The sequence below is a fragment of the Blautia sp. AM29-29 genome, assembly GCF_003480555.1.
GTDB lineage: Bacteria > Bacillota > Clostridia > Lachnospirales > Lachnospiraceae > Fusicatenibacter > Fusicatenibacter saccharivorans.
Genome location: NZ_QUJD01000007.1, coordinates 116,742 through 174,412 on the forward strand (window position 1 = coordinate 116,742; position 57,671 = coordinate 174,412).

Annotated in this window: 47 protein-coding genes (2 of these 47 cut by a window edge); 6 read left to right on the forward strand and 41 right to left on the reverse strand. The window is 46.9% G+C overall.

The features are described 5' to 3' along the window. From DW769_RS06910 to DW769_RS07055, 30 genes are all read right to left on the reverse strand, one after another. Positions 1-540, reverse strand: the 5' portion of a protein-coding gene (locus tag DW769_RS06910) for a cytidylate kinase-like family protein (protein WP_117508930.1). Its footprint begins 99 nt before the window's first position; the window shows 540 of its 639 coding nt (coding positions 1-540); its start codon is at positions 538-540; the stop codon falls past the left edge of the window. A gap of 173 nt (positions 541-713) precedes the next feature. Next, positions 714-1,643: an RluA family pseudouridine synthase gene (locus tag DW769_RS06915; protein WP_117801150.1), complete on the reverse strand. Its 930-nt coding sequence runs from the start codon at positions 1,641-1,643 to the stop codon at positions 714-716. Then, positions 1,636-2,172, reverse strand: a complete 537-nt coding sequence (lspA, locus tag DW769_RS06920; protein ID WP_022462862.1) for a signal peptidase II — start codon at positions 2,170-2,172, stop codon at positions 1,636-1,638. The genes DW769_RS06915 and lspA overlap by 8 nt, the downstream gene beginning before the upstream one ends. Continuing rightward, positions 2,162-3,274 (reverse strand): 3-dehydroquinate synthase, encoded by a 1,113-nt coding sequence (gene aroB / locus DW769_RS06925; RefSeq protein WP_118750165.1) that lies wholly within the window; start codon positions 3,272-3,274, stop codon positions 2,162-2,164. The genes lspA and aroB overlap by 11 nt, the downstream gene beginning before the upstream one ends. Positions 3,275-3,407: 133 nt before the next feature. Beyond that, positions 3,408-4,019: a cell division protein SepF gene (locus DW769_RS06930; protein WP_117508927.1), complete on the reverse strand. Its 612-nt coding sequence runs from the start codon at positions 4,017-4,019 to the stop codon at positions 3,408-3,410. A gap of 89 nt (positions 4,020-4,108) precedes the next feature. Then, positions 4,109-4,804: a YggS family pyridoxal phosphate-dependent enzyme gene (locus DW769_RS06935; RefSeq protein WP_022462859.1), complete on the reverse strand. Its 696-nt coding sequence runs from the start codon at positions 4,802-4,804 to the stop codon at positions 4,109-4,111. Between the two features lie 20 nt (positions 4,805-4,824). Beyond that, positions 4,825-6,108, reverse strand: a complete 1,284-nt coding sequence (locus DW769_RS06940; RefSeq protein WP_147398221.1) for an HlyD family efflux transporter periplasmic adaptor subunit — start codon at positions 6,106-6,108, stop codon at positions 4,825-4,827. Between the two features lie 205 nt (positions 6,109-6,313). Then, positions 6,314-6,733: a hypothetical protein gene (locus tag DW769_RS06945; protein ID WP_022462857.1), complete on the reverse strand. Its 420-nt coding sequence runs from the start codon at positions 6,731-6,733 to the stop codon at positions 6,314-6,316. A 221-nt stretch (positions 6,734-6,954) separates the two neighbouring features. Continuing rightward, positions 6,955-8,040 (reverse strand): D-alanyl-D-alanine carboxypeptidase family protein, encoded by a 1,086-nt coding sequence (locus DW769_RS06950; RefSeq protein ID WP_242998322.1) that lies wholly within the window; start codon positions 8,038-8,040, stop codon positions 6,955-6,957. Next, positions 8,015-8,419 (reverse strand): methylglyoxal synthase, encoded by a 405-nt coding sequence (mgsA, locus tag DW769_RS06955; protein WP_022462855.1) that lies wholly within the window; start codon positions 8,417-8,419, stop codon positions 8,015-8,017. The genes DW769_RS06950 and mgsA overlap by 26 nt, the downstream gene beginning before the upstream one ends. Next, the gene (locus DW769_RS06960; protein ID WP_118700302.1) at positions 8,394-9,590 is read right to left on the reverse strand and encodes an FtsW/RodA/SpoVE family cell cycle protein; all 1,197 of its coding nucleotides are present in this window, start codon (positions 9,588-9,590) and stop codon (positions 8,394-8,396) included. Before DW769_RS06960 ends, mgsA begins: the two co-directional genes overlap by 26 nt. Beyond that, positions 9,574-9,834 carry a cell division topological specificity factor MinE gene (locus tag DW769_RS06965; protein WP_022462853.1) on the reverse strand — a complete coding sequence of 87 codons (261 nt, stop codon included), beginning with the start codon at positions 9,832-9,834 and terminating at the stop codon, positions 9,574-9,576. Before DW769_RS06965 ends, DW769_RS06960 begins: the two co-directional genes overlap by 17 nt. Positions 9,835-9,846: 12 nt before the next feature. Then, a complete protein-coding gene (gene minD, locus DW769_RS06970) occupies positions 9,847-10,626 on the reverse strand; it encodes a septum site-determining protein MinD (protein WP_022462852.1) in 780 nt (259 codons plus the stop codon). Between the two features lie 129 nt (positions 10,627-10,755). Next, positions 10,756-13,740: a penicillin-binding transpeptidase domain-containing protein gene (locus DW769_RS06975; RefSeq protein WP_118700301.1), complete on the reverse strand. Its 2,985-nt coding sequence runs from the start codon at positions 13,738-13,740 to the stop codon at positions 10,756-10,758. Next, a complete protein-coding gene (mreD, locus tag DW769_RS06980) occupies positions 13,725-14,252 on the reverse strand; it encodes a rod shape-determining protein MreD (protein ID WP_022462850.1) in 528 nt (175 codons plus the stop codon). Before mreD ends, DW769_RS06975 begins: the two co-directional genes overlap by 16 nt. Then, the gene (mreC, locus tag DW769_RS06985; RefSeq protein WP_055228139.1) at positions 14,253-15,104 is read right to left on the reverse strand and encodes a rod shape-determining protein MreC; all 852 of its coding nucleotides are present in this window, start codon (positions 15,102-15,104) and stop codon (positions 14,253-14,255) included. It abuts the gene before it with no gap. Between the two features lie 21 nt (positions 15,105-15,125). Next, positions 15,126-16,139 carry a rod shape-determining protein gene (locus DW769_RS06990; RefSeq protein ID WP_055217830.1) on the reverse strand — a complete coding sequence of 338 codons (1,014 nt, stop codon included), beginning with the start codon at positions 16,137-16,139 and terminating at the stop codon, positions 15,126-15,128. Positions 16,140-16,195: 56 nt separating this feature from the next. Then, complete coding sequence (gene radC / locus DW769_RS06995; protein ID WP_022462847.1) at positions 16,196-16,885, reverse strand: RadC family protein; 690 nt, start codon at positions 16,883-16,885, stop codon at positions 16,196-16,198. A gap of 94 nt (positions 16,886-16,979) precedes the next feature. Further along, positions 16,980-18,593: an NAD(P)/FAD-dependent oxidoreductase gene (locus DW769_RS07000; protein WP_117508924.1), complete on the reverse strand. Its 1,614-nt coding sequence runs from the start codon at positions 18,591-18,593 to the stop codon at positions 16,980-16,982. Continuing rightward, entirely contained in the window at positions 18,590-19,777 is a 1,188-nt protein-coding gene (locus DW769_RS07005) for an NAD(P)/FAD-dependent oxidoreductase (protein ID WP_173813255.1), read from the reverse strand. Before DW769_RS07005 ends, DW769_RS07000 begins: the two co-directional genes overlap by 4 nt. Continuing rightward, a complete protein-coding gene (locus DW769_RS07010) occupies positions 19,777-21,063 on the reverse strand; it encodes a methionine gamma-lyase family protein (protein WP_055228136.1) in 1,287 nt (428 codons plus the stop codon). Before DW769_RS07010 ends, DW769_RS07005 begins: the two co-directional genes overlap by 1 nt. Further along, the gene (miaA, locus tag DW769_RS07015) at positions 21,057-22,034 is read right to left on the reverse strand and encodes a tRNA (adenosine(37)-N6)-dimethylallyltransferase MiaA (RefSeq protein WP_117509148.1); all 978 of its coding nucleotides are present in this window, start codon (positions 22,032-22,034) and stop codon (positions 21,057-21,059) included. The genes DW769_RS07010 and miaA overlap by 7 nt, the downstream gene beginning before the upstream one ends. Before the next feature lie 9 nt (positions 22,035-22,043). Next, the gene (mutL, locus tag DW769_RS07020; RefSeq protein WP_117508923.1) at positions 22,044-24,074 is read right to left on the reverse strand and encodes a DNA mismatch repair endonuclease MutL; all 2,031 of its coding nucleotides are present in this window, start codon (positions 24,072-24,074) and stop codon (positions 22,044-22,046) included. Between the two features lie 55 nt (positions 24,075-24,129). Beyond that, the gene (mutS, locus tag DW769_RS07025; protein ID WP_117509147.1) at positions 24,130-26,766 is read right to left on the reverse strand and encodes a DNA mismatch repair protein MutS; all 2,637 of its coding nucleotides are present in this window, start codon (positions 26,764-26,766) and stop codon (positions 24,130-24,132) included. Positions 26,767-27,046: 280 nt separating this feature from the next. After that, positions 27,047-27,814 carry a hypothetical protein gene (locus DW769_RS07030; RefSeq protein WP_117508922.1) on the reverse strand — a complete coding sequence of 256 codons (768 nt, stop codon included), beginning with the start codon at positions 27,812-27,814 and terminating at the stop codon, positions 27,047-27,049. Between the two features lie 18 nt (positions 27,815-27,832). Beyond that, positions 27,833-28,498 carry a hypothetical protein gene (locus DW769_RS07035; RefSeq protein WP_055228134.1) on the reverse strand — a complete coding sequence of 222 codons (666 nt, stop codon included), beginning with the start codon at positions 28,496-28,498 and terminating at the stop codon, positions 27,833-27,835. 22 nt (positions 28,499-28,520) lie between these two features. Beyond that, a complete protein-coding gene (locus tag DW769_RS07040; protein WP_118750166.1) occupies positions 28,521-29,618 on the reverse strand; it encodes a hypothetical protein in 1,098 nt (365 codons plus the stop codon). A 188-nt stretch (positions 29,619-29,806) separates the two neighbouring features. After that, on the reverse strand, positions 29,807-31,441 hold the full coding sequence (locus DW769_RS07045; protein WP_118750167.1) for an ABC transporter ATP-binding protein: 1,635 nt from the start codon (positions 31,439-31,441) through the stop codon (positions 29,807-29,809). Beyond that, the gene (locus tag DW769_RS07050) at positions 31,441-33,171 is read right to left on the reverse strand and encodes an ABC transporter ATP-binding protein (RefSeq protein ID WP_118750168.1); all 1,731 of its coding nucleotides are present in this window, start codon (positions 33,169-33,171) and stop codon (positions 31,441-31,443) included. The genes DW769_RS07045 and DW769_RS07050 overlap by 1 nt, the downstream gene beginning before the upstream one ends. After that, positions 33,161-33,673: a MarR family winged helix-turn-helix transcriptional regulator gene (locus tag DW769_RS07055; protein ID WP_118600980.1), complete on the reverse strand. Its 513-nt coding sequence runs from the start codon at positions 33,671-33,673 to the stop codon at positions 33,161-33,163. Before DW769_RS07055 ends, DW769_RS07050 begins: the two co-directional genes overlap by 11 nt. Positions 33,674-33,863: 190 nt before the next feature. On the opposite strand from DW769_RS07055, the gene DW769_RS07060 reads away from it, so the two are divergent. Next, positions 33,864-35,264 (forward strand): sodium-dependent transporter, encoded by a 1,401-nt coding sequence (locus tag DW769_RS07060; RefSeq protein ID WP_118750169.1) that lies wholly within the window; start codon positions 33,864-33,866, stop codon positions 35,262-35,264. Between the two features lie 204 nt (positions 35,265-35,468). On the opposite strand, the gene DW769_RS07065 is transcribed toward DW769_RS07060, so the two are convergent. After that, on the reverse strand, positions 35,469-37,223 hold the full coding sequence (locus DW769_RS07065) for a glycoside hydrolase family 13 protein (RefSeq protein ID WP_117812799.1): 1,755 nt from the start codon (positions 37,221-37,223) through the stop codon (positions 35,469-35,471). Between the two features lie 345 nt (positions 37,224-37,568). On the opposite strand from DW769_RS07065, the gene DW769_RS07070 reads away from it, so the two are divergent. Next, positions 37,569-38,570 carry a LacI family DNA-binding transcriptional regulator gene (locus DW769_RS07070; RefSeq protein WP_118750170.1) on the forward strand — a complete coding sequence of 334 codons (1,002 nt, stop codon included), beginning with the start codon at positions 37,569-37,571 and terminating at the stop codon, positions 38,568-38,570. Here the strand turns inward: DW769_RS07070 and DW769_RS07075 are convergent. Then, positions 38,565-39,332, reverse strand: a complete 768-nt coding sequence (locus DW769_RS07075) for a GNAT family N-acetyltransferase (RefSeq protein ID WP_118666231.1) — start codon at positions 39,330-39,332, stop codon at positions 38,565-38,567. The genes DW769_RS07070 and DW769_RS07075 overlap by 6 nt on opposite strands. Positions 39,333-39,422: 90 nt before the next feature. Beyond that, entirely contained in the window at positions 39,423-40,877 is a 1,455-nt protein-coding gene (gene pdxR / locus DW769_RS07080; RefSeq protein ID WP_118750171.1) for a MocR-like pyridoxine biosynthesis transcription factor PdxR, read from the reverse strand. A gap of 157 nt (positions 40,878-41,034) precedes the next feature. On the opposite strand from pdxR, the gene pdxS reads away from it, so the two are divergent. Together pdxS and pdxT are read left to right on the forward strand one after the other, a co-directional pair. Further along, positions 41,035-41,916 (forward strand): pyridoxal 5'-phosphate synthase lyase subunit PdxS, encoded by an 882-nt coding sequence (gene pdxS / locus DW769_RS07085; protein WP_117508912.1) that lies wholly within the window; start codon positions 41,035-41,037, stop codon positions 41,914-41,916. Continuing rightward, entirely contained in the window at positions 41,916-42,497 is a 582-nt protein-coding gene (pdxT, locus tag DW769_RS07090; protein WP_117508911.1) for a pyridoxal 5'-phosphate synthase glutaminase subunit PdxT, read from the forward strand. The genes pdxS and pdxT overlap by 1 nt, the downstream gene beginning before the upstream one ends. A gap of 113 nt (positions 42,498-42,610) precedes the next feature. On the opposite strand, the gene DW769_RS07095 is transcribed toward pdxT, so the two are convergent. The 8 genes from DW769_RS07095 to DW769_RS07130 form a co-directional block, all read right to left on the reverse strand. Beyond that, positions 42,611-44,299, reverse strand: a complete 1,689-nt coding sequence (locus DW769_RS07095; RefSeq protein ID WP_117508910.1) for a heparinase II/III domain-containing protein — start codon at positions 44,297-44,299, stop codon at positions 42,611-42,613. A 121-nt stretch (positions 44,300-44,420) separates the two neighbouring features. Next, entirely contained in the window at positions 44,421-46,208 is a 1,788-nt protein-coding gene (locus DW769_RS16820; RefSeq protein WP_117508909.1) for a family 43 glycosylhydrolase, read from the reverse strand. A 12-nt stretch (positions 46,209-46,220) separates the two neighbouring features. Continuing rightward, the gene (locus tag DW769_RS07105; protein WP_158554945.1) at positions 46,221-47,153 is read right to left on the reverse strand and encodes an AraC family transcriptional regulator; all 933 of its coding nucleotides are present in this window, start codon (positions 47,151-47,153) and stop codon (positions 46,221-46,223) included. Next, a complete protein-coding gene (locus DW769_RS07110) occupies positions 47,146-48,891 on the reverse strand; it encodes a glycoside hydrolase family 35 protein (protein WP_117508907.1) in 1,746 nt (581 codons plus the stop codon). The genes DW769_RS07105 and DW769_RS07110 overlap by 8 nt, the downstream gene beginning before the upstream one ends. Positions 48,892-49,115: 224 nt before the next feature. Beyond that, entirely contained in the window at positions 49,116-50,747 is a 1,632-nt protein-coding gene (locus tag DW769_RS07115; protein ID WP_117508906.1) for an extracellular solute-binding protein, read from the reverse strand. 89 nt (positions 50,748-50,836) lie between these two features. Continuing rightward, positions 50,837-51,739: a carbohydrate ABC transporter permease gene (locus tag DW769_RS07120; protein WP_117508905.1), complete on the reverse strand. Its 903-nt coding sequence runs from the start codon at positions 51,737-51,739 to the stop codon at positions 50,837-50,839. A gap of 12 nt (positions 51,740-51,751) precedes the next feature. Next, positions 51,752-52,621, reverse strand: coding sequence for an ABC transporter permease (locus DW769_RS07125; protein WP_118700447.1), 870 nt, complete (start codon positions 52,619-52,621; stop codon positions 51,752-51,754). A 686-nt stretch (positions 52,622-53,307) separates the two neighbouring features. Continuing rightward, positions 53,308-54,333: a LacI family DNA-binding transcriptional regulator gene (locus tag DW769_RS07130; protein ID WP_117508903.1), complete on the reverse strand. Its 1,026-nt coding sequence runs from the start codon at positions 54,331-54,333 to the stop codon at positions 53,308-53,310. Between the two features lie 223 nt (positions 54,334-54,556). On the opposite strand from DW769_RS07130, the gene DW769_RS07135 reads away from it, so the two are divergent. Together DW769_RS07135 and DW769_RS07140 are read left to right on the forward strand one after the other, a co-directional pair. Beyond that, positions 54,557-56,962 (forward strand): glycoside hydrolase family 2 TIM barrel-domain containing protein, encoded by a 2,406-nt coding sequence (locus DW769_RS07135; RefSeq protein ID WP_117508902.1) that lies wholly within the window; start codon positions 54,557-54,559, stop codon positions 56,960-56,962. 20 nt (positions 56,963-56,982) lie between these two features. Continuing rightward, positions 56,983-57,671, forward strand: the beginning of a protein-coding gene (locus tag DW769_RS07140; protein ID WP_117508901.1) for an MATE family efflux transporter. The gene runs 709 nt beyond the window's last position; the window shows 689 of its 1,398 coding nt (coding positions 1-689); it begins with the start codon at positions 56,983-56,985; the stop codon falls past the right edge of the window.

The window sequence follows — 57,671 nt, forward strand, 5'->3', positions numbered from 1 at the left end:
GCACAGGTCGTAGCTGTCTACCTCGCCCCAGCGTTTGCTGGTGTAGTAATTGTAGTAGCTTGCACGCTGTTTGTCGATCTTTGTGATCTTGTCTTTTGCTTTTGCATCGGAAAGATCATACAGCTTTGCGATACGGCGGATGCGATCCTGCATATCTGCTTTAATAAAGATGCTCAGCACGTTCGGATTTTCCTCCAGTGCATAATCTGCACAGCGGCCTACGATGACACACGGACCGTCCTGCGAAATCTTCTTGATGGCATCAAACTGTGCCAGAAATACCTTCTGGTTCAGCGGCATATCCATCATGGTAGATCCATAGCCGAAGGAGTAACTGTCCATAACCAGAGAGTATAAAAAGCTGTTGGTTGGTTTTTCATCGTGGTTTTCGAACAATTCCTGGCATAATCCGCTGTCCTTTGCTGCTCTCTCCAGCAGCTCTTTGTCATAGTACTTAATTCCCAGGTCATCCGCTAAAATCTTACCAATGGAATGTCCGGCGCTTCCGTACTGACGTCCAATCGTTATGATAGTTTTCATATAATCCGCTCCTTTCCATTCCGTCACAATAATCTGCTTTCACAGATGTAGTAACTCGCGTTTTTTCGTTACATCCAGTATACTACAGAATTCACAGAAAGTACAGAACATTTTGATAAAACTTATACAAATTAACTATATACTTTTTAAAATATCATTCTTTTTAAGCGGTTTCAGACATTTTTTCGAAACTGCAGCAACAGATTGGAAAAATATTCCGGAATCGGCGCCTCAAACTCCATATAGGCACCGGTCCGTGGATGGATAAATCCAAGTACCATCGCATGCAGCGTCTGTCCCTGCAGGTTTTTCACCGGGCATTTCTTCGGGCCATAAACCGCATCGCCAAGCAGCGGATGCCCGATACTTGCCATATGGACACGGATCTGATGCGTCCGGCCGGTTTCCAGCTGGCATTCAATATACGTATAATTTCCAAAGCGTTCCAGCACACGGTAATGTGTGACCGCCGGTTTTCCGTTCCGTTCGTTAATCGCCATCTTTTTCCGGTCTGTCGGATGGCGGCCGATTGCACCGCGCACGGTTCCCTCGTCCTCTTTCAGATTCCCATGGACAATTGCCCGGTACTTTCGGGTAATGGAATGTACAGAGAGCTGTTCTGCGAGGCTCTGGTGGGCGAAATCGCTCTTACAGATAACCAGGGCACCCGTTGTGTCCATATCGATTCTGTGGACGATTCCGGGGCGCAGAACGCCGTTGATGCCGGAGAGATTTCCGCGGCAGTGATACAGAACCGCATTGACCAGTGTTCCGCTGCTGTGGCCTGCCGCCGGATGTACGACCATCCCCTTGGGCTTATTGACGACCAGAAGATCATCATCCTCGTACAGAATATCAAGCGGAATGTTTTCTGGCTCCACGTTCAGTTCTTCCGGTTCCGGCAGAAGCACCAGAACGGCATCACCGGCGGCAACCTTACTGCTTGCTTTCTGCGTTTTTCCGTTGATCGAAACCTTTCCGTCTTTTAAAAGCTTCTGCAGAAAAGAACGGGAACAGTCCGAAAAAGATGCGGCCAGGCACTGATCAATCCGTTTTCCGTCAAAATCCGGTGTAACTTCCAAAATCCGTTCTTCTTCAGCCATCGGACTCCTCCTTTTTGGCGTTTTTATGCAGAAATGCGAAGTCTTCGTCCTTGTAGTACAACAGATACAGCAGTAAAAAGACAGCGACCGATACGGTGACATAAATATCAGCTACGTTAAAAACCGGAAAGTTGATCAGCGAAACGTAGATGAAATCAACGACATAGTGATTCAGAAAACGATCGTAAAAATTTCCGACCGCACCAGCCGTCAGAACAGTCAGCACGGCAAAAAGCGGTAAAAAGCGGCGTGTCTTTGGAAGCTTGTAAAAGACGATCACCATGACGATCAGAAACAATACCGTCATCATAGCAAACAGCCAGTACTGATCCTGCAGAAGTCCGAATGCCATACCGCGGTTTTCCAGATAAAACAGCTCCAAAACCCCTGGAATGAGCTCGATCGACGGCTGGTCCTTCAGATACTGCACTGCCAGTGATTTTGTATACTGATCTGCTGCAAGCAGAAGGACAATCGCTGCCGCGCAAACCAGATAAACGGCCAGCGGAGAAAGTTTTTTACTCTTCATCGATCAGATCTCCATTAATAGAATTGATAGCTTCCAGCATTTCTTCATCTGTAACCGTGCGGTCCACCACAGCATGGCCGACAGACTCCAGAAGGATGAATTTGATCGTACCCTGTTCCATTTTCTTGTCCGATTTTGTTGCAGCCAGAATATCTTCCGATTTCAGGCCGTCCACGGTGATTGGCAGATAGAAACCGACGTTCATATCACGAATCTCGTAAAACTCTTCATTGGAGAGATAACTTCTCTTGTAGGAAATATAGGCAGCAGCAACGGTTCCAAGTGCAACGCACTGGCCATGGAGCAGTTCGAAGTTCTTGAGCTTTTCAATGGCATGACCGATCGTATGGCCAAGATTTAAAACGGCACGCTCTCCCTGTTCTGTTGGGTCATTTTCTACAACCTGGCGTTTGATATCGCAGCATTTCTGAATCATTTTCGTTAATACCGGCTCAATCCGCTCTTCGATCTCAGACATGTGATTGATGGTCCAGACGTAGAATTTTTCATCGCGGATCAGACCTGTTTTCAGGACTTCTCCCATACCGCAGGCAAACTGATCGCCGTTCAGGGATTTTAAGGTTGCCATATTCATATAGACAAGACGTGGATGATGGAATGCACCGACCATATTTTTGTACTGGTCGAAATCGACGCCCGTTTTTCCTCCAACGCTGGAATCTACCTGTGCAAGCAGTGTCGTCGGAAGCTGGATGAAATCAATGCCGCGCAGATACGTTGCCGCCGCATAGCCGGTCAGATCCCCAACGACACCGCCGCCGAGTGCGAATAAAATGTCTTTTCTCTCAAAGTGGTTTTCAATCAGATGCGTGTACAGATCTTTGACGGTATCCAGATTTTTGCTTGCTTCACCAGCCGGGAAAACAAATGCGGTTACGGTCTCAAACAGCGGGGACAGTACATTTTTTACCTCTTCCAGATACAGTTCTGAAACCGTGCTGTCTGTGACAATGCAGGCCTTTTTTGCAGGGAGTTTTAAGTTCTCCACACAGCCGGCGAGGCGTTCGTAGCTGCCGTCCCAGACAATTTCATAAGAAAATTCAGTAGATGTGCCTTCTCTTTTAACGGTAAGTGTTTTCATAAATTATGCCTCCTGTATGTTCTTTCATGAAAAAAGCATCAGAATCCTGCATCTGATGCTTTTCCTTTGTTACTAAGTAAATCAATAATTGATCCAGTGGATCCATTTTAATTTACTGCAAAGATAAATTTCTTTAATAATCGGTACGGATATTTGGAAGATCAAAAGCTCCGCTTAAGATATCCTGGATGTCGCCGGAAATTTCTACACTGGACGGTGTCAGGATGAAAATATAGCTGGAAACTTTCTGCAGACTTCCGCTCATGCAGTAGCATGCACCACAGCAGAAATCAATGATTCTCTGGGCAATATCCACATCAATGCCTTCTAAGTTAAGGACAACGGTACATCCGGCCAGAAGCGTATCCGCGATTTCACGGGTATCCTCCATGGAAGCCGGTTTGATGACGCATACTTCCATATTTAATGCACCTGCTTTCTTTCTCATTGGAGTAACTTTCGAGGAAACCGGGGCAGCTGGCTTTGGAGCTCGTGCAGCAGCAGCCTGGCTTGAAGCGGTGGTCTTTGGCGCCGGCTGTTTACGCGGTGCAGTGTGAACCGGTTTCGCCTGCAGCTCTTCCTCTTCGTCCTCATCCTCGTTCTCCAGTTTACGGAAGAAACGTTTCTTTGGTTTTTCTTCTATATCATCGTCTTCTTCATCGAAGAAGCTATCCGAATCAGCATCCTCTTCCTCGTAATCGTCGTTCAGCCGGATGGCATCCAGAAATTTGTCTAAAACACTCATTCTTATACTCTCCTATTTTTAGTCCTGTGGCATTTGGCCAGACAGCCGTGCAGAATGCGCGGGGTCACTCTTCTTGGAAAGGCTTCCCGTTATCTTTTACTGTAATCCCGTTCGCCAAAGACTCCGGTTCCAACCCGTACTAAAGTGGCGCCTTCTTCTACTGCTACTTCGTAATCGCCGGTCATGCCCATGCTCAAAATGGCCATACGTACATTATTAATGTTTTTGGCGGCAATGTCAACACTTAATTCCTTTAATTTGCGAAAAACCGGACGATTTTCTTCTGGATCTTCCACATACGGTGCAATGGTCATAAGTCCCTCCACATGAATTGCCGGAAGTTTTGCGATTTCTTCAATCAATGGAAGGGTTTCCTCTACGGAGACACCAAACTTGCTTTCCTCGCCGGCAACGTTTACCTCGATCAGGATCGGGATTTCGCAGTTGTGCTTTACCGCTTCCTCACTGATCGTTTTTGCCAGACGAAGAGAATCGACAGAATGAATCAGGGCAACTTTTCCTGCAATGTATTTTACTTTATTCCGCTGCAGATGACCGATCATGTGCCAGTGGATATCCTTTGGCAGCACTTCCTCTTTTTCTGTCAGCTCCTGCACTTTGTTTTCACCGAAATTGCGTTCGCCAAGATCATAGATTTCGGAAAGCATTTCGACCGGTTTTGTCTTGCTGACCGCAATCAGGGTAACTTCCTCCCGGTTCCGTCCGGCTCTTTTGCAGGCTTCTGTAATTTTCTTCTGGACTTCTTCATAGTTCTCTTTCAGCATATCTTTCTAACCTCCAGTATTTAATGCACAATATCTTCTTCACTGACGGTGGATGCATTTTCCACAATATAATCATACTGCGAAATGCCGTATTGCGTTTGTTTTTTTATGATAGAATACTCCGCATTCTGATCGATGATCTGAATTTTGCGGAATACAGCATATCCTTTGTTGATGCAGTAAACACCCTGCAGCGGAACCGTTTCTCCAATCTGATACGTTGTGGCGGAATCCTGTGCACGAAGTATATCTCCATCATTAAAAGCGGCCATGTCGACGTAATATTCGACCGGATTATCATTTTCATCATTGACCTGCTCATAGATCGTGGCGTTTACAAATTCTGTCACCGGCTGTCCGTTATCATCCAGCATGACATTTCCTTTTTTATCGGTCTTTTCCCGCAGGAAACCGGAAGAATTGCTGTCTCCGCCCTGTACGAGCATCTGCGCCGGGATTTTATAGAAATCTTTTTCCGTGATGGCAGTATTTGGAATTTTCAGTCCGCTTCCAGTGTTTGTGACCAGCTCTATTGAAAGAAAACGGTCTTCCGCATAACGGATCATCCCGCTTGTAAACGAAATGACAGCATAGTTCTGATCGTTAATGGACTTTAGATTCAGTGTTCCCGTCTGTGTTTTTCCGTCTTTCAGAAATTTAACTTTTATCGTACTGAAATTGGAAAGTGTAACGACCTGCTTATTCGTCACCGGAACGGCAATTTCCCACTGCTCATCTGTCACCAGACGGTATACTGCATTTCCAGGCTCCGTCTGCGCGCCGGAATCAAAGGAAACCACAGAGGCTTTCGTAGAGAAAAGCTCCGGCGTAAGGCTGTCCTCCGTATAGCTTTCATATCCATCACTGCCGTAGACGACAACACCGTCCTGATCTGCATAAAATATCGTCTGTGATGAGGAATCTCCGTTTTCAGCGGCAGCGGCAAGCAGCTTTGCGGAAAGTTCTGTTTTCAGCTGATAAATGCCGGAAAAGGAACTGGAATCATAATCAGAAGAAAAACGTGCGAGCGAGGAACGAAGCGACGTTCTCGTTGCCGCATCTGCCGAAATACCAGAGGTATCGGCATTTTCTGTTGCGGAAATCCCATAAACAGCGCTTCCGCGGCTGATTTTCGATGCATTTGGGGTATAGAACTGAACATATCCGCTGCCGGAGGAAAGCTGCACACTCTCTGTCCGCATGGCGAATGCGGTATAGGTATCATTCCGGGATAAAGTTCCCTGCACAACCTGAAAAGATTTGATATGATCGGCGGTCAGGTAAAAGAAAAGTGAAACTGCCATATAGAAAAAAAGGGCTCCAAAGATGATATTTCCAATATTCAACGCTGGAAAAGGGAAACGGATTCTCGAATGCCGGCGGCTGTTCTTTTTCTGCTTAGACAAAATGTATGCTCCTTTTATTGTTTAATCCATGCGCTAAAAGGACGGTGCCGTAAGCGCCGTCCTTTGGTTTTGTCGCTATGCAATTATTATAATACAGTTTTGGTTACAGTGCAACGATAATCTTATCCTGCATGCCTTCCGGAAGCTCTTCTTTATCCATGGAGACACTTAATACGAAGGTAATGTTATACTGCTTGCCAATGCCTTCCAGCTGTTCAACACAATCTGTGATGTCCTCTCCTTCCAGTTTTGCTACTTTCAGGAAGCTGTCGAGATAAACGCTTGCGAGATCGTGGTCCTGAGAAACGATACCGCAGATAAATCCGATAAATTCATCACTGTTTTTCAGAGGATAGTCGGTTGCGGAAATCAGACGTACTTTGTTGTTTAATTCAAACATGTGCTTTGTGCTCTTGTCAATATACACGATATTTCCGTTTGCGGTTTTTACCTCTGCATTTACTTTGTCTAACAGCTGTTTTGTTTTGCCTTTTCCCTTCTTGCCTACAATTAATTGAACCATAGCAGTTTCCTCCTTAGATTAGAATAAGATATTTTCACCAAAAACCTTTAAGTTCATGGTTTAATTATAGTACAATTCACCAACGTTTTCAATGGTAAAATGAAAAAATTCTGAAAAATCTTCTAATTCGCAGGGAAAGGAGCTCTGTTTTTCTGAACGGATACGACAATCTCCCGGATAGGCAGAAAAAACGCCGTCCGGGGGATTGCAAAAAGATTACGTCAGGAGTTGATATTGGAAAGAAGAGTGTTCATGTCCTCGTACAGTTCCACTTTTGTTGATGCATGAAGAATGACAGAGATAAACGGTTCTCCGTATGCATTCTGGGATACCAGTGCCAGGCAGGAACCGGCCTCATCGGTCGTTCCGGTTTTTCCGCCGAGCACCGTCACATTTTCCGGTGCGTTTTTCTCTCCGGTCAGATATTTGTCCGTGGAGCTTAAATAGATCGTTCCCGCCGTACCGTCCGCATGCGTCATGTTCAGCGTGTAGGAAGACATTGACATCGTATTCTGGAATTCCGTATGCTGATAGGCAGCATACAGCATCAGATAAACATCATATGCAGTAGTGTAATGATTCTCATTGTGAAGACCGTGCGGGTTTGCAAAATGCGTACCGGTCATGGCAAGGGAAGCTGCCTTATCGTTCATCATCTGAACGAAATTCTCTACACTTCCGCCTACCTGGCGGGCAATCGCCATAGCAGCATCGTTGGCAGAATAAATCAACAATGCATGGAAAAGCTGATCCATCGTTACCGTATCGCCCACGGCCAGTCCACTCATCTGGGATCCATCTTCCAGCGCAAGATCCTCTTCTGTGATCGTTACCTGCGTATCCGGCTGGTTGTATTCCATGGCAAGGAGAGCCGTCATGATCTTCGTGATGCTGGCTGGGTAGACCTGATCATACATATTCTGCGCGAACAATACTTTTTTGTGATCCAGATCAAACAGTCCGGCCTTTACCTGTGAAGAAAACGAGATATCATTCAGCGGTACGCTCGTCTCACCGACACAGAGATCGGCAGAGAGCGTTTCAGCCTGAAACCGTTTTTCTGCCGAAAGCGGATCGGAGGCGAGCACCATACTTCGCGCAAACGGCTCTGTAATGTCCATCTGGCGGTCCTGACGGTACAGTTTCACACCGATCAGAACCGCAATAACAGCAACACAGACACCCGCGCCGATGATCAGGCGGTTTAAAATATGTTCGGTTTTTTCCGGAGCAGTCCCGTTTTTCTCCGTTACAGGCAGTTTCTGTTCTTTTTCTGTAGTATTAGTCGTTTCTCCGGTAGATTTCACGCCAGTCCATTTCTCCTCTGTCTAATGATTTGATCAGCATTTCTGCCGTTGCAAGATTGGTGGCAAGCGGAATGCTGTGTACGTCGCAGAGACGGATAATCCGATGGACATCCGGCTCATGCTGTTTCGGCTGTTCCGGATCCCGCAGGAAAATCACAAGATCCAGATCATTCTGTTCAATCTGAGAACCCATCTGCTGAACGCCTCCAACGTGTCCAGCCAGATATTTGCGGACGTTAAGTCCGGTTGCCTCTTCTACCAGACGGCCGGAAGTTCCGGTTGCGTAAAGAGTATGCTTGGCAAGTACCGAGCGGTAGGCGATACACAAGTTCTGAAGCAGCGTTTTTTTTGCATCATGCGCGATCAATCCGATGTTCATTGATGGTTTTCCTCCTTAGTAATTCATAGTTTCTGGTTACAAAATCCCGGTTCTGCAGTCCGACATTCAGGACAAGCCCCATTCCGATGTAAAGTGTTACAAGGGAGGTCAGTCCATAGCTGACGAACGGAAGCGGTGTACCGGTGTTCGGCAGGATTCCGGTTGCAACACTGATATTCAGAAAGCTCTGAAAGGCAATGAGTCCTGCCATACCGCAGCAGATCAACGTTCCTGACAGATCTTTTGCTTTCCGGGAAGTCCGGATGCATTCGACGAGAATCAGGAACAGGAGCAGGATGATTCCGCAGCATCCAAAGAAACCAAGTTCCTCTCCTGCCACTGCAAAAATAAAGTCATTATGGTTCTGGGAAACGAAATTTCCCTTATTTGCGGAAGAAACTTTATTGTTGTTGAGTCCTTTTCCGGTCAGCTTTCCGGAACCGATGGCTGTAATGGAATTCTGCTGCTGGAGACGGCCGTCGGCGTTGTCGGCATCATCGCTTAACCAGTCCTGAATTCGCCCAAGCTGATAACCAATCGTCTTGTCAAGAGCCGCCGGAAGCTGGAAATTCACCTGCGTAATGACAAGCAGAAACGCAAGTACCAGTGCTGAACCGGAAACCAGAACAACGGCGATAACTTTGTAGCTTAAGCCCGCCACATACATCATAAAGCAGAACAGAACCATGACCGTAATCGTATTTTTCAAATCCGGCTGACGGTAAATCATAACGAGCGGCGGAATCAGAAGCCCGATCGCGGTAAAAATGGTTTTCGCCGTATTCAGATCTTCTTCATGCTTCATCAGAAACATCGCAAAAAACATGATCAGAAAGATTTTTGACAGCTCGGTCGGCTGAAACTGAAAGCTTCCGATCTGAATCCAACGGGTCGCACCAAACGTGTTTTTTGCGGTAGAACCGCCGAGATAAAGAACGCCAAGCATCATCAGATTTCCGATGTAAAGAACCCAGTAAAAATTCAGAAGCCAGCTATAGTCAAGCAAAGAGACAATAATCATGATGACTACGCCCAATACGACTCCGATGGCCTGTTTTTTCTGGTCTGCACTGTCTGCACTTCCGATCAGAAGCACACCAATAATGCTGATGGCAATCAGAAGAATGACCAGCCGGAAATTATAATTTTTCAGCTTATATCGTCTTAACATGATACTCCTCGTTTCTTTTTAATGGTATTTTCGCTGTCAGTATGACAGGGGTTGTTTGTGTAATGGTGACGGAAATTTCATCCGCCTCAACGGTAAGGTATTTTCCTGCAGCAGCAGAAAGATCATTTTTCAGCATCTGAAGCGATGCCGGAGAACAGTTCAGACGTTCTGCCATTAAAAGATTGGACAGACGTTCTTTTGCAACGAGGCCGGAGTGCGGCTTTCTGCCTGAAAATAAACCCATACCAGTTCCCTCCTATCGCCCGAATACGCGGCGGAAAAATCCCTTTTTGCTGTCAAGATCCAAGTAGGGAACACTCTCCCCGAGGATCCTGTGGCTGATATTCGTAAAGGCTTCTCCTGCCTTGGAACCGCTTCCAGCGATCGCTTCGCCCTGGTTGGTGGCGATTACCACCTGCTCATCATCGGGCAGAATGCCGAGCAGCGGAACAGCAAGAATTTCCTGTACATCATCCACCGACATCATTTCACCGCGTTTTACCATATCCGGCCGGATACGATTGATGACAAGAGAGATATCCCTCAGATCCTGCGCCTCCAGAAGGCCGATGATGCGGTCCGCGTCCCGGATGGCCGAAACCTCCGGCGTAGTCACAACAATTGCCTTATTGGCACCGGCAACTGCATTTGCAAATCCCTGCTCAATGCCTGCCGGACAGTCAAGAAGAACAAAATCAAAGCTCTGTTTTAATTCATCGCAGAGTTTTTTCATCTGCTCGGGCGTTACGCTTGTCTTGTCCCTCGTCTGGGCAGACGGGAGAAGGTAGAGCTGCTCGTACCGTTTGTCGCGGATTAGCGCCTGCTTCATCCGGCAGTTGCCCTCCACAACATCCACAAGATTGTAGACAATCCGGTTTTCAAGGCCGAGCACGACATCCAGGTTTCGAAGACCGATGTCGGTATCTACCATCACAACTTTCTTTCCAAGCTGTGCCAGCCCGATTCCGATATTTGCTGCGGTTGTCGTCTTTCCGACGCCGCCTTTTCCTGATGTAATTACAATGACTTCACTCATCTGGAACCTCCTTGTTGAAAACTGTTCTGCATTTTCATGCCACAGGATGCGTCCAAACCTTTGTTTAAAAACGCATCCTTTCTCTTTTGCAGCTTTCTTCCCAGGCTTCGTTTCTGCCGGAAAAATTCCTTAGTCTGCTCTCACGCTTGCAACACCGTTGGAGTTTGCCTGACCGGACAGAATATCGTCTGAGAGGCCATAGTAATAATCTAAGATATCCTTAGCTACCAACTCTGCGTTCATAGAAGAATATCCAAACGGAATGCGGACGGCAAGAGCAATATCGTCTCTGCTCTCATAGTGAGAGAAGCCGATAAACAGTCCATGGTTTGCACGTGTACGGTCTTCCTGCGCGGTACCGGTTTTTCCGGAAAGCTCTACCGGCCAGGATTCCGGGAAAATGGTCGCATTGGATACGCTGATTACTTTTCGCATGCCTTCGTGTACCAGATCCCAGATGTTGGAATCAACATCCATTTCTGAATTTACCGTCGGGCCGAAATCTGCGCCCATATCGATGTCATTGCCATCCGAATCCGTTGCTTTCTGCAGAAGGGAAAGATTATAAACCGTACCGGAATTTGCAATCGTTGTGACATAGCGTGCAAGCTGTGTCGTTGTATAGTTGTTGGTACCCTGACCAATCGAGGAAGGGATCGGGAGGGAATCGGTTACATTCGGATCGGTTTCCGAAATTTCGATTCCAGTCTTTTCATCCAGCTTAAACATATCGGCATATTTCTGGATCATTTCCAGAGAGCGCTTCTGTTTAAAGGTGCCGTTCTCATCGAGTCCCAGACGATATCCAAGCGTACAGAAGAACACGTTGCAGGAGTTCTGGATGGCACCGACAATGTTCAGATCTCCGTGGCCGCTCAACTGATGGCAGTGGACATAGTCAGATTCGTTGACAAGTCCTTCCCCGAACAGACCGTTGCAGTTGATGGTACTGGTCGGAGTAATTATGCCTTCGCTTAATCCGGCAACCGCCATCAGCGGTTTAAAGGTGGAACCAGGAGCCGTCTTCTGCTGGGTTGCTTTGTTGTACAGCGGGCTGGATTCATCGGTATTCAATTTTGCCCAGTATGCGGTATCCATCTGGTTTGCCAGGCGGTTGTTGTCGTAGCCAGGATAGGAAACACAGGCTAAAATAGCACCGGTATTCGGGTCCGTAATGACAGCAGAACCGGAACACGGATCGAGTGCAAGCTGTGCCGGGGTGATTTCCAGTTTGGCGATTTTATCGGACAGAAGCTGGAACGGTGTCATATTTCCTGCAACATAAGCGGCATAATCGTCATCCTCTTTCGTCAGAAGGTTCTGATCATACATCAGATTGCAGATATCATAGCCATCGAGCATATCCTGCAGCAGCATATAGTGATACATCTTTTTTGCAAATGTTGTATTGTTTGCCAGACGGTCCAGAATAACCTCCGTCAGCTTCTGATAAACCTCCTGAGAATCCAGGTAGGCATCATCCTGCGTCAGTGCTGAGACATCAATCCAGTTCTGGCTTGCCGCATACGTCAGATAATCACGAAGAGAAATCGTTCCGTCATTCCATGCCTGATGGGTGGCGTCTTTCTCATCAATTGCTGTTGAAGAAAGAATACCCATCGTACTGGAAAGCAGCTTATCCACGATGAAGGTCTCATATTCCTGCATTTCATCGCTGAGGTCGTTGTAAACGGTTGCTGTTTCAACGGTCAGTTCCTGCGTAATCTCGGCAAGCACCTGCTGGAGCTTCTGCTGGAACAGTGCATAGATCCGCTGCTCACGCTCCGTGGCATCCGCCGCCGAGAAATGGGAAATATCAATCGTGCTGTTTTCGATCAGTGCATTGTATACATCGTAAATTGGAATCGGAACGGCATCCGTATTGGCAAGTGTTGAGGTATCAACGGATTTTACATCACTCAGATACTGTTTCAGAATGCCGGCAATTCTCTGTTCCAGAATTTTATATACCGCAATCTGCAGGTCATAATCAATCGAAAGATAGACGTTATTTCCCTGTTTTGGCTCAACCAGGGATCCTTCTACCGTTTCCAGCTCTTTTCCGACGTTATTAACGATAATCTCTTCTGATCCGTCGGTTCCCTGAAGGATTGTCTCCATATACTGTTCCAGACCAGATTTTCCGACGATGGATTCCGTGGAATACGTTTCTTCTTTTCCCTGGCTCTTCAGCTCTTCATTCAGTTCTGTCAGCTCGTCTGAGGACGCCTGGCCCGTATAACCGATCAGAGAGGAAAAATACTTTCCGTCATAATATACACGCTCGGAGTCTTCCGAAATGCTGACACCCTGCAGAACATCTTCATTCTCTGCAATCGATGCAGTTGTATTGCTGCTGACGCCGGAAGCAACTGTCACGCGGACATACTTCTGATAATTCGTCTGTTTCATCTTATAGCGGATCACCAGAATTTCCAGACGCTCCTGATTGGAAAGAGAAAGGACCGCATTTCCGGATTCGTCTGTCTGGTATGGAAGACCATACTCTTCAAAATCTTTGGCAGAATATGCGTATTTTTCATCGTCAGAATAGGCATCCAGGCCAAAGCCGTCCGGTCCGGCAAGAAATGTCATCAGCGTTTCGGCACTGGAACTCTTCTGTTCTGCCGTCATATCGTCGATTTTCTTCTGTCCATAAATGTCTGCACGGAAACGGTCGCGGGTTGTTCCCTCTTCACCTGTAAAAACAAACGCACCGTTCTCATCCACTTCAATCGGGAAGGTGCTGGTGTCAATCGAGTCTCCGTTTGCACGAATCAGCTTACAGAGACGATAGAGTTCTGCGTTCAGAGAGAGAATACGTTCTTTTGTCGTGTTGTACGTTCCGTTATCCTCGATGGTTACGGAGTAGGAAACCTTATTTCCAGCGATCAGTTTTCCGTTCCGGTCATAAATATTTCCTCTTGTACTATCAAGGGTTCTGGTTTTTGTGATTTGCAGTTCAAAATTATCCGCATACTCTTCTCCATGCACCACCTGCAGGATAAAAAGTCTTCCGATCAGGACGGCAAACATAGCAAGGAAAACCACACCAAGCAATAGGGTGCGGTTTTCACCGAGTCTGCGGAAAAGTTTTCTTATCTTCTTAGCCATGGCGACTGTTGTCCTTCCATTTCATTTTCGGTCAGTTTACGGTTGATGATAAATAAAAGCCGGTAAAGCAGAATGGAGAGCACTACCGTGTATACCATTTCCGGCAGAATAATATGCGCCAGATAATCGAAAAAGTGCAGGCGCACGCGCAGCAGGAACTGCAGCACATACATCAGCAGACTGTAGACAAGATCGCTGGCAGCGACCAGTACAATGTGTACCTTAATATCATCGTCATAGAAGACTTTGCAGAAAAAGCCATTCAGATAACCGATATACATGTAGAGCAGTGCGTAAAATCCAAACAGGCTGCCGTAGAACAGATCAATCATCAGGCCGCTGAAAAATCCGACCATCAGTCCCTCTTTTTTTCCGCGCATCAGCCCAAAGGCGGACGTCAGAATCAGAAGAAGGTTCGGCGTTACGGACGCGATCTGAAAATACTGAAATACAGTTGTCTGTAACAGGAAAGCTGCCAGAATCAGAAAGGCAAGCGTGATTTTTCTGCGCATTTACTCTCCTCCCTGCTGTTTTAATTCTTTGATCACGAGAACTTCCTGAATATGTTGAAAATCCACAACAGGAATGATGTATCCCTTTTTCGTCAGGTGATTGGAGTCCTCGGTGATTTCACTGACATAGCCGATCAGAATACCGCGGAGGTATTTATCACTGATGTTCGATGTCACAATCTTTTCGCCCTCAGCTACCGTGTCGGTTGTATTCAGCTGGGAAAAGGCAAGCTTTCCGTCGCTGATCAGGCGCAGATCACCCGATACAATACACGTATCCGAGGTAGATGCTGTCATGGCGCTCACGGAACTGGAGTCATCAATGATAGAGCGGACAGTAGCGGAATTGGAACTTACCTCCTCAACAAGTCCAACAAGGCCGCCGTCTGCAATAACGTTCATATCTTTCTGAATCCCGTCATTTGATCCTTTGTTGATGACAAAGGTATCATACCAGTTGCCCGGATCCTTTGAGATGACCTGTGCTGCTACTTTTTCATATTCCGAGTAGGACTGGTCCAGCTGATACAGCTCCTGAAGACGCTGCAGCTCCTGCTGCTCCTGTACAAGCTGATTGTTTTCCTCAGTCAGATCCGTGACCTTCTGTTCAAGCTCCTCTTTCTCGGCAGACAGTTTTTTGACGTTCTGGAAACCGGTCAGACAGTCTGTCAAATACGCACCGATCTGGTTAATTCCGTTCTGAAACGGGATGATCACAAAGCCTGCGGCTTCCCGGATCGGCGTGACCGGCATTTTGTCTGCTGCACTGCCTAAAATGCCGGAGAGACACAGGAACGTCATGATGAAAAGTAAATGTTTGCTTTTTAGCTGAAATTTTTTCTTCTTATTCATAGCGGGTCCTTTTTGATAGATTTACTTCTTTTTATTTACCGTGTAAGCCCAGCGATGCAGCGCATCGTGCGTGATCAGTTCCTTGAGCCCACAGATGGTACAGAGGTCATAATACTGGGAAAGCTGCACCGGACAGCCGAGCTGTCTCGAAAGATAGCGGTCAATGTTCGGAATCCTTGTGCTTCCGCCGGTGATGTAAATACCCTCTTTCTGGATATGATCGTGGATCTGCGGCGGTGTACGCTCCAGCGCATGCTTGATTTCCTCGCCGATCTCATTAACACCGGAAAGGAGTGCTTCGTTTACGAGGGAAGAAGTAATGATCCCTTCCATTGGAAGACCGGATGCACCATCTACGCCGCGCACCTTCCGCGCCTCTTTTTTGTCTGTTCCAAGATCCGCCAGCGCAATCTTGACACGTTTGGCTGTTTTGGAGCCAATCTGGAAATTGTTTTTGCGGCGGTTCAGATTGCATATCGATTCGTTGAACTGTTTTCCGCCTACCGGGATGATTCTGGAAAAAATAACCCTCGCGTTGGCGATAACAGAAATCTCTGTGCTCTGCGCTCCGATGTTGACAATCATGGAACCCTTCGTGCGGTTGATCGGAATGCCAAGTGCCAGCGCATCCGCGATTGGTTTATCCACAAGATACATGCGGCAGTTTTTTAAGGCTCCCTTATGTGCAATCGTATAATAAGAACGCCGTTCAATCTCTGTCATATCGCAGGGAACTGAAAAATACAGCTCCGGGCGGTATCCCATGTGGCGCGTACAGCGATGGAGAAGCGTGTGCAAAACGGCTTCTACCATCAATACATTCGCAATGCGTCCGTTGCTCATGGGGGTAATTACCTCGATATTGGAAGGCGTTCTCTCGTGCATTTCATATGCGTAATTTCCAACGGCAATCACCTGTTCGCGGTTGCGTATGGCAATCATATTTTTTTCTTTTGTGATTGTGTCTTTCTTCAGGTCATAGATTTTGACGGTACTGGTGCCAAGGTCTATGCCGTATACATTTCGAATCTGCATCGTGCTCCTTTAACTTGTTCCCTTCCTTTGGGCATTTCTGCCTCGGATTTTCGGGATCAGATTCCCTGTTCCAGCATACTGGTATAACAGTGATCCCCGATAATAATGTGATCCAGCAGGGTAATGCCGAGCATTTCGCCCGCCCGCCGGATCTGCCGTGTCACGGTAATATCGTCACCGCTTGGTTCCGGGATTCCGCTTGGATGGTTGTGAACCAGCAGAATATGAACCGCACGGAACTGCAGTGCCGCAAGAAAAAGCTCCCGCGGCGAAATCATCGTCGCATTGACCGTTCCTCTTGTGATTTCCTTTTCTCCGAGAAGCTGATTTTTTGTGTCCAGCATCATGCAGAGAAGAACCTCCTGATCCTCGTGGCGGAGACGTTCCATGTAATAATCCGCAATGGAAGCCGGATCATGAAAGCAGAGACCTTTTCTTGCTCCGGCCGCGGCCATTCGTTTGGAAAGCTCACCGATGCACTGGAGCTGGATCGCTTTTACTTCCCCGACTCCGCGGATCTGCAGAAGTTCCTGTCTTGTACAGTGATAGAGTCCTAACAGGCCCTCCTCTTTTCCGGGAAGGGAAAGAATTTCTCTTGCGAGCTCCAGGGATGTTTTTCCCCTTGCCCCACATCGTAAAATGACAGCCAGAAGCTCCGCGTCGGAAAGGCTTTCCGGGCCGTTTTCCAGGCATTTTTCATATGGCTGTTCCATCGTCGGCAGGTTTCGTAATCCATTTTTTCTCATGTATTCCTCCCACCACTCTTCCGGGAATTTTCATGGAATACATTGGTTTGAATCACCCATCATTCTAGCACAACTTTCCGCAGATGTATAGGAATTATGAAAAATTCATATATTTTTTTGCAATTTCCTCTGCCGTTTTTAATCCGTCCATGGCTGCGGAAGTGATGCCTCCCGCATAGCCTGCGCCCTCTCCGCACGGGTAAAGACCGGTAAGCGACGGACTTTCGAGCGTTTCATTTCTTACAATGCGGACCGGTGACGAGGTACGCGCTTCCACGCCGGAAAGAACGGCGTCCGGACGGGAAAAGCCGTGGATTTTCCGCTCAGATGCACGAATGCCTTCCACAAGGGAGTCTCCGATAAACGTCGGAAGAACTTCCCGCAGATTGGCGAAAGTCCATTCTCCGCAGATGGAAGGGGTTACCTCTCCAAGTGCTGTAGAAACTCTGTTTTCACAGAAATCACCAAAAAGCTGCACCGGAACTTTGCCTTTTCCGGCTTCCCACGCAGCGTGTTCAAGCGCTCTCTGGAATGCCACACCATCGAGTACGTCCGGCGTTCCCTCTACATGGTACGGGCGGTAGTCTTCCGGTGTTACGGTGACAATCATAGCGCTGTTCGCATTTTTACCTTCCCGGTCAGAATAACTCATACCGTTGACGCAGGTGCGTTCCGCTTCCGAGGATGCGTTGACAACATAGCCGCCGGGACACATGCAGAATGAGTACACACCTCTTCCGTTTTCACACTGATTGGTGAGCTTATACGGTGCTGCCCCAAGGAAATCCGGTGCCTCCGGTCCGTACTGATCCTCCGTGATCATCTTCTGCGGATGCTCAATGCGGACGCCGACAGCGAAGGATTTTGCTTCCATGGAGATCTTATTTTCGCAGAGTTTAAAGAAGGTATCGCGTGCAGAGTGGCCGATCGCAAGGACTGCAGTCTCCGCGGCAATCTTCTCGGTTTCATTGACGGTTACAGAAGTGAGTCTGCCGTTTTCAATCCCAAAGTCCGTCACTTTTGCTCCGAAACGGACTTCTCCGCCCCATGCCTCGATCTTTTTCCGCATTGTTGTCACAATTCCGATGAGCTGATCGGTGCCAAGGTGCGGTTTCTGATCGTACAGAATTTCTTCCGGTGCCCCGCATTCCGTGAAGATCCGGAGTACCTCACGGTTTCTGCCGGATGGATCCTTCACCGAAGTGTTTAATTTTCCATCCGAAAACGTACCGGCACCGCCCTCTCCGAACTGTACGTTCGATTCCGGGTTCAGAACGCCGGTTTTCCAGAACGCATCGACACTTTTCTTTCTCTGTTCTGCAGATTCGCCGCGCTCCAGAACGAGCGGACGGTAGCCATGCTTTGCGAGAACATAGGCACAAAAAAGTCCTGCCGGACCGCTTCCGATAATAACCGGCCGGTGAACAAGAGTCTGTTCTCCAGATTTTGGGAACACATGTGGCTTTTTCTCCGCTTTTACGATCTGGTTATTTTTCGCCTTCCGCAGTACGGCATTCTCATCTTTTACTTTTACATCAAGCTGATAAACGTATTTTAATTCGGATTTCTTTCTGGCATCAATTGAGCGGCGTAAGAGCTCAATTTCCTGCAGATCGTGTTTTCCGATTTTCAGTGTTTTTCTTATTTTCTGTTCCAGTTCCTCCTGTGTGTGGGTGACTGGAAGCTTTAATTGCTGTATCCGAATCATGCATGTTCTCCTGCTGCAGCTCTTCCGGCTGCACTTCCGCTGGACCAGGCCCACTGGAGATTGTAGCCGCCGCAGACGCCGTCGACGTCCAGGGCTTCTCCCGCAAAGAAAATACCAGGGTGCTGTACCGATTCCAGAGAATCCGTAAGCTGGTCGAGCGTGATGCCGCCCGCACACACCTGGGCTTTTCCAAAGTCGGTCTGGCCGGTGATCTGTAAACGATATGATTTGATGGCGCCTGCCATTTCTTCCGGAGTCTTTTTCTTTCCGATCAGAACCGGAATGAGTTTTTCTGGAAGAAGACCGATCAGAAGCTCTTTTGGCGCTTTATACGGGCAGATTTCCTGCCGTCTGACAAGTTCTGCAGTAAGCTCCGATTCCGTCAGTTCCGGAAAGAAGTCTACGAGAAGTTCAACGCGTTTTTTCTGCATGCAGGCGCGCACAGCGAACCGGGAAATCTGGAATACCGGGATGCCGGAGACACCGTAGTCGGTAAGCTGCAGCTCTCCCTGTTCCGTCAGAATCTCCTGATTTTCAACCAGAAGCGTAATCTTCGCGCGCACCCGAACACCCGCCCAGGAGGAAAACTGGTTTCCTTTGCAGCGGAGCGGGCAGAGGGCCGGGAAAAACGGAATCGAAGCGAGCTGAAGCTGATCGGCAAATCGAAGTGTATCTCCGTCGGAACCGGCGATCTGGGAAGCACAGCTTCCGCAGCAGATGATGACGCTGTCAGCCGGGTACTGCCATCCTTCGGTGCGCACCAGATAACCATTTTCGGCTTTTTCCACTGCAACAGCCGTTTCCCGTGTCTTGATTTTTACCTTTCGGAATCTGGCTTCCAAAATCAGCAGCTCAAGAACGGACTGTGCCTGCTCGCTGGCCGGATAAAGCCAGCCTTCACGGCTCCGGATGCGGATGCCGAGCTGTTCAAAAAACTGTTCGGTGTCCTGTTCGGTAAACTGTTCGAGAACCCGTGATGCACGCTCCTGATTTCCCGTGCGGTAGCACGATGCATCCTGATAACGATTGGTAAAATTACACCGTCCGTTTCCGGTCGCAAGAAGCTTTCTGCCCGGTTTATCGTTCTTTTCCAGAACGGTGACCGCGGCACCGAGACGTGAGGCCCAAATTGCCGCCATCAGTCCGCTCGCGCCGCCGCCGATAATTACCACATTTTTTGCCATTATAATGTCACCATACCGGCATCGACGAGTTTCTGAAGACTCATCAGAATACCGAATTTTGCGTGCTGCCACGTAAGCCCACCCTGAAAATAGACAGCGTACGGCGGTTTGATCGGGCCATCGGCAGAAAGTTCAATGGAAGAGCCCTGCACGAAAGCGCCAGCTGCCATGATAACTGGGCTGTCGTAACCTGGCATATCCCAAGGTTCCGGGGAAACGAAGCTGTCGACCGGGGCAGCTGCCTGGATACCCTGGCAGAATGCGATGACGCCTTCCGGTTTTCCAAAGGTTACCGCCTGAATGATGTCGTGACGGCTCTCGGTTCCGTTTGGAACAACGGCAAATCCCAGTTTCTCATAAACATTTGCAGCAAAGACAGCACCTTTTAATGCCGCTGCGGTAACGGTCGGTGCCAGGAAGAATCCCTGGTAGAAGGAACCGTTCACACCGAGTGTTGCGCCAACCTCTTTTCCAAGTCCCGGGGAGAGCAGACGGTATGCTGCATTTTCCACGTACTTTTTCTTTCCAACAATGTAACCGCCGGCCGGAGCCAGTCCGCCGCCCGGGTTTTTGATCAGGGATCCGACCATCAGATCTGCACCGACATTGGTCGGTTCGATCGTCTCCACGAACTCGCCGTAGCAGTTATCGACCATACAGATGACATCTGGTTTGATATTTTTAATAAATGCAATCAGTTCACCGATGCGGGTAACAGAAAGCGTCGGTCTGGTCTGATATCCTTTCGACCTCTGAATCGTCACCATCTTTGTCTTTTTGTTGATGGCATTTTTGATTCCTTCGTAATCGAAAGAGCCGTCCTCTTTTAAATCTACCTGGCGGTAAGTTACGCCATATTCCGCAAGAGATCCGACGGACGGGCGGATGCCGATCACTTCCTCAAGGGTGTCGTACGGTTTTCCAACAGGAGAAAGCAGTTCGTCGCCCGGGCGGAGATTTCCGGAAAGCGCCGTTGCAAGCGCATGGGTTCCGCAGGCGATCTGCGGGCGTACCAGTGCATCCTCAGTGCCGAAGCACGTTGCATAGACCTGCTCCAGCGTATCACGTCCCAGGTCATTGTATCCGTATCCTGTGGTTCCATATAAGCATGCCTCGCTGACCTTGCTTGCCTGCATGGCGTGGATGACCTTTAACTGGTTGTATTCTGCGATTTCATCAATTTTTGCAAAACGCTCTTTTAATTCTTCCTCAATTTTCGTTCCAAATGCGAAAACCTCTTTGGAAATGCCAAGTGTGCTGTACATAGCAGCTTTTTCTGTCAACATGATTGTTCTCCTTCTTCCTTTGCATCGGCCGAAACGATTTCGTTCCAGCGATCCAGCATATATGATAATATTTTTTCTTCGTCGTAGTCAAAATCCGGCTTGTTCAGCCAGATCACATCCTTTTCCCGTCGGAACCAGGTCAGCTGCCGTTTGGCAAAATGACGGGTGTCCCGCTTGATGATATAGACGGCCTCCTCCAGCGTGCATTCGCCCGCAAGATACGGGAACAGTTCTTTGTAGCCCAGTCCCTGCATGGAGACAAGATCTCTTGTGTATCCCATTTCTTTCAAACGGAAAACTTCATCAACCAGTCCGTCGCAGATCATCTGATCGACGCGCCTGTCAATGCGGTCATACAGAATCGAACGTTCGTCGTTCAGCACAAAATAAGCAGAACAGTACGGAGATTCCTTCTGCTTCTGCTCCTCGTTGTGCTCCGAAATCTTCTGTCCTGTCTCGTGATAATATTCCAGCGCCCGGATTACACGTTTTACATTATTCGGGTGAATCGTCTCCGCGGAAGCAGGATCAACCTCGGAAAGTTCCCGGTACAGTTCTGCCGCGCCTTCCTCCGTTGCTGCTTTTTCTTCCAGCTGTTTCCGGATCGGCAGTTCACCGTGCGATTCCGTAAAATCAACTTCTTTTAAAAGCGCCTGGATATAAAAGCCGGTGCCGCCCGTCACGATCGGAATCTGTCCGGCGGCGTATATTTTTTCCATCGCTTCATGCGCCAGTTCCACAAACTTCACGACGTGAAACTCTTCGGAAGGATCGAGCACATCGATCAGATAATGCGGAACGCCGCACATCTCCTCCGGGCGGATTTTGGCAGATCCGATATCCATATGGCGGTAGACCTGCATGGAATCCGCGGAGATAATGGCCCCATTCACCGCTTGGGCAAGCGAAATCGACAGCTTCGTCTTACCGACAGCGGTCGGACCGGTCAGGATAATCAAAGGTTTTTTCAAAAAAATCACCTACACAATTCTCTTAAATTTCTTTTCCAGTTCCCGTTTCGAGAGGGAAATGATCGTCGGCCGGCCGTGCGGGCAGTGATACGGATCTTCGAGCGTCAAAAGCTCGGCAATGAGCTGCTCCGCCTCTGCATAGGAAAGATGATTGTTGCCCTTTACGGCGGCCTTGCACGACATCGTCGCCAGACGGTCTTTTAAAATCTCCAGCGGCTTTTCGCGGACCTCCTCAAGATTGTCGAGAATCTCGATAAACAGCTCCTCCGTCGCAATACCGTACAGGTTGTGCGGCACGGCGTTGATCGCATAGTCTTTTCCGCCGAACGGGGAAATTTCGTAGCCGAAGGACTGGAAAACGTCCATGTAACGGGTCACAAGATCTGCTTCCTGCGGCGTTAAGGAGACGATCAGCGGAGGACTCACCATCTGGGAGGTGACGTTCTTTTCCCGGTAATTTTTCATCATCCGCTCGAACAGTACCTTTTCGTGCGCGGCATGCTGATCGATGATGTAGAGATTCTCGCCGTACTGAATCAGCCAGTACGTATCGAAAACCTGGCCGATGATGCGGTGCGATTTCTCTGCCTCCGGGGTAAGAAACTGCTCATCAAAGAGCTGCATCTGGCCTTCTGGCTCAGGCGAAGCAGATGCAGATGAGGATTCTTCCGGCATGGAAGATACCGTTGGAGCTGCATCTGGCTCCTGCTGATGCTGTATTGCGTCCGCGTTTGAGAGGTCTGCCGTCTTTGGCACGTTTCCTGCACCCGGCTCAAACAGTTCTTCCTCTTCCCGCGTCATTCCCGTCATCTGCTGAACCGGCACATACGTTTTCGCTGCGCGGTATCCATTTCGTTCCACCTCCGGGAAAATTGGCATTCTTCTGCTCTGGCTGGAAACCGGCTCCACCGGAAGGGACTGCCGTGCAAAGCCTTCTTTTACCTGCCGTTTCTGCTCGAACGGTTCCGGAACAACAATCTGTTCTTTCCGTGCCGCTTTTTCCTCTGCTTTCCGTTCCCTGTCGGAAGAAAGCGAAACATTCACAATCTGCTCCCTGTGATTCAGCGCACCTGAGATCATATCGCGCATCTGACGGTAAATCTCCTCCTGATGAGAAAAACGAAGTTCCATCTTCGTCGGATGCACATTGACATCCACCGCCTCTCCATCCATCTGGACATAGAACAGCGTAAACGGATATTTATGCTGCATCATCGATGTTTGATATCCGTCCTCAATCGCACGGGCGAGCAGCTTGCTCCGCACATACCGTCCATTCACGTAATAATTTTCAAAATTCCGGTTTCCCCTCGAGATCACCGGTTTTCCGATAAAGCCGTCGATCGTCATCAGCGGGCTTTCCGAGTGAATCTCGATCAGCTCCCGCGCAATGTCGCGGCCGTAAATATTATAGACCAGTTCTTTTAAATTCCGGTTGCCGCTCGTATGGAGCTTCACCTGTGAATTCACCATATATTTAAACGAAATCCCCGGATGCGACAGCGCAAGCTGCTCCACAACGGAAGTCACCGCATTCGCCTCCGTAACCGGCGTTTTTAAGAATTTCTGACGAGCCGGCGTGTTGTAAAAAAGATTCCGGACCAGAAAGGTTGTTCCGGTCGGGGCACCGACCTCCTCATTGGCCTTCTCCGCGCCGCCCTCAATCACATACCGCGTTCCCGTCAGCGCATCCGGCGTTTTCGTAATCATCTCGATCTGCGCAACCGCCGAGATACTCGAGAGCGCCTCGCCGCGGAAGCCAAGAGATGCAATCTGCACGAGTTCTTCCACGGAACGGATCTTGCTCGTCGCGTGGCGCAGAAAAGCGAGCGGCACCTGTTCGGCCGGAATGCCGCTTCCATTGTCCGTGATCCGCACCAGCGAGATACCGCCGTCGCGGATTTCCACGGTGATCGCCGTCGCACCGGCGTCCATTGCATTTTCCACCAGCTCCTTTACCACGGAAGCCGGCCGTTCCACGACCTCACCGGCCGCAATTTTATCGATCGTATTCTGATCCAGTACTGCTATGGTAGCCATGTTGTTCCTTTCTGTTTCGGATTGATTCTAACTTATGTTCTGATCCAGTATTCCCCTATTTCCAGCGGTTTTTCACCTTTCCCTGGAAACGGTACAGGGTATTTAAAGCATCCATCGGTGTCATATTCGAGATATCAAGCTCCGAGAGCTCTTTGATGATATCATCGTCCTGCACCGTATCGAACAGCGACATCTGTGCCATATCGACCTCGTCGTAGTGAACCGGCTTTGCCTTCGGTTTCTTCTGCATGGTCAGATCCTTGACCGCAGCAGTGATATCGGCATCGCTCAGCTGCTCCACCAGCTCCTGCGCCCGGGAGAGCACTGACTCCGGCACTCCCGCAAGACGCGCTACCTGGATACCGTAGCTCTTATCTGCGCCGCCCTGTACAATTTTACGCAGGAATACGATATCGTCGCCCTTTTCCTTGACGGCAATACAGTAGTTGTGCACGCCCGGAAGCTTTCCTTCAAGCTCAGTCAGCTCATGGTAATGCGTAGCGAACAGTGTCTTTGCGCCGAGCAGCTTCGGATTCGCCACATGCTCAATCACCGCCCAGGCGATCGAAAGACCGTCGAACGTACTCGTTCCTCTTCCGATCTCATCGAGAATCAGCAGACTGTTCGAGGTTGCATTCCGAAGAATATTCGCCACCTCCGTCATCTCAACCATAAACGTACTCTGGCCGCTTGCCAGGTCATCGGATGCGCCGACACGGGTAAAGATCCGGTCCACAATACCGATGTTTGCCTTCGAAGCCGGAACAAACGAACCGATCTGTGCCATCAGCACAATGAGGGCCGTCTGGCGCATATACGTCGATTTACCGGCCATGTTCGGTCCGGTGATGACGGAAACGCGGTGGTCACCGTTGTCAAGCAGGGTATCGTTTGCGATAAACATATCGTTTGGAATCATCTTCTCGACCACTGGGTGACGGCCATCCTTGATATCAATCTTTCCTCGGCTGTTCAGCTTCGGACGCACATAGTGATTGTGCTCGGCAACGTAGGAAAGTGATGCATACACATCGAGCCGTGCCAGAGCCTGCGCCGTGCGCTGAATCCGCTCCGCCTCACCGGCAACCGTATCGCGCACCGTACAGAAAAGATCATATTCCAGAGCGTACAGCTTGTCCTCTGCGCCAAGAATCGTATCTTCCAACTCCTTCAGACGCGGTGTGATGTAGCGCTCGGCGTTCGTCAGCGTCTGTTTTCTGGTATAGTAATCCGGTACAAGGTCTTTAAACGAGTTCGTAACTTCCAGATAATAGCCAAATACCTTGTTGTACTTGACCTTCATGTTTTTGATACCGGTTTTCTCCCGCTCACTCGCCTCAAGTTCACTCAGCCACTGCTTTCCTTCTGTCTTTGCATGGCGGTAATTATCGACCATCTCGTTGTAGCCGTCTTTGATCATACCGCCGTCGCGCATCAGATACGGTGGATCATCCACGATTGCCGCATCGACAAGCTGATAGAGGTCTTCCAGCGGGTCGAGATCCTCCTGAATCTGCGCCAAAGCGCCGCCGTCAAACGAGTTTAAGAGCTGCTTGATGTAAGGCAGCATCTGCAGCGACGATTTAAAGGCGATCAGGTCACGCGGATTCGCGGACTGGTAGCTGATTCTTCCGACGAGACGCTCAAGGTCATAAACCGGACGGAGGTATTCACGGATTTCCTCGCGGAGCATCGCCTGCCCCGTTAGAGCCTCTACAGCATCGAGTCTTGCATTGATTTCATCCTCGTCGATCAATGGCTGCTCCACGTAGCTTCGCAGAAGACGCGCGCCCATCGCCGTGCGGGTTTTGTCGAGAACCCAGAGGAGGGAGCCGCGTTTCTGCTTCTCCCGCAGCGTTTCCACCAGTTCCAGATTCCGGCGGCTGGAGCTGTCGATCAGCATATATTTGTCCGTCACATACGGTGTAATCGAGTTCATGTGAGACAGATCCGATTTCTGTGTCTCGTGCAGATACTGGAACAGCGCACCGGCTGCAATTGTTCCGCAGTTGTAATCGGCGATGCCAAGGCCTTCCATCGTAGCAGCATGGAACTGTTCCTGCAGCGTACGGCGGCAGATATCATCGTCGAAATACCAGTCTTCCAATGCATTCACGCAGATATGAAGGCGGGTCCGGAGATCCTCCACATCGATCCCGCAGAGCAGGAACGACTGATTGCAGATGATTTCCGCCGGCATAAACTTCGTGATCTCATCCACAAGGCGGCGAGGCTTGTCCATTTCCGTGACGAGGCACTGGCCGGTGGAGATATCTGCCGTAGAGATACCGAAGCATCCCTCCATGCAGACGATCGACATGATGTAGTTGTTCTTCGTCTCATCAAGTCCCTGCGGGATCAGCGTCGTACCCGGTGTGACAACGCGGATGACTTCGCGCTTTACCATGCCCTTTGCCTGCTTTGGGTCCTCCATCTGCTCGCAGATCGCAACCTTATGGCCGTTCTCTACAAGACGGTTGATATACCCTTCTGCAGCGTGATACGGGATACCGCACATCGGAGCGCGCTCCTCCATGCCGCAGTCCTTTCCGGTCAGCGTAAGCTCAAGTTCTTTGGATACCAGGGTGGCATCTTCGAAGAACATTTCGTAGAAATCACCTAAGCGGTAAAACAAAATGGTATTAGCCGGGTCAGTCAAGCCCGTCTTCGTCTGGCAATAATGTACCATCATAGGCGAAAGCTTCTCACACTGATCCAGCGCATCCTGTGCTGTCACAGGCCGCGTGGACATCAGTGCCGGCGCTTTTACCGCTGTGTTTTTTGTTTCTGTATCGTTCATTTGTATTTCATACCTTTTCTCAAGAATAAATATAAGAAGTATAACAAACGTCATACCTGCACAATTTTAGCATGAAACCAGAAATTGTGCAAGATTCACAAGCGTATAAAATGCCCCCTTCCTGTCAGTGGTTTTTTCTCAAAACCAGCCGTCCAGGAAGCGAGCATTCCCTTTAATTTTTCTTTTTTTGTCTCCATTTTGAGAAAGACGAACCAATCAACAGGATCAGCACAAAAACAACGGCAACCGTTTCATAAATCTGCACGCCGGTGTTGACAGGATTGTCGTCAATTGAGCGGTAATCGCGCTCCAGACGCCACAGCATCGCCATCCGGTCCATGAAATCAATCTGCCGCGTGCCGTCCGTCTCGGTCTTAAAGACGGCACAGTAAAGATTCGTGTACCACTGGTCAAGAAGACTGACCCCTGATCGCCCGATCTTTCCGCTGCCGATCTCCTCGTCATTTTCATCATACAGAATCCTGCCGCTTCTCGAACTCTGGTAATCGAGCGGCGTTTCATCTACATCAAGGAAAATCAGTCTTGTATCTTTTCCATAGGAGGTATCCACATACTGCTCCTGCGCATAGCCAAGACACGTACCGGATGCGTCGTAATAGCCGTACGTCGTGCCGGAGCCTTCTCTGTCATTGATGGGCTCATCCTCCACATAGTCAATCGAAAACCACTCCTCCTCGTTGATATAGACCGTATTCTTCTGAAGATAGCCCGCCACTTTTCCGTCTGCCACAATCTTCGTCTTTCGTTTACTTCCATACAGGTCAAAGTAGATTTCTATGGTTTCTGCCGATGTAAGCGCCTCTTTTGCCTCATCCGCAGTTGCAAACTCAGATTCCGGCACTCTTTCTTTTCCGCAGCCGCCAAGCACCAGAGCGGCGGCAAGAAAAAGACCAGCGGCTGTATATATTCTCTTTTTCAACTGCCTTTTTCCTCCGCCTTACTTGTTATCTTTGTAATACTCATTTGCCTCATCGTACATCATATCGAGCAAGGCGTATTTATCCTGGAAATCCATCACCTGCGTACCGTTATCCTCCAGGTTCACATAGAGATTGCACTGTGAACCGGACCAGTCCATCTCTTTTTTCGCAGAACCGATCACCGTTCCGCCCTCTGTATAAATGGTATGTCCATCCTCTGATGCGTAATATGGTTTTTCGTTCAGATCTGCATCGAGAAAAATAATGTAATACGCTTCCGGCATCTGATCCGGTGTCGTCACGCGCTCCTGTGCATAGCCAAGCAGGTTGTTGTCCGGATCATAGAATGCATAGGTAGTAGCGGATTTTGTCATCTTATTGATTTCTTCGTCCGTCACAATTTTCATATGGAACCATTCTTCGCCGGAAATAGAGATCGTCCAGGTCTGATCAAAGAGACCGCTGTTTTTCATATACGCGGCAGCCTTTTCATCCGCATAAATGTTTCCCGAAGCGTCAACGTTATCCAGATCACAGCGCATGCGGACGGACGAAGCCGATGCAAGGGCTTCTTTTGCCACATCCGCGTTTTCATACCCTAACTTTTCTTCTGCCGCCGAGCAGCCGCACAGAAGCAGAAGTCCTGCTGTAAAACCCAAAAACAATTTTGTCGTTTTTCTCATAGATTCCCCTCTCTTTCTTTTGTCAGGACCGATTGGAAAGACCGCCGTCTTTGTCGCGTGCCAGTTCTCTTGCCGCCATCACAGCGAGTGCGGTCAGCTGCGGCAGATATTTTGCATCGTAGACAATCAGAAACGCATTGTCGAACATGATGTTTCCGACGGTAAGATCCATATTGTCGACGATGGCGCCGATCATAGTTCCGTTCAGTTTTACCGAGTAATTGTGGCCGATGGAGCCGGCGTATTCCCGGAGTTCCAGTTTTCCATCCGGCAGTTCCATCGAGAACTGATCCCGTACGAGTGCAAACTGCTTTTTCAACACACCATACGGCTCGCCGTACAGATAAAAACGGTACGTCGGCAGCGCGTGGAGCAGTTCCTTCGTCATACGGAAGATTTCGGTGTGCATCGCATCGTAGATATAAAATGTTTTCAGCGGCACGGTGCTGTCGATCTCGTAAACCAGGTTTCCGTCTGTATCCTCCAGATCGAAATGCTGGCCCGTCAGGCGGTAATCCTCCGTGAAAGTGTAAATCTGGGACGCCGAAATCTTCTGAAACGGCTGTACCGTTCCAGTTTTGACGAAATGCTCCAGATTCGCTTTTAATTCGCTCTGGAACATCATCAGATCGGAATGGTAGCTTAGATGGTCTGCGAGGTTCTCTGCAACATCTTCATGAATCGGATACACGGGTGTGGTGAGTTTCTTTTTGATAAAGCCTTCGATGAAGGAATATCCCAAATAACCGACATGACCGTCTTTGGTCAGCCAGAAGTAGAGATATTCTCCCTTGGCGTCCGGTCCGAAAACGAGTGCTTTCTGCCGCATCGTGTAGAATTTTGCAAGCCATGCAGAACCGAACGGTGTATCGACGTTCTTGTAAGCCTCATAAAATTCTTCGATTTTCCGCGGCTTCTCCATGGAGATCATGGCAATCATATCCGTCATGGAATTGTAGCTCTCCGGGGTTGCCATGGACCAGATGGCAATGCCGAAAATCAGGACAACCGTGGCGATGGTGAGTGTGATCGTCTCTCCGTAGCCGACCGCCATCAGATAGATGCCCAGCAGCGTGACAGCGCCGCCTGCGATGCGGAATTTCCATTTTCTCTTTTTCAACTGAATACCGCCTCCTCTCTTTTCGTTACTTTTATTGTACTTGCTCCCCTTTTTTGTGTCAATTGAAACTCGCTCCTCCGCTCTATTTTGTTCTGCCTAGCGGGACAAAGAAAGCGTGTCGGCGCATCTTTTTTTGTCAGAATGCATCCGGCACGCTTTGTTTCAAAAATTTAATGAACGAAAAGAAATTATGAAATTGGAATCACGCGTCCCGTTTCTGCCATAGTTCGGTGGGAAATGGAAATTACGGTACGGTTTTTGGAAACCCTTTGCAATGCATTTAATACCATTTTTTCCGTCTCTGCATCAAGGTTTGCGGTAATCTCATCGAGGAGCAGAATTTCAGGCTCCGCTGCGGCTGCACGGGCAATCGAGAGGAGCTGCCACTGACCCTGTGAGAAGAGATCCTGTGTACAGATCGTATCATATTGGTCCGGAAGCGCCTCGATGGTCTTTGCAAGTCCGGTCAGCTCTGCTGCTTTTTTTACATCTGTATCCGAAATCTTTGCATCATACAAAGTAATCTGGTCTTTTACCGATCCCGGCACCATGTGGAACGACTGCTCCACATAGCCGAAAACCTTTCGTTTCTTTGCATCCGGCAGATCGACAGATGGAACGCTCCAAATCAGAATCTTTCCTTTCTGTGGCTCATATAAACCGAGCAGCAGTTTGAAAATGGTACTCTTTCCGGCACCTGTTCGTCCCGAAAGTGTTACCCGCTCGCCTTTTTTGATCTGCAGACTCACATCGTTTAAGATGACCTGGCTTTCGTCATATCCAAACGTCACATTTTTTAACTCAGCCGCCATGCCGTAATCTGTATTTGCAGTCAGCGCAGCCGGCTCTTTCTTCTCTTTCAGGCTGTAAAATTCATTGATTCTTTCCATACCGGCAAACGCAGACTGAATTGTCTGGATTTCCATACCAAGGCTTTCGACTGGAGTAAAGATCTGGGAAATATAGTTTATAACAGCAACGGCGGTTCCGGCGGACATGCCGAACAGCTTTAAAACGATCGGATTTCCGGAGGCCGAAAGCAGTATGACAACAGCAACAACAATGGCATTTAAAATCAGGATTACTGGAGAATAGACGGCATCGTAAAAATTGGTCTTCTCCATTGCGCTGTAGCTGTCATCAATATAGTGCGCATACTGCTGCTCCATATACGTCTCTTTCTGCAGACAGTGGATGGTACGAATGTTGTGCAGCGTCTCTGGAACGTGACCCGAAGCACGGCTGACTGCACGGCGGTTGACAATCTGGGAGGCCAGCATGTTTTTCTGGATGTAACGGGTAAAGAGGAACAGAACAGGGAGTAAAATAATCAGAACAATCGTAAGTCCACGATTAGTCACCCAGATGACGGTAAGAATGCTTAAGATTTTGCACGCATCGGCAAACATACTGATGATCCCGGAGGTAAACAGGTTTTCCACTGTGTCGACGTCACCGACAAATCTTGATACGAGAGCGCCCGGCTCCTGGCGGTTCAGCTCGTTGGCGGAAAGGCGTCCGAACTTTTCCATCAGACTGCTTCGGAGTGCATGTGTAATTTTCTGGCCGAATACCGTCAGAAGACTCTCTCGTGCCGACTCCAGAAGACCCGTCAGGGCAAGAAGTCCGAAATACAGCAGAATTCCTTCCATCCAGAGGGTATGCTTATTTGTCAAAAGGTCAATCAGCTGTGCCAGCACAAGAGGCGGGAGCAGTGCGAAAATAACCGCACCGCAGACGACTCCCAAAAGTGCGGCTGATAAAACGCCGTGTTTTCGAACAGTTTCTTTGATTACCCGCAATACAGATTCTTTCTTTTGCATCAAAAGCTGCCTCCCTTCGTCTGATTGCTGCAGAGCTCTGCGTAGGACGAAACCGTTGCAAGGAGTTCTTCATGTGTGCCGACCTTCGTATGGCACTCATCCATCCAGATGACCTGATCCATCTGGTCGAACAGATAGAGACGATGGGAAATGAGGATTATAATAGAGTCTTTTGCCAGCTCCTTTAAATTTACAAAAATTTGTGCCTCCGTCTCTTTGTCGAGTGCCGAAAACGGATCGTCGAGAACCAGAACCGGCCGTTTGTGGTACAGGGTTCGCGCAAGGGCAAGGCGCTGCGCCTGACCACCGGAGAGGCGGATACCGCCCGTTCCGACCAGAGTATGGATTCCGTTTTCCATTGCTTTCACTTCATCTTCCAGGCAGACGACTCGGATCATCTCCTCTGCGCCCTCTTTTCCCCCGAGACGGATATTCTCTTCCACGCTTCCATGGAACAGCTCCGGGTCATGGCCAAGATAACCGACCATGCAGTTCCGGTCTGCTTTTTCCATTTTTCCAAGTTCTTTTCCGCCGAAGGTGATGCTTCCCTCATACGGCGACTCGCAGAGAAAAGTCTTTCCAAGCGTTGACTTTCCGCATGCGACAGGTCCCGTCACACCGATGATCTGGCCAGGAGACGCTTGAAACGACAGGTCATGGATGATCTCTTTTCCGTTTGGATAGGCAAAATGCAGGTGATCGACGTTAAGCTCTGCAGGCGCTGCGGCTGGAAGCTCCGGTTCTGTTTTGGAATTCTGCAGCAAAGGTTTGATTCGTTTCCAGGAAACCTGCGCTTTATGTACCGCATTAAAAAGCTTCGCAGCGCTCGATGATTTGGTGGCAAGCTTTGTGTAGCAGGACAAAAACGTGGTAAATACGGCGATGTTCCACGGTGTCCATCCCTCCTGCAGGACGTTTCTGCCTCCAAAATACAGGATAAACAGAATGCTCGTCATCGAGATCATACGGTAAATCGGCGGCATAGCTGTGTTCCAGATATTGGCGCGCACAGCGGCAGATTCGTAAGCCGAAAGATTCTCCTCATAAGCGGCCTTTCTGTCCTCCTCACAGCCAAAGACACGATACGTGATGGCATTTGTCGCACGGTCCAGGGTTGCAGCACTTAATGCACCCGACTGTACCTTATAGGCAGCGCCCGTTTTCTGTACCATGACCTTCATCTTTTCGGCAATCACGTAGGAAATGGGTGGGAAAATCATGCAGAGAAGAGCCAGGCGCCAGTCGTACCAGAGCAGCATACACGCATAGGCGAGAAGAGCAACACCGGTATCAAAGATTTCCGTTGTAAATTTCCGCATTCCTTCTACGCAATCGTCTACATCGAGAATGGCCTTCGTCAGTATATTTCCGGTACCTTCCGCTTCCAGCTCCAAACGGCTTTTGCGAACCAGCGTTCCGTAAAGAATCTGCTTCATATGCCGGTTGACGTTGTTGGCAAATCTTCTGACATAGAACCGTTTGAAATAGCGGGAAACCTGCACAATGCCAATACTCACGACATAGGCCGTGACCAGCATCAGCATCTGGTGGAAGGTTCCTGTGCCGCCGAGGAGATCAACCAGCTTTCCTGTCATTTTTCCCTCAAACCAGGGGCCTGCAAGAAGTCCCAGATTATAGATGAGACCGGAAACCGTAACAAAAAAGAGAATTTTCCATTCTTCCTGAAAGTAAGAGAGCATCCGGTTCGGGCGAAAGGATTCATCCTTCATCGCCGCTGCCTCCTTCTGCTGTTGCTTTTATTGTTTTATCTGCTTTTTCCCTTAAAATTTTTGAAAGTTCCGCAAAATGATTCTGCCGTTCTCTCTTCGATTTCCAGTACAGCTTGTCCAGTGTTTCGCAGAAGCTCTCTGCCTCTTTTTCCGGAAGCTCTGCAAGCAGCCATTCGTAAAAGAATGTTTCAATTTCCGCTTTGGAATTTTTCAAGGATTCTGCTTTTTCCGTAGCATACAGAAGCTGGCTTCTGCCGTCCCACGGATTCGGTTTCCGGATCAGATATCCCTTTGTCTCAAGGCTTGCAGCGCGCCTTGCAGCGGCTCCTTTATCAATCTTTAACTGTTCGCGCACTTCCGTCTGGGTGATGCCCGGATGATGGCGCACCAGATGGATAAAGTCAAATTCTGCCGTACCGATGCCTTCTTCTTTCATTGCCTGCACCGTAAATTTCCCGGCTTCCCGCGCTATTTTTGTTATTTTCCGTTCTGTTGGATCCATTTTTCTGTTCCTCCTGTCCATTCTCGATCTGTTTCAAATAGATGCATATACAACTAATTAGATGATAGTACAACTAATCGAAATTGTCAATCTATAGATCTTCTGGTTGACGAAGTATCGTCCGAACTTTATAATAGAAGTATTCGGCTGTTAAAAACAGTCAGTCTATCAATAAGGAGATGTATCTTATATGGAAAAGAAACATACGCGCGGCAGCTTTACCGGATCGATCGGCTTCGTGCTTGCTGCTGCAGGAAGCGCGGTTGGACTGGGAAATATCTGGCGTTTCCCTTATCTTGCCGCAAAAGACGGAGGCGGAACCTTTATTTTAGTTTATATCGTACTGGCTCTGACCTTTGGATTTACCCTGCTGACAACTGATATTGCCATCGGAAGAAAAACCGGACAAAGTCCGCTTGTCGCTTACGGTAAAATTCACCCGGGCTGGAACGGTCTTGGCCTTCTCGCCAGTATCGTGCCGGTTGTCATCCTGCCTTACTACTGCTCCATTGGCGGCTGGGTATTAAAATACCTGTCTGTGTTTCTCACCGGACATGGCACTGCTGCTGCCGAGGATGGTTACTTTACCGGCTATATTACCGGTACATGGCAGCCGATTGTGTGGTTGGGAATCTATCTTTTTCTTACCGCATTCGTTGTATATCGTGGTGTCAATAAGGGAATTGAAAACTACAGCAAAATTCTGATGCCGATCCTTCTGATTTTAATCATCGGAATTTCTGTTTTTTCTCTGACCCTGACCCATACCGATGCAGACGGTGTCGTCCGTACGGGACTGCAGGGTATGAAAATTTATCTCGTTCCGAATTTTAAGGGAATGACGCCGCAGAAATTTTTCACCGTCTTTGTCGATGCACTCGGACAGCTTTTCTTTTCGATCAGCGTTGCGATGGGTATCATGGTTGCCTACGGTTCCTACGTAAAAAAAGAAACAAACCTGATGAAATCGATCAATCAGATTGAGATTTTTGACACCATTGTTGCGCTGCTCGCCGGTTTGATGATCGTTCCTGCCGTATTTACCTTTATGGGGACAGAGGGTATGTCTGCCGGCCCTGGTCTGATGTTTGTCTCCCTGCCGAAGGTCTTTCAGTCCATGGGAGCAGCAGGCGGCGTAATCGGAACCATTTTCTTTCTTATGGTCTCCTTTGCAGCCATTACATCTTCCGTATCGGTCATGGAATCCATTGTTTCCTGTATGATCGACAAATTTCACATCAGCAGAAAGAAGAGCACTGTGATTGTAACGGTTTATGCGTATCTCGTCGGTATCATCGTATGCCTCGGCTACAATGCGCTTTATTTTGAACTGAAGCTTCCAAATGGCGCAACGGCTCAGATCCTGGATGTCATGGATTTTATCAGCAATAACCTTCTGATGCCGCTTGTCGCACTTCTCTCCTGTATTCTGATCGGATGGGCTGTAAAGCCGCAGGTCATCATCGATGAGGTGACGCTGGGAGGATATAAGTTCGGTCGAAAGAGGCTGTATATCGTCATGGTGAAGTTTATTGCACCCATGCTCCTTGCCGCACTGCTGCTGCAGTCGTTCGGTATTTTAAACGTCTGATCACTGCGATACCAGATTGCTATGTGCTTTGCACTCACGCAATCTTCAAAAACATTCGTAATCCGCTCATTTTCCTTCGAAAAATGGCTCCTTACTTATGTTTTTGGCGAGTCAAGAGATCAAAAAAGCATGTTTTCCGGTGGCTTTTCCAGAAAACATGCTTTTTTTGTGCCTGTCTGCACATATTTCTAACAGGTGAAACCCTTACATCCTGCGAATTAACGTTCCATTTACACCAAGTATCTCTCCATCAAATTCCCGGGCAAAAAGTACTTCCCCGTCTCCTTTTACTTTTATCTCCTCATCCGATGCGTTGAGCAGAACTTCGATTTTATTTCCCTCTTCGTCTAGTTTAATATACTCTACACACCGATCATTTTCATAACCATTCGGAAAATGGAAATGCAGGCTTCTGCACACTTTTTCATTTCTTCGAAGCATGATCAGTTTCCGCATCGTTGCAATTTTTTTCTGATTCTCTTCGCTTTCAATTTCACTCCAAGGCATACATCTTCTGCAGTCCGGATCATGAGCGCCTTCCATTGCGATCTCCGTTCCATAATAAATACAGGGGCTTCCCGGAAGCGTAAAAAGGATTGCAAGCTGCTGGTAGAACTTGTCCAGATCGTGAAAACGGTTCATCAGCCTCTCGGTATCGTGGGAATCCAGGAGATTAAAAAGTACATCGTTATTCTGCTGCATATACATGGTATAGCAACGGTTTACCATATATTCAAATTCTTCTTTTTTCATTGTTTTATCAAGAAAGAAATCATGGATTCCACTCAGCAGCGGGTAGTTCATGACAGAATCATATTCATCTCCCTGCAGCCACTGGCTTGCATCATGCCAGATTTCCCCCAGAAGATAAATATCCGGCTTTATCGTTTTCAAATGCTCTCTTATCCGCTTTAAAAACCTGTGCGACACTTCGTTTCCTACGTCGAAACGAATTCCGTCGATATCAAACTCCCGTACCCAGTCCTCACAGATTTTACAGAAATACTGTATCACCTCTTCGTTGTTTGTGTTCAGCTTTGGCATCCCGTCTGTAAATGCAAAGGAATAGAACCGTCGGTCTCTGGTGTCTCCCCTTTTTTGAACCTGTTCCCAGTCCTCTACCATAAACCAGTCCGCATAACGAGACTCTTTTCCATGCTCCAGGATATCTATCCACGGCTCAAATTTTCTTCCACTATGATTAAACACTGCATCTACCATAATGCGGATTCCTTTTTCATGTGCTTCTTTGCAAAGCACTTTCATTGTATCCGCATCGCCAAAAAACGGATCTATTTTTGTATAATCGGTCGTGTCATATTTGTGGTTGGACTCTGCTTTCATGATCGGATTCAGATAAATACCGGTAATCCCAAGTTCCTGCAGATACGATAATCTCTGACGGATCCCTTCCAGATTTCCTCCGAATTTTTCTTCGTTTGTTACGGTTCCGTGATTTCTCCAGGGTGTGATATCATCTCCGTTTTTTTCCGGTGTCCCGTTGCAGAACCGATCCGGGAAAATCTGATACCAGATCGTTTCGTTTACCCATGCCGGTGTGCGATTGATATCTGCCGGGTTCATCCAGGGTACAATAAAGCACTGCTGCATACGGCCATCCATCCGGAGCTGTTCTTCTGTCAGGAAACCATCCTCAAAATAATACCAGACTTCCTTTTCCGTCCGTAGCTCGAAATAATATTTGCATCTTTTGTATTCCGGAAGAAGCGTTGTTGTCCACCAGATCTGATAAGGCAGACGTTTTTTATATATCATTTCCTCTCTTTTTCCGATCCACTTTTCTTTTCCGCCCAAAATTCCGGCCTCATAAGGATCTCCGTAATGGATAAAAACCTGTTTTACATCATATCCTGTCTTGATATTGACAATCAGTCTGTCCTCATCCAGGGCATAACTCATCTGTTCTGAAGTTTTATGGTATACACCGCTAAATTCCATCTCATTTTCCTCCCGCATAGCTCTAAAGCTGTTTTTTGCATCCTTGTAAGAAACACGATCACTTTTTGTTTCGTATTGTTTCGTAGCTTTACTATAAGCCTTTTTTATTTCTTCGTCAATCAATTTCCATTTTTCCCTACGCTTTCGTAAAATTCAGATAATTTTCAGGATAATTTTTGTGCAGGATGCTTTCTTTTTTCGAAACTTAACGAAACATTTCTTTTTCAAGGTATTGATTGCTTTTTATCTTATGATTTTATATAATGATACCGGGATCAAACGGTCTTTTGACACCTATGATAGCTGGGAGTTTACATTTTTTGTTTTGTGAAAGGATTGCCGATTATGACTACCATTCAGGATATTGCTGATAAAATGGGAGTTTCCAAGAGCACGGTATCCAAAGCGCTCAATGACGCGCCTGATATCAGCGAAGCTTTACGGAAACAGGTTTTGGAAACTGCCGTGGCTCTGGGTTATACGAAGCTGCGGCGTTATAAGAAACCAACAAAAAAAGTCTGTATTATAATAGAAAAAGAAAATATGCGGTATCAGGAACCGCATCATTTTGCCTATGATATCCTGGTAGGTTTTCGTCAGATGGCAGAACCAGCAGGCTTTGATGTTGAAATTGTGCCTGTTGATATTAAGACCCAAAGAAACCAGCATTATGATGTTTTTATGCTGGAGCATGATTATATAGGAGCTTTTGTGGTCGGCTTTTCCCTGAGCGATCCCTGGATTCAAGACTTTAAAATCAGCCGCACACCGGCTGTTCTTTTCGACAACTATATAGTAGGGAATCCTTCCACCGCTTATGTAGGTATTGATAATGAGGAGGGAATGGAGCTTGCCGTCTCTTATCTTGCCGGACTTGGACACCGGAAGATCGCCTATCTGAGCAGCTCCCTCGGTGCCCGGGTTCTCCAGGCACGCCATGCTGCCTTTCTCCGTTCCATGCACCAGCATGGACTGAAGACTTCTCCTGCTGCGATCGGCTGTTCTTATTATCTGTCAGAATGTATGGAAAAGCATCTTCCCCGTTTTCTGGAAAACGGAATCACTGCTATTATTTGCAACCAGGATACCCTTGCTAGTGCAACGCTCACGCAATGTCAGCAGCTGGGATTCCAGATTCCTGATGATATCAGCATTATCGGATTTGATGATCTGCCGATTGCTGCTTGTACGTCACCGCCCCTTACAACCATCAGACAAGATCGGCTGGAGCTCGGAAAAAGTGGATTTTTTGCATTGTCAAGTCTTCTCAATCACATCCCAATCAGTACGTATTTGTTGCATGCACAGCTGATTCAGCGGGAATCGACAGGGAAGGTTCCTTCATAAATTCATCTCATCAACAATATTTGCCGGTTTTGCAGTCATTTCTACCCATGCCGGTATAAAACCGCTTTTGACAGCGTTTCTTACAGATCTGACATTAGACCAGGCGGTACAGTAAAAAGGTACTTTTCCCCTGTTTATGATCTCTTTTGTAAGTCTGCTTGTCAGTGCAGAGGCAATCCCCTGTCGTCTGTATTCCGGCAAGACATCCACACCGATCTGCCACATATCGTCGCAATCGGCAGAACAGGCGGCAAGTCCCACCAGCGTACTTCCATCATATGCGCCGACGCCAAGTACATCCAGATTCTTCCGATCTTCGCAAAGCGCATTGCTCCATTCCGGTCGATACAAATCCGCAAAATCTTCCTGTGTCAATACTCGTGTCTCATAGGCGCAGGAAAGAGTCGGTATCCGGCTGATGTCCGGCAGATAGTATTCTGCCATGAAACATATTTTGTGACCTTTTTCAGCTAAACGTTCATTCAGCCAATGCATGTTTGGTGTCTCAAAACAGTGGTAAAATTCGAATTTGTCTACATACGCAGATACCAGATCCATCGTCTCCGGTATGGAAGCCGCCATGATATTATTTCCATAGGAAACCAGATTGCAGGTAATAGGCTCTTTCAAATATTTGCGGGCCTTCTTTCCTAATTTTATGGGAACAACAACATTTTTGTCCGCCTTGAAATCTTCCACGCGGCACCCCATATCTTCCGCAGACTGCCTCATGGCAAGCTCCATCATTTCACGATTCATCATATGCTTTTCTCCTTTATGAGTTTGTAATAGAAACTGCTGGGCATCAGAGAAGCTCATTCCCTGCAGTTATTTCTGTGGATCAATTTATGATTATTCCTGGCTCTTTTTCATCTCTGCCTCAAATGTGTTTTCCGTCATATGCGCCCGCAGAATATGAAGCAGCACTCCCGCCGCCCGCTCCATTGCAGCCGGATCGATAGAGGAATAGTTCATGACATACGTATTTTCCTGCTTTATTGCCTCCGCCGCATCCGCGTAATAGCCGGAGAGCGGCTTTAATTTCACACCACGGGATTTCGCCTGCGTGACAATCGACTCTTCTTTCAAATCCGTGCGAAGATGCATCAGAAAATGAACGCCTGCTTCTTCCTCCTCGATGGTCACGTAATCACCGAGCGGCTTCTTTTCGAGTTCCTGTAAAATCAGATCTCGTTTGTTCTGATAATAGTTTCGCAGCCGGTTGATATGTTTTTCGAAACTGCCATTCTCAATAAACTCTGCCAGTGTGTACTGCTCAAAGTTGGAGACGGTGCAGGAATAAAACGACAGCTCGCGATAAAATTTCTCCGCTAATGTCTGCGGAAGCACCATATAGCTGATCCGTACCGTGGAGGCAAGTGTTTTCGTAAACGTATTCATATAGATGACCTTGTCCGAAACGTCGATACTCTGCAGTGTCGGAAACGGCTTTCCGCCGAGACGCAGCTCACTGTCATAATCGTCCTCAATGATATAGTGATGATCTGATTTTGCTGCCCAGCCGAGCAGTTCATAACGGCGGCTGACCGGCATGACTGTCCCGGTTGGAAAGTGATGGGACGGGGAGGTATGAATAATATCAACCGATCTTTTTTCCAGCTCCTGCACCGAAACACCGTCCTGGTCGAGCAGCACTGGCTCGTACCGTACCTTCATGCTCTCATAAATCCGCGCAATTTTGTGATACCCGGGATCCTCTACTCCATAAACAAGATCGTTTCCGAGAAGCTGAATCAGAAGGTTATGCAGATACTCCGTTCCTGCGCCGACAATAATCTGCTCCGGCAGCACCTGCATGCCGCGGAACTCACGCAGATATTTTGCAATCGCACTGCGCAGCTTTAAAATCCCGGCGCAGGGAGAATTGATCATGAGCTGGATGCGGTTGTCATTCAAGACAGCACGCACCGTCCGCGTCCAGATTGTAAAGGGAAAAATTTCGCTGTCCGTCTGATTGCTGGAAAAATCCGCAAAATAGGAAGTCTCCCCGTTTGCCACCTGCAGAATCTCTTTTGGCACCGCATCCCGCATGGAATCCTCAATTTCCAGCTCAGCCGCATAAAATCCGCGCTTTGGCATGGAGTACAGATAGCCTTCCGCAACAAGCTGCGCATAGGCATTCTCGACGGTAATGACGCTGATACCCAGATTTTTTGCAAACGTCCGTTTCGACGGCAGCTTCTCTCCCGGACGGATGTTTCCCAGTAATATGTCGTTTTTGATACATTTATATAAATATTCATACAGGGAATCTGACCCTATATTCGCAAAATTATACGTCAGCATCCAACCGTTCTCCTCTCATCTGACCTTACTGAATATATTTGTTTTGGCAATTTTTTTATAGTCACTTTACCAGTATACTGTGAGGCATAACAAAAGTAAAGCCAAAACAGAAACAAAATTTATCACCTGATATTTATCAGGCAGGGAGGAGATTATTATGACAGCAACAAATGAGAGATACAAACTGAACAAAGAACTGGCACAGATGTTAAAAGGTGGTGTGATCATGGATGTTACCACACCGGAACAGGCCCACATCGCAGAGGAAGCTGGTGCCTGTGCCGTTATGGCACTGGAGCGGATTCCTGCAGACATCCGTGCCGCCGGCGGCGTTTCCCGTATGAGTGATCCGAAAATGATCCGTGGCATCCAGGAAGCCGTTTCCATCCCGGTTATGGCAAAATGCCGCATCGGCCACTTTGTAGAGGCACAGGTTCTCGAAGCCATCGAAATCGACTACATTGATGAGAGTGAGGTTCTCTCTCCGGCAGATGATGTTTACCATATCAACAAACGAAGCTTCAAAGTACCGTTTGTCTGCGGTGCAAAGGATCTCGGTGAGGCACTCCGCCGGATCAATGAGGGCGCATCCATGATCCGTACCAAAGGTGAGCCGGGAACCGGCGATATCGTACAGGCCGTCCGCCATATGAGAAAAATGAACAGCGAAATCCAGAAACTGACCTCCATGCGTGAGGATGAGCTGTTTGAGGCAGCCAAGGTCCTGCAGGTTCCGTACGACCTTGTTCAGTATGTTCATGACAACGGCCGTCTCCCGGTTGTCAACTTTGCAGCCGGCGGTGTGGCAACTCCTGCCGATGCAGCACTGATGATGCAGCTTGGAGCAGAGGGTGTGTTTGTTGGTTCCGGTATCTTCAAATCCGGCAACCCGGCAAAACGTGCGGCTTCCATCGTAAAAGCCGTTACCAACTACACCGATGCGAAACTGATCGCAGAACTCTCCGCTGATCTCGGCGAGGCTATGGTCGGCATCAATGAGCAGGAAATCGCCTTACTGATGGCAGAAAGAGGAAAATAATGAAAATTGGAGTGCTTGCACTGCAGGGTGCGTTTGCAGAACATGAAAAAGTATTAGAGCAGCTTGGCGCGAAATGCATCGAACTGCGGCAGGCCCGTGATCTTTCCGAGCCTTACGATGCGCTTGTACTGCCGGGCGGTGAGAGTACCGTTCAGGGAAAGCTCTTAAAGGAGCTTGGCATGTTCGATACCATGAAAAGCCAGATTGAAAACGGTATGCCGGTTCTCGCGACCTGTGCCGGTGCGATTCTTCTGGCCGAAAAGATCGAAGGACAGATCAAGGGACAGCCGGAACAGTATTTCGGCACGATTCCGATGTGCATCAGGCGGAATGCCTACGGCCGCCAGTTGGGCAGCTTCCACACAGAAGCACCGGTTGCGGGCATTGGAACAGTGCCGATGACGTTTATCCGTGCGCCGTATATCGCATCTGTGGGGGACGGCGTGGAAGTGCTCGCGGTTGTGGAAGAGCGGATCGTCGGTGTAAAATACAAAAACCAGATGGCCTTCTCCTTCCATCCGGAACTCGACCCGGATATGAGGATTCATAAGACATTTCTTTCGATGATCAGCAACGTATAAAGCAAAAGACTGTGCAAATGGTAAATTCATTTGCACAATCTTTTGCTCTGTTTTCGTACCGCAATGCAGCCTCACTGAATATCTTCCTTCTAACAACGTCAGGAGCTTTTGTATTATTCCGGGCAAAGTACAAATCGGCTTCGCCAGATATTTTCTTTTCCGTCAGCTTCCCATTGAATCAGAAACACAGTTTCCATTTTTCCTTGATGATCTCTATGAATGCATGGAATAATTTGAATCTTTTCCGGAGAAACACCATCTATTTTCAGAGTTCCCCTGTCACCGATTCGAATCCGGTCTTTTTCCCGACTTACGTTCTGCCGTGTGACAAGATTTTCCGTGAAGCCATTATCCAAAGGAGCGGTCTTCAGGCAATCTTTGATCTGAAGTTCACCGGTTTCCCTGCAAAAAACAGCAGTCCGTATCAGTTTTTTCCTGCTTTCTTTCTCATATGCCCCAGCAAAGGAAATCGAAATTTCTCCTGTCTCGGAGTAATTCACTGCATCGGCACGATATGTTTCCCCTTTGCACTGTTCCTTTCCATCCAAAATCGGAACGCTATGGCCACGTGAACTACAGCAGAGTACGGAATATCGTTCGGGGCCAAAATATGCTTTCGTGTATTCTCCGGCTCCAAGATCACTGATAATTTCTTCTTCCCCGATAAAATACAGAAAGCTGCCGACATCGTTATGATTGTGCGGCTCCCCGTTGTTTCCACCTTTGATTGCGAATGCGGTCTGATGCTTTCCAGTTGCAATTGCCCATTCGGCATCCGCCAGATAAGTAAACGTGCCGGAACATACCCGTTCCTCTGCAGCATTCTCGGAACCGTCCGACCTGCTTTTTAACACATTCAGATATTGCTTCGTCCAGATCCAGTCCCTATATGCGGCATTCCAGCGATAACACGGATCTTCCCCAAAATGCATTGCCCGTACCAGCGGCGGGATTTTAACATTTGGATCCAGCATTGCAAAATGGCAGGTAAGTCCCATCCGGTAACGGCTTTTGCTGTCTCCGTCAGAAAAGCTTAACGTATTTCCGCCCGGGAAATAGCATTTCTGCTGAAATTCCATGATTTTCCGCTGCTTTTTTCCATCCAGCAAGTCAGTTTTCCCGCCCGTTTTTTCTTTCAGAAGTTCCGCGAACATGGAAAAATAACTCATTCCATATTCCCAATAGCCAAGACCTTCCATGCAGGCGCCGTCCTCGCCGAAGCTCGCAAGAAAGCAGGAAAGATCCCGGGTCACGCGCGTCAAGATCTGTTCACAGTTTTGATTGATACTCTCGATGCTTTCCGCATTCGGAAAAAGAACAGGAAAAAGCTCAGATGCATAGCAGGCGGCTGCTCCTACGGATCCACAGCAAACAGCATTCCAGTTACTTTTACTCGTTTCCCACCAGAATGCACCGTTTTCCTGTATAAGAAACGGCTGCAACACTCTCCTGCTGCTTTCCTTCCAGATCCGACACAGTAACTCCGGCCGCAGATCGTTTCGAAGTAGAAACGCAATTTCCAGAAGTGACTGTGCAGTCTCGCACGCAAAAAGATCCAATGTAATCTTCCACTTTTCATCCTTTTTCCGCTTCACATGTGCCGGCAGCGCCCAGCAAGTTTCCGCACAAATCTGCTCCAGAACCCATTCCAGGCCGGAAAGATCCATAGAAATGTCCCTCTCTTTTGCAAACAATGCATTGAACGCAAAAGCAACGAGGTATTTCCGGCGTCCAAAGTAAGCTTCTTCATACCGCAGCCGGTTCCCCGTCTTTTCAAACAGAGAAAAAAGCTCCTCTGTCAAAACAGGGAAATCCAAAAGAGAAAGCGTTTCGGCTTCTCTTGAAAGCTCTGTTTCATATTAGAAAAGATACTGCTGCAATTCTTGTTCTGTTCTTCCGTTCATATATTTTTTCTCCGTAAACCTAGACAATCACTTCCATCATTTTTCCGGCTTCGTCAAACTCCAGCGGGGCCACGCAGGTTTCCCGGTGGAATCCCTTTCCCTCCGGATACTGCGCAAGCGGTGTGCCAAAACGATGGTAAGCAATCCAGTATGCATCTTTTCCAGGCACCTTACAGATGCTGTGATGACCCGTTCCAAGAACACCTTTTTGCACATCTTTCTGAAGAATCGTCTTTTCAAACCGAACCGGTCCGTACAGGGAATCGGACGTTCCATAGTTTACATGATAATTTTCACTTCCTGTATCATCACAGGACCAGGTAAAATGGTAAATTTCATCCCGCTTCAGAACCGTAACCGCCTCACGGAAATCGTACAGTCCTTCCAGATTTTTCATCGTCTCCGGAACAATATGCATCATATCCGGTGTCAGTTTTGCAATGGCCGCATAACCATTTCCAAACAGGAGATATGTTTCGCCGTTTTCCTGATAGATCGACGGATCAATCGTCTGACTCATCTGGATCTGATACGTTTCCATCATTTCCATGGTGATCATGGGTTCTGCTGCAGGCACAAACGGTCCCTCCGGATAATCAGATACTGCTGCTCCAATGCAGGATTTGCCATCAACACGCTTTCCACAGAAATAGTAGTAATACTTTCCATCTTTTTCTGCAATGCATGGCGCCCAGGCACTTCCTACCGCCCACGGAACATCTCCATCTGCCATGTCGAAAATATCAGCAGCCTTCTGAAATTTTCTCAGATCCTTCGATGCAAAAACAGAAAATTTCGTACCGGACCAGTCGGTAAAGCCATCCGTTGTCGGATACAGGTAATACGTTCCGTCAAAACAGGCAAGATCCGGATCTGCAAAGAGCCCTTCTACGACCGGCTTTTTGTGATCAAAAAATCGTTCCAGCAAGGCAAGCTCCTCGTCAGTAACTGCAAGAACGCCACCGTGGCGTTTTTTTGTTTTTCCAAGAGCATATTCCTTTTCCTTTAAAATACGGAATTTTCCCGAAGAAAGATCATCCGTTAAAAGAGGAAGATATCCTTTTCCCTCCGCAAACTGATCCGCAATCAGACACCATGTCTTCTGATCCGGTAGCAGATAACATTCCGGTCCTTCTACGCCAAACAGCGAAGAAAGTGTTTCTGATGGGATCTCCTGAAAATTGCCCGTCAGGGAGTCACAGGACTCCAACAGCAGACATTTATTCGTCTCATCCTTGGAAATCCGATAGTATACACCTTCTGATTCTACCATCGTTGTATCAATCACATGTTCTTTCCGCTCCATGTAAATAAATGGCTCGGAAAAACTTTGAAAATCAGATGTCCAGGATGCATAGATCCGCTGTTTGGCTTCCGTATCACCGGAAAGTTTTACCATAGATGCCCAGAAAACCAGAAACTGCTCTCTTTTTGAGTCATAGATTCCTTCCGGTGCCCAGACGCATCCGGCTCCCGGAACACCTATGGTACTGGCACGCTCCGCACTCCAGTGAACCAGATCCTTCGATTCCCAGACAATCAGATCACGGCTTCCGCGATATTGTGCCGTATCCCAGCCTTCTCCTGCTTCGATCCGTAAATCGGTTGCTATCAGATAAAATTTCTTCTGCTTTGGATCACGCAGCAGAAACGGATCGCGAACACCTTGCATTCCAAGATGAGAATATAAGACTGGCTGTCCGTCATTCAGATCCTCCCAGTGAAGTCCATCCCTGCTGATGGAAAAATAAATCTGTTCTCCATCCTTTTGTTCTCCGGTAAAATGTACAAATAAATAGCCTGCCATATTTTGTTCTCCTTATCTGCTTTTCATATAGTTCATAGGTGTCATTCCAGTCATTTTTTTAAAGACTTTACTGAAATAACTTTCATCGGAAAATCCGACTTTTTCGCTGACCTGCGAAATTTTAAGCGAAGTTGTACCAAGAAGCTCCTTGGCATGGGAAATTCTGACTTCCGTCAGGTACTGAAAAATCGTTTTTCCTGTTGTCTGACGAAAAATCCGATTTAGATAATCAAAGTTTCCACCAAGCTGCTCTTCAATCAATACTCCGGAAATTGGCTCGCGATAGCAGTTATTCAGATAATCCAAAAGATCATATATTTTCCGGTAGCTTCCGACCACTCCGGTTTTTTCCTGGGCAAGCGATGTTACAAACTGTCTGGAAACCAAAATCATCATCTCCAAAATCTGACAGGCACACAAATTGTAATAACCTTCCATACGATTTTTCTGACAGGTAATTCCATCATTGATTTTCTGCAGAATTTCAGAATAAGAAGAAGTGTCGGAAAGATGCATATATTTTGGCAACGCAAGAAGCGAAAGACTGACGCGTTCCTGTCCGGAAAGGGTACAGGAATCACTTTGCATGGACTGCGTTCTCTTTCTTAAAATTATCTCAGTTGTCTGCTCATTTGTCATCTTGTTTTTTTTTATGGATTTCTGATGGAAATGAATATAATGGTATTCACAATGTGTTGCTCTTTCCCCCACATGTATTTTATCCGGATCCAGAATTAAAAAATCCCCCGGTGTTAAATGATACCGTACACCATCCTCCAAAAGAAACATCTCACCCTGACGCACCAGATAAATAATGTATTCCAACGGCATTCTTCTTTTATGAATATACGGCGGTTCAATCACCGCCGTATCTGCCAGGCTAATTTCCGGTAGTTGACTGCTGTCATACTGATAATAAATGTTTTCCTTCATTCTTTTAGCCAAGATCCGGTTCATCGCAGAGTGTAATGATTCCCGGCACTTTTCCTTCTGTTTCAAAAATCAGAATCGTATTCGTTCCTTTTTTTAAAAGCGGACCCGGAATATATAATCGTTTCTGTGGCCCAATTTCCCAGAATCTTCCAATATTAAATCCATTTACAAGAATGCAACCTTTTCCCCATCCGGTAAAATCAAGGAAGGTATCTCCCGTCTCATCTGCTTCGAAGCTAAATTCATAAAATCCCGGTGTACCAGGAACGGATGGAATTGTAAAATCAAGATGTTCCAGATGTTCCATCGGAAGCGTATATTCTTTCCAATAATAGTGATTATGACCATTAACCTGTACGCTTCCATCAATCCCTTTTCTCTGTCTTTCGAGATTCGGACCGAAATTTACTCTTCCCATATTTTCCATCAAAATAGAAAGTTTCTGTCCTTCCGGTTTATTCTCCTCCCATTTTATTTCATCAAGAAGTTCTCTGTCATACAGTGTAACAGTTGGGATTTCATCCACAAAAATGTTAGCTCTGTCGTTAGCTCCCCACAGCCGCAGTGTTTCCAATGGCCCTTCATCTTTCAACTGGCTTTCGTATAAAATATATCCGTATCCCTGATCCAGTTTTTCCATTGACACCGGGTATACACTCTCCATCGCTTTACTAATCCGGTCTTTGTTTCCGAATAAAGATGTGCTTCTTTTGACACGAAGTTTTCCATATGATTTTCTGCGAATTTCTGTACTAAGTTTTACTTCCGGAATTTCGGTATATTTCCGGATTACATTCTGGAATGCCGTATACTTCGCCGTAATCTGACCGTCTTCCGTCAGCAGTGCATCATAATCATAAGAAGTAACATCCGGTGTCAGCTCATCATAGTAATTGGATCCATTCGTAAAACCAAAATTGGTTCCACCTTCAAACATGTAGATATTCACATGGCCCTCGGAAAGAATTTCGTCCAGATCTTTTGCATGTTCTTCTAAATCACCGGTCTGATGCGTTTCTACACCCCAGTTATCAAACCATCCAACCCAGAATTCCATACACATCAGCGGTTTATCGCCGATTTTCTTTTTCATGACGGCAAACTGCTCTTTTCCTTTGGAACCAAAATTTCCGGTCTGTAAAACACCTTCCACTTTTCCGCAGTCAAAAGCATCTCCCCAAGGACCATCCGATGTAACCATCGGCACTTCACAGCCGCAGTCAATCATCAGCTGTTTCATGTAATCCAGATACGATTTGTCATCTCCGAAATATCCATATTCATTTTCCACCTGCATCAGAATAACAGAACCGCCCCGTGTAATCTGAAGCGGTGCGATCACTTCAAATAATTTTTCATAATATTCTTTCACATGTTGTAGAAATGGCGGATAGAAACAGCGAAGGCGCATGCCGTCTTCCTTCAGCAGCCAGTATGGCAATCCGCCAAACTCCCATTCTGCACAAATATAGGGAGATGGCCGGAGAATCACCATCAAACCAAGCTCCTGGGCCAGTTTTACAAATCTGGTAATATCCAGAATTCCGGAAAAATCAAACTTTCCTTTCTCTTTTTCGTGAAGATTCCATGGAATATACGTTTCCACCGTATTGCAGCCCAGAGCTTTTAATTTTTCCAGTCGGTCGCGCCAGTATTCCGGCACAGTACGAAAATAATGCATACCTCCGGAAATGATTTTTACTTTCTTTCCGTCCAGATAAAAATCTTCTTTTACTTCAAACGTCTTCATAGTTCCTCCTGTTTCTGAAATTTCCATCTTTTTTATGTTAAAAATAATATGTCTGCCAAATTTCCCGTGACCGGAACGGAAACATTTGACTCGCAAAAGGGAGACACCAGAGGCATCATGTCTTTTCCGGTATCTCCCTTATCTTGCTTATCATGAAATCACAGAATTATCTGCCAGGTTTTGTCGCTAACCTTTCTTGTTCTACGGTCAAGTGAACACCTTTTTTATTCACCTCTTGTGAAATCCGGTGTTCCATTTTCCTCTACAAAAGCATCTAAATCTTTCTGAATTGCTGCCTTTACATCGTCATAACCGGCCGCTTTCAGTTCTTCTCTCATCTGATCGACAGTTGCCTTCGGATCATCTACCTGACCATATGCCAGCTGCGGGATATATTTTGCGAGAACATTAGCCAGTGCTGCCTGCTTTGCCTCAATTGCAGTTGTATCAACAATCAGGTTTTCAAATGGATAATCATAACCGATTTTATCCAGCGAACTGATCAGATCATCGGTTCCATCCCACCAGCTTTCATCCTGCAGTTCCAGATCATCATTACGTCCCATCCAGAAATTGGAATCCAGGGCATCTGTACTGGAATCAAATCCATCTGGTCTGCCCAGCTTGCCATCTTCTGTTACAATATAATCCTCACCTTCAATACCATAGTTTAACAGACGATAGCACTCTTCATCATTTCTTAACAGATCATATACCATCAGGGCGCGTTCCGGATGTGTGGAGTTTGCACTGATAGCACATGCACCATGCTCTTTCAGCGGATGCTGTACGTTCTGATTTTCTTCGCCCCAGTAATAGAACTGCGGATCGGAACCCGGCTGTTTCTTCTCCATATTCGGAACAATCGTAGAATAATAGGTCTGGGCATGATGCTGATCCGCACCGGTTGTTCCGGCATAAAACTCTTCTCTGGTGTCTCCGTCAAAGTTCAGGACATCTTTTCTCCATACACCCATGTCATTCCATTCTTTCATCAGCTCTGCCGCATCATAAAGGCTGTCATCCTCTACATACGGAGACATAACGGTTGTCGGATCGTCCTGCATAACACCCCAGAAGTCTGTGTAAATACCAACACTGGCGCAATTGAATGCCGTATATTCCTTTTTCGAAGTAATATAGCCGCCAAGAATACCTCCCGTCTGGTTTTTGCCAGCGATATCCCACGGAATAACATCTTCCTTATTATCTTTAATATACTGGAAATACGTCGTCAGATCTTCAAATTTTGTAATTTTTCCATTTTCCAGACCTGCTTCTTTTGCCCAGTCTCCACGATAGAACATACCATGGTTCGTATACTGTGTATAGTGATCTTCCGGTATGAAATAAATTTCATCGTTATATTTGCAGATATCCCAGTCTCCGTCTGCGGATACCTGTTCCCAGGTCTTTGGCGCATATGTTTTCAGCATATCCTCGGAAAGTGGAAGAAATGCGCCCTTCTTTGTATTTTCCCATCCGTACAGCCAGTCCGTTGCCGTACAAATCAAATCCAGACTGCTGTCTCCACTCAACAGCTTCAGATTATACTGTGTCTGCCAGTCTGTCCATTCTATGTACGTAAACTCGAGTTCTGCATTTACTTTTTCCGTCAAAATCGGATTCAGTTTGTCCAGCATGGCTTCCAGTCTGCCATTGGTCGGTTTGTTTCCCAGCACCAGCATGTTAATTACTTCATGCTTGGAAGTATCAATACTTCCATCTTCCTTTACGCTTGTGTTGCCGGATCCGCTGCTTTCGGACCCACTGCTTCCGCATCCTGCCATACTTGCAATCATCAGGGAAGCCATTACCAGTGCTACTGCCTTTTTACCTGTTACGCGTTTTCTCATAGCGTCCTCCTTCTTTTCCTGCTTTTTCGGAATTTTATGTGAATCCCCATCAAAACACAGGGGAATCTCACATCATACTTTTTCCATGGTCAGCCTTTGACCGCGCCTACTGTAATACCAGAGATAAAGTATTTCTGTACAAACGGATACAGAAAGATGATCGGTCCGGTTGCAACAACTGCTGTTGCCATTTTCAATGTGTTAGATGGAAGGTCTGCCACACTGACATTTGCACCTGCTACAGAGTTTTTCAGTGCATTTGCTGTATTGATGATCTGATATAAGTAGTACTGTAATGGTTTATAGGTTACAGAACTGTTCAGATACAGAGAAGAAAGATACCATTCATTCCAGTATCCCAGTGCCAGAAAAAGTCCTACCGTTGCAAGTGCCGGCTTTAACATCGGGAAAATCAGTGATACGAAAATTTTAAAGTCTCCCGCTCCGTCAATTTTTCCGGATTCTGTAATTTCATATGGTACCGATTTTGCAAAATTCTTCATCAGAATGATCAGCCACGGAGACATTAACAGCTGTAAAAATACTGCCATATAACTTCCGTTTAATTTCAGGTACCTGGAAACCCAGATATAGGTTGGTGCCATACCGGCGGAAAACAGTGTTGTAAAGTAAATAAAAAATGACAATGCATTTCGAAACGGAAAGTCCTTTCTTTGTAATGCATAACCGGTCATCGCAATGATAAACAGACCAACAACTGTTCCGCATACCGTCAGTGCAATGGTAACTCCGTATGAGCCAAGAATCATTTTAGGTGAACGAAATACCAGTTCATATGCACTCAGAGTAAACCCTTTGGGTAAAAGCCCAAATCCCTCTTTCGCTACAATACTCTCGGTACTGAAAGATGCAGAAATAACCAGGATAAATGGAAGTAAGCAGATGAGCGCCCAAATACTCACAAATACGTAGGAGATAATTCGTAAAGCTCGCGTCCCTGGATCCAGTTTGATTTTATTACGATTTTTCATTTTCTTCTCCTCCTAAAACAGTGCATAGTCCGGATCAAGTCGTTTTACCACCCAGTTGCTGAACATAACCAGAACAAATCCAAAAATAGACTGATACAAACCTACGGCAGAAGATGTTGCAAAGTTATTCTGTGTCGTCATTGTACGGTATACAAAGGTTTCAATGATATCAGTTGTCGGGAACAACTGTGAATTCGCACCACCTGTCAGGTTCCAGAACAAACCAAAGTTTCCTTTCATGATTCCGCCAAGCGCAAACAGAAGCAGAATGATAAAGGTTCCTTTCAGGGAAGGAAGAATGATGTAACGAATTCTCTGCCAGCTGGTAGCGCCATCTACCTCTGCTGCTTCTACCATACTGGAATCAATACCGCAGATTGCCGCGAAATAAACAACAGAACCATAACCTGTTTGCTGCCACATGTTACAGAAAATAATGATGAAGGGCCATAAACCAGCTTTGCTGTAAATCTGTATTGGGTCAGCACCCGTTTCACGAAGAAGTGCATTTAATGCACCCGTGTCATAATTCAGAATATTAAATGCGATCGCCCCAATCAGTACAGCAGAAATAAAATACGGAAGGAACATGATTGTCTGTGATACCTTTTTAAAAAATTTACTTCTGATTTCATTCAGCATAAGAGCAATTACGATCTGAAAAACATTTCCAAGAAGAATAAAAACCAGATTGTATAAAATTGTATTTTTCGTTAAAGTCCACAATTCACCGGAAGAAATCAAAAATTCAAAGTTTGATAATCCTACAAAAGGGCTTCCAAAAATACCATCCCGAAAATTGTAACTCGTGAATGCAATCCATACGCCCGGCAATGGGCAATAGTTAAACACGATAAAAAAGATGACTGCTGGCAAACACATCAGAAGAAGTGTTTTGTTGTTGCGAAAAGTCTTCCATGCTCGATTCTTTTTACTGGGGACAGCCGGAAGAGCTGCTGTCGTTTGGTTCCTTTTTCCTTTCACGTTGCGTTCCTCCTATTTTGCAGTTTGTGAAAATTTGTCTGCACATAATTTGCAGCCTTTATATGAAACCGTTTTCACGTTTTTCCAAAAATAAAAGTGATCATGATGAATGTATCTTTGTTTTTACTGCTTTTCCTGTATATTATAACGATAATTCCATCTAAAAAGCACTTAACTTATACATCTTTCCAAATCACATATCTTTTTAATTGGCACTTTCGTGAAACCCTTTTCATATTTCGTACTATACTCCTTCCGCTTTGATTTGTCAACTTGTTTTTTGTATAATTTGCTTTCTTTTTTTTAAAGCCATCTGAATTAGTTGACAATTTGACAAATCACCCCTTTATTCCTCTATGTATATCCACTTTTTTTCTTTCTGAAAACGCGCTATTTACCGCCATTTTGATCTGTCGGTATCTCTCTTACAAAAGCCAAAATCTGTTCCAGGATCAATATCACCATGTCTGCAAACATTCCAAAATTAGTGCAAAAAAATTCTTCTCTCTGATGGTCTTTTAAAATCAAAGAGAAGAATTATCTGGCTATATGAAATTACATGCTTCTGAATCGATAATGTGATATTATTGCAATATCGTGGATTCGCGTACGATTAAACGCGACACACATTGCTGAATTTTCGGAATCTCTTCTCCTGAAAGAAGTTTTACCGCAGACGCAGCCAGCATTTTTCCAAAAGAAGCATAATCATAGCAAACGCTGGTAAGCTTCGGGTTAACAATATCTGACAGAAAGGTTCCGTCAAAGCTGACAAGCGATATATCCTGCGGAACAGACAAATGATGTTCCTCAATACACCGAAGAATTCCAATTGCGCTGAAATCATTGATTGCAATTACGGCAGTCGGCATCGTACGATTTTCCTGAAAGAGCTTTTCCATACACTGGTACCCCCCTTCGATGTTGTAATCCGAATCCGTTACATAGCGTTCTCTGTATGTGATTCCATTTTTACGAAGCAGCATACGATACCGCATTCGTTTATCATATGTTGACCGGATGTGATTTTTCCCGCCGATCAGTGCAATATGCCGATGGCCAAGCGAAAAAAGATGCTCCATGGCAAGGTCTACACTCGCCATTTCATCAATGCATACCTGATAACAAAGAGATCCTTCTATTTTTCCAGTTGTAATAATCGGTGTAGTGTCTGTGATTCGATCAAGCAAATCCACATATTCCAAATCTGTAACGAGCTGGTCTGATTTTCCTCCCATTAAAATAATTGCATCCACACGCAGGTCAAACATCTTCTGCAAATACTGTTCTTCCATTTCATAACTGCTCTGAGATGAAAATATCATGGGAACATATCCACTTGCACCAATTTCCTTTACGCATTCGTCCACAAGCTGTGCATAAAAGGGATTCATCATATCCGCTGCAAGAATGCCAATGATTTTTGTTCTTGCATTTGTCAGCCCCTGTGCTAGCGCATTGGGGCGATAATCATATTTTTGTATGATTTCCTCCACTTTTTTTCTTTTTTCCTCGCTTACCCGGGCATTTTTCGTCATGACCCGAGACACCGTCGCCGGCGAAACGCCTGCTTCTTTTGCAATAGTATAAATGTTTTTTTCTTTTTTCATAAATCGCCCTCTTGAAACTCTTACTCTATTCCAATTTTTTGAAACCCTTTTCATTTCAAATTCAAGGATAGACTTTTTGCACGTAAAAGTCAATCCTAAAGTCGCTATTTTACAAAAAATCCCTCTCTTTTCCATGGATTTTTCAGATGAACTCTTTATAATAAAAACCATAGGAACGTATAAAAATTGAAATATCATGATAAAAACAGGAGGTTATAAATCTATGAATACCCAAACAATTTATCTCCATCATTCCTGGAAATTTCACTATGGCGAAGAGCCGGATGCCTGGAAAAAAGACTATGATGATACTGGCTGGACAGCTGTCGAGCTTCCACATGACTGGTCTGTTGCAATGCCATTTTCCAGATCCTATTCCAGCGGCACCGGATATGCAGCCGGCGGCATCGGATGGTATCGTGGAACCTTTTCCCTGCCTGAGAAGTATCGTGGAAAACGCATCGTGCTGCTGTTTGACGGTGTCTACAAAGAAAGCCAGGTCTGGTTCAACAGTTATTATCACGGCTTTCATCCCAATGGATACACACCTTTTTTCTATGACATAACATCCCAGGCTGTTTTTGGTACAGATGGTATCAATGAAATCAGCGTCCGTGTAGACCGGACAGAGATTTCAGATTCCCGATGGTTTACCGGTTCCGGAATCACAAGAAAGGTAACGCTCCTTGTTACAGATCTTCTTCACGTTACACCATATGGCACCTGCTTTTCCATAAACAGGGCAGATAAAATCTCAGCGGATCTTTCTATCACAACAGAGATCTGTAATATGGAAGATCAGGAAACCTCTTTTTCACTGGTCCAGTATCTGCGTGATCAAAATGGAAACACGGTGTTTTTCGCCGAGCAGAGAGCCACTCTTCTTCCTGGAGAAACCGCAAAACTAAAGACTGAAGGAACGGTAGCACAGCCAACACTGTGGTCTCCGAAACATCCATCTTTATATACACTCGAAACATGGCTCCACAAAGCCAAGGATGACTCCGCCTTTCTTGCAGACAAGTTCCGTGTAGGTATCCGCACCTTCCGTTTTGATGCCGATTATGGATTCTTTCTGAATGAAATCCCCATGAAAATTAAGGGGGTCTGCGTTCACCACGATGCCGGTGCACTCGGTGCCGCCGTTACAAAAGAAATCTGGATACGCCGCCTTGAAAAGCTCAAAGAAATGGGCTGCAATGCCATCCGTATGAGCCATAATCCGCATATGCCGGAACTGTACGATCTATGTGATGAAATGGGCTTTCTTGTTATGGATGAAGCATTTGATGAGTGGGAAGGGCCAAAAAACAAATGGTCTACCGGTCATAATGTTTATCCTCCAAAGCATCAGGGATATTACAAGTACTTTCCTCAGTACCAGAAAGAAGATCTGTCTGCTATGGTATTGCGCGACCGAAATCATCCAAGTGTAATTCTCTGGAGCATTGGAAATGAAATTGATTATCCAAATGATCCTTACTGCCATCCTCTGTTTCAGAGCATGACCGGAAACAATGATGCAAACAAGCCTGCCGCAGAGCGCGTATACAATCCGGATCGGCCGAATGCAGAGCGATTAAAAGCACTGGCTTCCATGCTTGCTTACGAAGTACGCGCAGTGGATCCTACGCGCCCGGTTACACTGGCTGCCGCTTTTCCGGAGCTCTCTGCAAAGATCGGTTTTCTGGATGCCCTCGATGTTGCCGGATACAATTATAAAGAACATTTATACGAGGAAAGCCACTGTGATTTTCCTTCGCTCCCATTTTTAGGCAGCGAAAACGGACATGATCTTGCTGCCTGGCATGCGGTAACCGAAAACGAATATATCAGCGGACAGTTTCTCTGGACAGGCATTGATTATATGGGAGAGGCACACGGATGGCCGCTTCGAGCTTCTGAAGCCGGGCTTCTTACGATGGCTGGCTTTGAAAAATCCGGGTTTTACCGGCGGATGAGCTTCTGGTCATCCAAACCGATGTGCCATCTTTCCACACAGCGGGCAGACTCCATGAGAGAAAGCTGGCAGCCATTATTCGAAAGCTGGAATTACTGTGATGGAGAAGATATCGAAGTCCGCTGCTACACAAACCTTTCCGAAGCGGAATTATTCTTAAACGGAATCAGTCTCGGCAAAAAGGAGGCTTCCTATACTGAAGATTCGATTCGCTGGATCGTTCCCTTTCAGCCGGGCACGCTGATGGTTCTTGCTTCTGGAAAGCTTGCGGCACAAAAGGGCGGGGCTTCCTGTACTTTTGAAGCAAAGGATGAGCTGAAAACGACTTCTATGCCTTGTGCCCTGCAGATCCGACCCTGGAAGCCGTCCAAAGAAAATTCCGCTGTTTTACCGGAAAATCCGCTTCTGCAGTTCGAAGTTTATGCCGCCGACAGAGATGGTGCTTTCTGCTTCGGAGATTCCTCCATGGTTCAGGTAACGACAGACGGAGGCGTCCTTCTTGGAATTGAAAACGGAAATGCTGCAGACTGCACCGAGTATGCTTCTTCCTGCCGCCGGTTGTACCATGGACGACTGATTTTCTATGTCCGCCGCTCTTTTGCAGATCACCCGGTTACCGTGCAGGTTTCTTCAGAACTGCTAAAATCCAATTCTGTTACTATTTTCTGAAAGGAGTAACGACAGACTTTATGTGGAAATCCTTTTACAATCCAGATCTGGGCAAAGTAGAAACGCCACAGGGAACGATGACTCTCCCAAAGATTTTTCTTCCCCTGTTTCTGGAAATGTTTTTGATGAATCTGATGAGCACCGTCAATACTTTTACTTTGTCCTTTTATTCCGATGAAGCAGTTGCTGCCGTTGGTTCCGCCGGACAGTTTATGGGCATGATTCTGAATTTCTATTCCGTAATCAGTACCGGTGCGTCCATCGTAATCAGCCAGAATCTTGGTGCCAAAAAGGAAAAAAATGCATCCGATGCTGCTTTCTGTGCGCTGTTTGCAGGTGCCGGGTTAAGCGTTCTCCTTGGTGCTACACTTTCGTTCTTTTCCATGCCCCTGATGCGGCAGATGAATTTATCCGGCCAGGTATTAACATATGCCTCTTCTTACCTGAGAATCTGCATTCGTGTTTCCTTTTTTGCCGCGTTCGTGTCCATCTGCAGTGCCATATTTAAAAGCTATGGAAAGCCCAAAATATCGGTATTTGTTACCCTTGGAATGAATGCGCTGAATGCCCTTTTAAATTATCTGATCGTCTTTCAGCCGGTCGAACTGCCGCTTCACGGCGTAGAAGGGATTGCCTGTGCCTATGCCTTCAGTGAGGGCTGTGCCGCTTTTACCATGCTTCTGCTGCTCCTGGTTCTTCCGCTTGGCCT

Bases quoted from the DNA above. Each gene is read 5' to 3' on its own strand.
- DW769_RS06915 (WP_117801150.1), bottom strand. From the start codon at position 1,643: ATGGCTGAAGAAGAACGGATTTTGGAAGTTACACCGGATTTTGACGGA.
- lspA (WP_022462862.1), bottom strand. From the start codon at position 2,172: ATGAAGAGTAAAAAACTTTCTCCGCTGGCCGTTTATCTGGTTTGCGCG.
- aroB (WP_118750165.1), bottom strand. From the start codon at position 3,274: ATGAAAACACTTACCGTTAAAAGAGAAGGCACATCTACTGAATTTTCT.
- DW769_RS06930 (WP_117508927.1), bottom strand. From the start codon at position 4,019: ATGAGTGTTTTAGACAAATTTCTGGATGCCATCCGGCTGAACGACGAT.
- DW769_RS06935 (WP_022462859.1), bottom strand. From the start codon at position 4,804: ATGCTGAAAGAGAACTATGAAGAAGTCCAGAAGAAAATTACAGAAGCC.
- DW769_RS06940 (WP_147398221.1), bottom strand. From the start codon at position 6,108: ATGGCAGTTTCACTTTTCTTTTACCTGACCGCCGATCATATCAAATCT.
- DW769_RS06945 (WP_022462857.1), bottom strand. From the start codon at position 6,733: ATGGTTCAATTAATTGTAGGCAAGAAGGGAAAAGGCAAAACAAAACAG.
- mgsA (WP_022462855.1), bottom strand. From the start codon at position 8,419: ATGAACATCGGATTGATCGCGCATGATGCAAAAAAAACGCTGCTTCAG.
- DW769_RS06960 (WP_118700302.1), bottom strand. From the start codon at position 9,590: ATGTTAAGACGATATAAGCTGAAAAATTATAATTTCCGGCTGGTCATT.
- DW769_RS06965 (WP_022462853.1), bottom strand. From the start codon at position 9,834: ATGGGTTTATTTTCAGGCAGAAAGCCGCACTCCGGCCTCGTTGCAAAA.
- minD (WP_022462852.1), bottom strand. From the start codon at position 10,626: ATGAGTGAAGTCATTGTAATTACATCAGGAAAAGGCGGCGTCGGAAAG.
- DW769_RS06975 (WP_118700301.1), bottom strand. From the start codon at position 13,740: ATGGCTAAGAAGATAAGAAAACTTTTCCGCAGACTCGGTGAAAACCGC.
- mreD (WP_022462850.1), bottom strand. From the start codon at position 14,252: ATGCGCAGAAAAATCACGCTTGCCTTTCTGATTCTGGCAGCTTTCCTG.
- mreC (WP_055228139.1), bottom strand. From the start codon at position 15,104: ATGAATAAGAAGAAAAAATTTCAGCTAAAAAGCAAACATTTACTTTTC.
- DW769_RS06990 (WP_055217830.1), bottom strand. From the start codon at position 16,139: ATGCAGATTCGAAATGTATACGGCATAGACCTTGGCACCAGTACCGTC.
- radC (WP_022462847.1), bottom strand. From the start codon at position 16,885: ATGAGAAAAAATGGATTACGAAACCTGCCGACGATGGAACAGCCATAT.
- DW769_RS07000 (WP_117508924.1), bottom strand. From the start codon at position 18,593: ATGATTCGGATACAGCAATTAAAGCTTCCAGTCACCCACACACAGGAG.
- DW769_RS07005 (WP_173813255.1), bottom strand. From the start codon at position 19,777: ATGGCAAAAAATGTGGTAATTATCGGCGGCGGCGCGAGCGGACTGATG.
- DW769_RS07010 (WP_055228136.1), bottom strand. From the start codon at position 21,063: ATGTTGACAGAAAAAGCTGCTATGTACAGCACACTTGGCATTTCCAAA.
- mutL (WP_117508923.1), bottom strand. From the start codon at position 24,074: ATGGCTACCATAGCAGTACTGGATCAGAATACGATCGATAAAATTGCG.
- mutS (WP_117509147.1), bottom strand. From the start codon at position 26,766: ATGATGGTACATTATTGCCAGACGAAGACGGGCTTGACTGACCCGGCT.
- DW769_RS07035 (WP_055228134.1), bottom strand. From the start codon at position 28,498: ATGAGAAAAACGACAAAATTGTTTTTGGGTTTTACAGCAGGACTTCTG.
- DW769_RS07045 (WP_118750167.1), bottom strand. From the start codon at position 31,441: ATGCAAAAGAAAGAATCTGTATTGCGGGTAATCAAAGAAACTGTTCGA.
- DW769_RS07050 (WP_118750168.1), bottom strand. From the start codon at position 33,171: ATGAAGGATGAATCCTTTCGCCCGAACCGGATGCTCTCTTACTTTCAG.
- DW769_RS07055 (WP_118600980.1), bottom strand. From the start codon at position 33,673: ATGGATCCAACAGAACGGAAAATAACAAAAATAGCGCGGGAAGCCGGG.
- DW769_RS07060 (WP_118750169.1), top strand. From the start codon at position 33,864: ATGGAAAAGAAACATACGCGCGGCAGCTTTACCGGATCGATCGGCTTC.
- DW769_RS07065 (WP_117812799.1), bottom strand. From the start codon at position 37,223: ATGGAATTTAGCGGTGTATACCATAAAACTTCAGAACAGATGAGTTAT.
- DW769_RS07070 (WP_118750170.1), top strand. From the start codon at position 37,569: ATGACTACCATTCAGGATATTGCTGATAAAATGGGAGTTTCCAAGAGC.
- DW769_RS07075 (WP_118666231.1), bottom strand. From the start codon at position 39,332: ATGATGAATCGTGAAATGATGGAGCTTGCCATGAGGCAGTCTGCGGAA.
- pdxR (WP_118750171.1), bottom strand. From the start codon at position 40,877: ATGCTGACGTATAATTTTGCGAATATAGGGTCAGATTCCCTGTATGAA.
- pdxS (WP_117508912.1), top strand. From the start codon at position 41,035: ATGACAGCAACAAATGAGAGATACAAACTGAACAAAGAACTGGCACAG.
- pdxT (WP_117508911.1), top strand. From the start codon at position 41,916: ATGAAAATTGGAGTGCTTGCACTGCAGGGTGCGTTTGCAGAACATGAA.
- DW769_RS16820 (WP_117508909.1), bottom strand. From the start codon at position 46,208: ATGGCAGGCTATTTATTTGTACATTTTACCGGAGAACAAAAGGATGGA.
- DW769_RS07110 (WP_117508907.1), bottom strand. From the start codon at position 48,891: ATGAAGACGTTTGAAGTAAAAGAAGATTTTTATCTGGACGGAAAGAAA.
- DW769_RS07115 (WP_117508906.1), bottom strand. From the start codon at position 50,747: ATGAGAAAACGCGTAACAGGTAAAAAGGCAGTAGCACTGGTAATGGCT.
- DW769_RS07120 (WP_117508905.1), bottom strand. From the start codon at position 51,739: ATGAAAAATCGTAATAAAATCAAACTGGATCCAGGGACGCGAGCTTTA.
- DW769_RS07125 (WP_118700447.1), bottom strand. From the start codon at position 52,621: ATGTGTTTGCCAGCAGTCATCTTTTTTATCGTGTTTAACTATTGCCCA.
- DW769_RS07130 (WP_117508903.1), bottom strand. From the start codon at position 54,333: ATGAAAAAAGAAAAAAACATTTATACTATTGCAAAAGAAGCAGGCGTT.
- DW769_RS07135 (WP_117508902.1), top strand. From the start codon at position 54,557: ATGAATACCCAAACAATTTATCTCCATCATTCCTGGAAATTTCACTAT.